This window comes from Streptomyces xingningensis, from assembly GCF_054957865.1.
The window spans coordinates 1-57671 of the sequence record NZ_JBDJPF010000017.1 but is presented as its reverse complement, the minus strand read 5'-3'; the positions used below and the strand labels follow the sequence as shown (position 1 = coordinate 57671).

Genomic DNA, 57671 nt, shown 5'->3' with positions numbered 1-57671 from the left:
CGGCTTCTCCATCCAGCCCTCGGAGTTCACCAAGATCACCATCACCCTGGGCATGGCGATGGTGCTGGCCCAGCAGGTGGACGCCGGGGACCGGCAGCACCCCGGTCACCGCACCGTCCTGCAGGCGCTCGGGATCGCCGGGCTGCCGATCCTGGTCATCCTGCTGATGCCGGACCTGGGCTCGATCATGGTCCTGGTGGTGATCGTGCTGGCCATCCTGCTGGCCTCCGGCGCCTCCCACCGCTGGCTGGCCGGCCTGCTGGGTGCGGGGGTGCTCGGCTGCGTCCTCATCTGGCAGCTGGGGATCCTCGACGCGTACCAGATAAACCGTTTCGCCGCCTTCGCCGACCCCTCCTTCGACCCGGCGGGCATCGGCTACAACACCAAGCAGGCCCGCATCGCCATCGGCTCCGGCGGCCTGACCGGCTCCGGCCTCTTCCACGGCTCCCAGACCACCGGCCGGTTCGTACCGGAACAGCAGACCGACTTCGTCTTCACCGTCGCGGGCGAGGAACTGGGCTTCGTCGGCGCGGGGGCGATCATCCTGCTGCTCGGGGTGGTGCTGTGGCGGGCCTGCCGGATCGCCCGGGAGGCGACCGACCTGTACGGGACGATCGTGGCCGCCGGGATCATCGCCTGGTTCGCCTTCCAGTCCTTCGAGAACATCGGCATGACCCTCGGCATCATGCCGGTGACCGGCCTGCCGCTGCCCTTCGTCTCCTACGGCGGCTCGTCGATGTTCGCCGCCTGGATGGCGATAGGGCTGCTCCAGTCCATCAAGGCGCAGCGACCGCTGGTGGCGGCATAGGGTCTGCCGTCCCGGCGGTTCGCCGACTAGATTCGGCGACATGGCGGACACCGTGCGAGAGATCGAGCGGAAGTACGAAGCCGGAGACGATTCGGGCGTGGCCCGGCTCCCCGACCTGAGCGGGACCGCGCCCGTCGCGAGCGTCATCGACCGGGGCACGGCCGAGCTGGACGCCGTCTACTACGACACCACCGACGGCCGGCTGTTCGCGGCCGGCATCACCCTGCGCCGCCGCACCGGCGGCGAAGACGCCGGGTGGCACCTCAAGCTCCCGGTGTCCCCCGGGGTGCGGGACGAGATCCGGGCTCCCCTGACCACCTCCCGGGTCCCGCGCGCCCTGGCCGCGCTGGTGCGCTCCCGCACCCGGGACACGGCCCTGGTGCCGCTGGTGCGGATCGTCTCGCACCGCGAGGTACGGGACCTGCTGGACGCGGACGGCGCTCTGCTCGCCCAGGCGAGCACGGACAGCGTCACCGCCACCCGGCTGGACGGCGGCGGTACGGCCGGCTGGACCGAGGCCGAGATCGAGCTGGCCCAGGGCACCGGCCCCGAACTGTTCGACGCCCTCGAAGCCCGCCTGCGCAAGGCCGGCCTGCGGCCCGCCGGATCGGCCTCCAAACTGGCCCGCGCGCTGGCCGAGACCGGGGCACCGGCCGTACGGCCGCCACGCGACCACGACCGCAAGCGCAAGCCCACCGCCGGTGACTGCGTCCTCGCCTATGTCCGCGAACAGGTCGAGGCCATGGCCGCCCTCGACCCCGGGGCACGCCGGGGCACCGAGGACGCCGTGCACCAGATGCGGGTCGCCACCCGGCGGCTGCGCGGCGCCTTCCGCTCGTACGGCAAGCTCCTCGACCGCCGGGCCACGGACCCGATCGGGGACGAACTCAAGTGGCTCGCCGCGGAGTTGGGCGTCGACCGGGACCGTGAGGTGCTCGCCGAGCGGCTGCGTGAGCGGCTGGACGAGGTGCCGCGCACGCTGGTGCGCGGGCCGGTACGCGCCCGGCTGCGCGCCTGGTCGGGCGGCCGCCGGGCCGGCTCCCGGCGTCGCCTGACCGCCGTCCTCGACAGCAAGCGCTACCTGGCCCTCCTCGACACCCTCGACTCCCTCCTCGCCGACCCGCCGCTGCGCCCCGCCGCCGCCCGCCCGCCGGGCCCGGCGCTGGCCAAGGCCGTGCTGCGCGACTACGGGCGCCTCGCCACCCGCGTCGAGCAGGCCCTTGCCGCGGACCCCGGCCCCGGGCGCGACACCGCCCTGCACGACGCCCGCAAGGCCGCCAAGCGGGTCCGCTACGCCGCGGAGGCCGCGACCCCGGCGCTGGGGCAGGGCGCGGGCCGCTTCGCCAGGCAGATGAAGGCCGTGCAGACGCTGCTCGGCGACCACCAGGACAGCGTGATGGCGCAGGGCGCACTGCGCGGGATCGCGGCCGAGGCACAGGCGGCGGGGGAACCGGGCTTCACCTATGGCCTGTTGTACGGGCGCGAGGAGCAGCGGGCGGCACAGGACGAGCGGGCGCTGCCGGGGGTGTGGGGAGAGGCTTCGGCGGGGCGGTGGCGGGAGGGGTTGGGGGCGTGACGCGTGGCCTGAGGGCGATTCCGGGCACGTTACGCTTGAGAGTCGCCCCTTGCCAGCTCACGAAGGTTCGCCCAGATGACTGCCGAATCGGTCTTCCCGCAGCTCGAGGCCCTGCTCCCGCATGTGCAGAAGCCCATCCAGTACGTCGGCGGAGAGCTCAACTCCACGGTGAAGCCGTGGGAGAGCACGGACGTCCGCTGGGCGCTCATGTACCCCGATGCCTATGAGGTCGGCCTGCCCAACCAGGGCGTCATGATCCTCTACGAGGTCCTCAACGAACGCGAGGGCGTGCTCGCCGAGCGCACCTACAGCGTCTGGCCGGACCTCGAGGCGCTGATGCGCGAGCACCAGGTGCCGCAGTTCACGGTGGACTCGCACCGGCCGGTGGGCGCCTTCGACGTCTTCGGCCTCAGCTTCTCCACCGAGCTCGGCTACACCAACATGCTCACCGCCCTGGACCTCGCGGGCATCCCGCTCGAGGCCAGGGACCGCACGGTGGACCATCCGATCGTGCTCGCGGGCGGGCATGCGGCCTTCAACCCCGAGCCGATCGCCGAGTTCATCGACTGCGCCGTCATCGGCGACGGCGAGCAGGCCGTGCTGGAGATCACTGAGATCGTCCGGGCGTGGAAGGCCGAGGGCCGCCCGGGCGGGCGCGAGGAGCTGCTGTTCCGGCTGGCGAAGACGGGCGGCGTGTACGTCCCCGCGTTCTACGACGTGGAGTACCTGCCCGACGGCCGGATCGCCCGCGTGGTGCCGAACCGCTCCGGCGTGCCGTGGCGGGTGTCCAAGCACACCGTGATGGACCTCGACGAGTGGCCCTACCCCAAGCAGCCGCTCGTCCCGCTCGCCGAGACCGTCCACGAGCGGATGTCCGTGGAGATCTTCCGCGGCTGCACCCGCGGCTGCCGCTTCTGCCAGGCCGGCATGATCACGCGCCCCGTGCGGGAGCGGTCCATCACCGGCATCGGTGACATGGTGGACCGTGGTCTCAAGGCGACCGGCTTTGAGGAGGTCGGCCTGCTGTCGCTGTCCTCCGCCGACCACACCGAGATCGGTGACATCGCCAAGGGCCTCGCCGACCGGTACGAGCAGGACAAGATCGGCCTTTCCCTGCCCTCGACCCGGGTCGACGCCTTCAATGTCGACCTGGCCAACGAGCTGACCCGGAACGGCCGTCGTTCCGGACTGACCTTCGCCCCCGAGGGCGGCTCCGAGCGCATGCGCAAGGTCATCAACAAGATGGTCTCGGAGGAGGACCTCATCCGGACCGTCGCCACCGCCTACGGCAACGGCTGGCGCCAGGTGAAGCTGTACTTCATGTGCGGCCTGCCGACCGAGACCGACGAGGATGTGCTGCAGATCGGCGACATGGCGGTCAATGTGATCGCCAAGGGCCGTGAGGTGTCGAACTCCAATGACATCCGCTGCACGGTGTCCATCGGCGGCTTTGTGCCCAAGCCGCACACCCCCTTCCAGTGGGCGCCGCAGCTGTCCGCAGAGGAGACCGACGCCCGGCTGGAGAAGCTGCGCGACAAGATCCGCGGCGACAAGAAGTACGGTCGCTCGATCGGCTTCCGCTACCACGACGGCAAGCCCGGCATCGTCGAGGGCCTGCTCTCGCGCGGCGACCGCCGGGTGGGCGCGGTCATCCGCGCCGTGTACGAGTCCGGTGGCCGCTTCGACGGCTGGCGCGAGCACTTCAGCTACGACCAGTGGATGAAGTGCGCCGCCGGGACGCTGCCGCCGCAGGGCGTCGACGTCGACTGGTACACCACGCGCGAGCGTACCTACGAGGAGGTCCTGCCCTGGGACCACCTGGATTCGGGCCTGGACAAGGACTGGCTCTGGGAGGACTGGCAGGACGCGCTCGACGAGACCGAGGTCGACGACTGCCGCTGGACGCCGTGCTTCGACTGCGGGGTGTGTCCGCAGCTGGACACGGCCATTCAAATCGGCCCCACGGGCAAGAAGCTGCTGCCACTGACGGTGGTCAAGTAATAGCTTGTCGTTCACGCGGGAAGGCGCGATGCCTTCCCGCGTGGTCGGAGAGGGGAGACGACGTGATGCCGACCTACCAGGTCTACTTCACCGAGCAGGCCGCCGTGCGGCGCGACCGTCTGGACGACCAGCTGCGTGCCGCGTTCGACAAGGGCATCGCGTTGCTGGCGCGCGATCCCTTCCCCGCACTGTCCCGGCCGATGAGTTCGACCGGTGACGACCGCACCATCCGGCTGACGCAGAACATCCTGGTCGAGTACACGGTCAGCATGGGCCGTCTGCTGATCTTCATCGTCGAGGTCTTCAACGACAAGGACATCTTCGTCACCGACGAGTCCTGACCCGCCCGAACGCGATCTTCCATGAGCCACGTACCCTTGGTGGCAGTACGACCGTTCTCACGAAGGACCAAGACACTGGGCAAGCGACAGCCCGAAGGCCCGCCGCCCGCACCCGCGGTGCAGCGCATTCGCTTGCGCTACACCAAGCGCGGCCGCCTCCGGTTCACCAGCCACCGCGATTTCCAGCGCGCTTTCGAGCGGGCGCTGCGGCGCGCCGCAGTGCCGATGGCGTACTCGGCGGGTTTCACCCCGCACCCCAAGGTTTCGTATGCCAATGCCGCACCCACCGGCACCGGCAGCGAGGCCGAGTACCTGGAGATCCAGCTCGCCGAGGCCCGCGAACCCGCGCGGCTGGGGGAGCTGCTCGACGAGTCGCTGCCCGACGGGCTCGACATCGTCGATGCGGTGGAGGCCCGTACCTCCTCGTTCGCCGACCGGCTGCAGGCTTCCGTGTGGGAGCTGAGGCTGGACGGGGTGGGGGTCGCGGAGGCCGAGCGGGCCGTCGCGGCGTTTCTGGCGGCGGAGACCGTGGAGGTCGAGCGCCGCACGAAAAACGGGTTGCGGACCTTTGACGCGCGTGCCGCGGTGTCCCGACTCGAGGCCCTCGGCCTCCCGGCCGATAGGCCCGGCGACGGTGCCTGTGCGATACTGCGGCTGGTTGTTCGGCATTTGACACCTGCCGTTCGACCCGACGACGTCCTGTCCGGTCTCCGCGCTACGGCCGACCTGGCGCCGCCGGTCCCCGCAGCGGTGACCAGGCTGGCGCAGGGGCTGCTCGATGAGGGGTCCGGGATGGTGACCGACCCGCTCGCGCCCGACCGCGACGCTGCCGCAGCCGCTTCATCCCCGGCCGTCGGCGCAGCCACGGCGCCGGGCGGACCGGCGTAAGGACGATCGTCGCCGCGCTGCCGCCGAGCCAGGGAGCCACCCGGGTCCGGCAGACGCATTGACCAGCAGACTTTCGCCGGTACCGATGATTCGGACCCGGCGAGCGAGACGACAGCTCCCGTGCGGCGACCGCGCCCCGGACGGCGGTACCCGCGCTCATCACGCGGGCCGACGGACCGGATCAGGCGCGGCGCCCGGGAGCGTGACGGGAGAACCGCCCGCATGCTCGAACCCATTGAGCCCATGGATCCCGGCGTAGCCGGGAACGACAACGACAACAGCCCCAGCGACACCTTGCCGGCGCGCCGCCGCAGGCGTGCCGCCTCGCGTCCGGCCGGCCCGCCGGTGACCGCCGTCGAGGCCGGGACCCCGGCGGAGGCGGAGGCCGTCGTGGCGGCCGCCGAGCCGGTCGAGGAGGCCGGACCGGAGGCCGCCACCGAGGCCGCCGCTCCGGCGCGTCCGCGCCGCCGGGCCACCCGCAGGGCCACCGCGCCGGCCGGTGCGCCAAAGGCCGCCGAAGCCGCCGAGAGCGCCGGGGAAGCGGTGACGGAGGCCGAGCCGGAGGTTGCCGAGGCCGCCGCCCCGGCGCGTCCGCGCCGCCGGGCCGTCCGCAAGGTCATGGCACCGGAGGGCACCCCGCAGACCGCGGCCGTCGCCGCGAGCACCCCCGAGCCGGTGGCCGATGACGCCCAGCCGGAGGCTGTCGCGCAGGCCGCCGCCCCGGCGCGGCAGCGCCGCCGCGTCACCCGCAAGGTCATGGCGCCGGAGGCGCCGGCGCAGGCCGAGGCCGCCCCCGGGCCCGTCGAGGCCCCGGCCGCCGAGCCCGCGGCGGAGGAACCCCCCGCCGCGCGTCCGCGCCGTCGGGCGGCCCGCCAGGCGGCTGCCCAGGCCGAGCCGGTGGCCGCCGAGGCGGTGGCCGCCGAGGCCGCCGAGGCCGCCGAGGTCCCGGAGGAGCCGGCGAAGCCGGTCCGTACCCGCCGCCGGGTCACCCGCAAGGCGGGCGGCGGCGCGGAGCCGGAGGCCGCGACGGCCGCCGCACCCGTCGAGGAGGAGCAGGCGCCCGCCGAGGAGCCCCGTGCGCGGCGTACCCGCCGCCGGGCCGTGAGCGCGGAGACCACCGGGACCACCGTCGAGCAGGCGGCCGAGGAGCCGCCCGCGCGTGGACGTCGCCGGGCGGCGGTGCCGCCCACCGCCGTGTTCCAGGCGCCGGTGTTCACCGAGCCGATGTTCCAGACGCCGGAGACCGCGGCCGCCGCCTTCGCGGCGGGCGAGGAGCCGCCGGCCGAGCAGCCCGCCGAGGAGCCGGCCGCCGCCGGCCGCCGCCGTCGTCGCCGTCGTGGCGAGGCCGCCGAGGTCGCCGAGGTCGCGGTAGCGGCCGTGGCGGCGCCCGGTGTGGTGGCGGAGGAGCCCGAGGCCGTGGCGGAGGCCGAACCCGAGCCGGCCGAGGCCGACGAGGAGGCCGAGGAGCAGGGCGACCGTCCGCGCCGTCGGCGCCGTGGTGGCCGTCGTCGCCGTCGTGGCGAGGCCGCCGAGGGCGAGGGCGAGACCGGCGAGGAGGAGCAGCCGGAGGAGGCCGAAGAAGCCGAGGAGCCCGAGGAGGGCGAGGAGGAGCCGGGCGGTTCCACCGCGGGCAGCCGCCGGCGTCGCCGCCGTCGCCGCCGCAGCGGTGAGGCGCTGGAGGAGGCGGGTGCCGACGAGCCGGAGCGTACGGTCGTCAAGGTCCGCGAACCGCGGGCGCGCGGCGCCAAGGGCGAGGGCGGCACGGGCTTCGACGAGGTGCAGTCCATCAAGGGCTCGACCCGCATGGAGGCCAAGAAGCAGCGCCGCCGCGAGGGCCGTGAGCAGGGCCGCCGCCGGGTGCCGATCATCACCGAGGCGGAGTTCCTGGCGCGCCGGGAGGCAGTCGAGCGGGTGATGGTCGTCCGTCAGCAGGGCGACCGGACCCAGATCGGCGTGCTGGAGGACAACGTCCTCGTCGAGCACTTCGTCAACAAGGAGCAGGCCACCAGCTACGTCGGCAATGTCTATCTGGGCAAGGTCCAGAATGTGCTGCCGTCCATGGAGGCCGCCTTCGTCGACATCGGCAAGGGCCGCAACGCCGTGCTCTACGCGGGCGAGGTCAACTTCGACGCGCTCGGCATGGGCAATGGCCCGCGCCGGATCGAGACCGCGCTGAAGTCCGGCCAGTCCGTGCTGGTGCAGGTCACCAAGGACCCGATCGGGCACAAGGGCGCCCGGCTGACCAGCCAGGTCTCGCTGCCCGGCCGCTATCTGGTGTACGTGCCCGAGGGCTCGATGACGGGCATCAGCCGCAAGCTGCCCGACACCGAGCGGGCCCGGCTGAAGCAGATCCTCAAGAAGATCGTTCCCGAGGACGCGGGCGTGATCGTCCGTACCGCCGCCGAGGGCGCGAGCGAGGAGGAGTTGGCGCGTGACGTCCAGCGGCTCCAGGCGCAGTGGGAGGACATCCAGAAGAAGTCGAAGATGATCTCCACCAGCTCGCCGAGCCTGCTGTACGGCGAGCCGGACATGACCGTCCGGGTGGTGCGCGACATCTTCAACGAGGACTTCTCCAAGGTCATCGTCAGCGGTGACGGCGCCTGGGAGACCATCCACGGCTATGTCTCGCACGTCGCCCCCGACTTGGCGGGCCGCCTGCAGAAGTGGACCTCGGACGTCGATGTCTTCGCCACCTACCGGATCGACGAGCAGCTGATGAAGGCGCTGGACCGCAAGGTCTGGCTGCCGAGCGGCGGTTCGCTCGTCATCGACCGGACCGAGGCGATGGTCGTGGTCGATGTGAACACCGGCAAGTTCACCGGCCAGGGCGGCAACCTCGAGGAGACGGTCACCAGGAACAACCTGGAGGCGGCCGAGGAGATCGTGCGTCAGCTGCGGCTGCGCGACCTCGGCGGCATCATCGTGATCGACTTCATCGACATGGTGCTGGAGTCCAACCGGGACCTGGTGCTGCGGCGCCTGCTGGAGTGCCTGGGCCGGGACCGCACCAAGCACCAGGTCGCCGAGGTGACTTCGCTGGGCCTGGTCCAGATGACCCGCAAGCGGGTCGGCCAGGGCCTGCTGGAGTCCTTCTCCGAGCCGTGTGTGCACTGCAACGGCCGTGGCGTGATCGTCCACATGGACCAGCCGGCCGCGGTCGGTGGCGGCGGCGGTGGCAAGCGCGGCAAGAAGAAGGGCCGGGCCGCGCAGCCCGGGCAGGAGGCCCCGGTCACCGAGGCCGTCGAGGCCGCGGAGGCCGAGCCCGAGCTGGAGCCGGCCCCGGTGACCGAGGCCGAGCTGGTGCCGTCGGTCGGCGGTGGCGAGGAGTGGTTCGGCAGCCCGGCCGAGGCGGAGGCCGCGGCCACCCGCCCGGGCGGTCGTACCCGGCGTAGGGCGACCCGGAAGGCATCCGCTCCGGCGGGCGCGCCGAAGGCGGCGGAACCGGCCGAGCCGGAGATCGTCGTCGAGGCGCCCGCGCCGGCCGAGGCCGTTGCCGAGCCGGTCGTCGAGGCCGGGCCGGAGGCTCCGGCTGCCCCGCCGGTCCGGGCCCGCCGCCGGGTGATCCGCCAGGTGTCCGCTCCGGTGGGGGCCGAGGAGGCGGCCGTGGTCGTCCTCACCGCGCAGGCGGAGCCGGAGCCCGGGGCGGAGCCCGCACCGGCAGCGGCCGAGGAGGCCGTCGAGGAGGCGGCTCCGGCCAGGAAGACGGTGCGCAAGACGGCGGCCAAGAAGGCTCCGGCCAAGAAGGCGGCGGCGAAGAAGGCCACCACCAAGAAGGCGGCGGCCAAGAAGACCACGACCGCCAAGAAGGCCACGGCCAAGAAGACCGCCACCAAGACGGCGGCCAAGAAGGCCCCGGCGAAGAAGACGGCGGCGAAGAAGGCCGCGGCGGCCGGGCAGACCGCCGTCGCCGAGGACTGAGCAGGCCGGGGCGGGGAGGGCAAACCCCTCCTCGCCCCGGTTTGACCCCCTGGGCAAGGCCCCGTAACCTTGCCTACTGGCGTCTGTACGCCCACCCCTGAGCAAATCCCTCCCGGCCCGCCGGGAGAGGCCGCTCATCCACTCGGAGCGTCATGGGCACTCGCCCGTGCGAGCGGCTGGCATCAGAGGTCCCGTTTACTAGCGAGAGAGTGAGATCCGCGTGTACGCAGTCGTGCGTAGCGGTGGTCGTCAGCACAAGGTTGCTGTCGGCGACATCGTCGAGGTTGACAAGATTTCCGACGGCAAGGTGGGCGACCCGGTCGAGCTCTCCACGCTGCTCGTCGTCGACGGCGAGTCCGTCACCAGCGACCCGTGGGTCCTGGCGGGCATCAAGGTCCAGGCCGAGATCGTGGACCACCACAAGGGTGCCAAGATCGACATCCTGAAGTACAAGAACAAGACCGGTTACCGCAAGCGCATTGGTCACCGCCAGCAGTACACCGCGCTGAAGATCACCGGCATCCCGACGGCTGCGAAGTAAGGGACTGAGGAGACATGGCACACAAGAAGGGCGCATCGTCCACCCGGAACGGTCGCGATTCCAACGCCCAGCGGCTCGGTGTGAAGCGCTTCGGCGGCCAGACCGTCAACGCCGGTGAGATCCTGGTCCGCCAGCGTGGCACCCACTTCCACCCGGGCGCCGGTGTCGGTCGCGGTGGCGACGACACGCTGTTCGCGCTGCAGGCCGGTGCGGTGCAGTTCGGCACCCACCGTGGCCGCAAGGTCGTCAACATCGTTCCGGTCGCCTGATCCAGGCCCCGTAGAGCGACAGAGCGACAGCACGAGGGCGGACCTCCCTTCCCCTGCGGGGGAAGCGGGTCCGCCCTCGCCGCGTTACAAACGAAGACACCCCCTACGCATCTGGAGGACCCCGCTATGACCACCTTCGTGGACCGCGTCGAGCTGCATGTCGCCGCGGGTAACGGGGGCCATGGCTGCGCCTCCGTGCACCGTGAGAAGTTCAAGCCGCTCGGCGGCCCGGACGGCGGCAACGGCGGCCGTGGCGGCGATGTGATCCTGGTCGTCGACCAGTCCGTCACCACGCTGCTGGACTACCACCACAGCCCGCACCGCAAGGCCACCAACGGCAAGCCCGGCGAGGGCGGCAACCGCTCCGGCAAGGACGGTACGGACCTGGTGCTGCCGGTCCCGGACGGCACCGTCGTGCTGGACAAGCGCGGCAATGTGCTCGCCGACCTGGTCGGCCAGGGCACCACCTACATCGCCGCCCAGGGCGGCCGCGGCGGCCTCGGCAATGCCGCGCTGGCCTCGGCCCGCCGCAAGGCGCCCGGCTTCGCGCTGCTCGGTGTCCCCGGCGATGTGCAGGACATCGTCCTGGAGCTGAAGACCGTCGCGGACGTGGCGCTGGTCGGCTACCCGAGCGCGGGCAAGTCCTCGCTGATCTCGGTGCTGTCCGCGGCCAAGCCGAAGATCGCCGACTATCCGTTCACCACGCTCGTCCCCAACCTCGGTGTGGTGACGGCCGGTTCGACCGTCTACACCATCGCCGATGTGCCCGGTCTGATCCCCGGCGCCAGCCAGGGCAAGGGCCTCGGCCTGGAGTTCCTGCGGCATGTGGAGCGCTGCTCGGTGCTGGTGCATGTGCTCGACACCGCGACGCTGGAGTCCGAGCGCGACCCGCTGACCGATCTGGATGTGATCGAGGCGGAGCTGGCGGAGTACGGCGGGCTGGAGAACCGGCCGCGGATCATCGTCCTCAACAAGGTCGACATCCCGGACGGCAAGGACCTCGCCGACATCATCCGGCCCGAGCTGGAGTCCCGCGGCTACCGGATCTTCGAGGTGTCCGCCGTCTCCCGGCAGGGCCTGAAGGAGCTGTCCTTCGCGCTGGCCGGCATCGTCGCCGAGGCCCGGGCGGCCAAGCCGAAGGAGGAGGCGACGCGGATCGTCATCCGGCCGAAGGCCGTGGACGACGCGGGCTTCACGGTCACCCTCGAGGACGACGGCCTGTACCGGGTGCGCGGCGAGAAGCCGGAGCGCTGGGTGCGGCAGACCGACTTCAGCAACGACGAGGCCGTCGGCTATCTGGCCGACCGCCTCAACCGCCTCGGTGTCGAGGACGAGTTGCTCAAGGCCGGTGCCCGGGCGGGCGACGGGGTCGCCATCGGCGCCGAGGACGACGCGGTCGTGTTCGACTGGGAACCGTCGATGGCCGCCGGCGCGGAGATGCTGGGCCGCCGCGGCGAGGACCACCGCCTGGAGGAACCGCGTCCGGCCGCGCAGCGCCGCCGGGACAAGCAGGCGGAACGGGACGAGGCGGACCAGGCGTACGACGGCTTCGACCCGTTCGCGTAGCCCTGCCCCGCCGAGTAGATGGGGAAGGCCCCGGGAGGCGAATCCTCCCGGGGCCTTCCTCGGACTCAGCAGGCTCTCAGAGCGCGCTCAGCGGCGAGGACGCGTCGGCGTCGCGCTGGCCGGGGATCTCGGACGCGCGCGCCGCCATCCGGGCCGCGCGCTCGTCCGCCTTGCGGGCCAGCGCCAGCGCGGCCTGGTCGAAGCGGACCAGGGACGGCGGGTCGGACGGGCCCAGCAGCTGGACCTTGAGCTCCGCGCGGGCCTTCGCCAGGATGTCCAGGCGCGGGTCGCGGACCGCGGCGAGGAGCGCGGCCACCTCGGTCGCCTCGGGGGTGAGGATGGTGGCCGCGGTGACGGTCGGGAAGTTCGCCAGGAACTCCTCCTCGGTCATGCCGCTGGTGTTGGCCACCGCATAGGGCTTCTCGCTGATCAGGTAGTCCGAGACCACGCTCGACACATCGCTGATCAGCAGGTCCGCCTCGTTGAAGCAGCTGTAGAGCGCGGGCCGCGGACCGGTGACGATCTGGTGCTCCCACTCCGGCAGCGAGGCCCAGTAGGCGGCCTCCCAGGCCTCGGTGGCGGCGGCGACGGCGGCCGCGCGGCCGGGCTCCGGAGCGGTCTGCAGCATCATCCGCTCGATCTCGTCCGCGCTGGAGCGGAACGAGGTGGTGGTGAGCTCCTGCAGCTCGGCCAGCCGGCGCTCCAGCTCGGCGGCGGTCTCCGGGCCCGGACGGGGGCCGCCGCGCCGCTCGTTGGCCTCCCGGATCAGCTCCTTGACGCGCTGGTTGGCTAGCCCGGCGCGCGGGTCGACCGAGCCGGTCATCGGGTGCGGCTTGTAGAGCAGCCGGACCGCCGGGTCGGCGAGCAGCTCGCGGACGATGTTCTCGCCGGCCAGCATGACCGAGGTGTTGCCCGGATTGCCGTCCCAGCCCTCCCAGGTCGGCGCGTAGAGCACGGTGGTGTACGAACGGGCGGGCGCACCGGTGTACGGCCGGATCGGGGCGAGCTGGGGGCGTCCGACCTCGACCACGTCCTTGTCCTCGACGCCGATGTCGGCCAGCTGGTAGCGCTCGCGCGCGGCGGGCCCGGCGACCCAGATCTCGTCGTACGCCTTGGAGTACGGGTTGCAGCTGGAGAGCTTGTCGCTCTCGCCGTGGTTGGTGAAGGCGTGCTTGATCGACGGCATGCGCAGGACCTGTGAGGTCTTGCCCGAGTTGGCCGGGTGCAGCAGCAGCTTGAGCGTGGACTTCTCCAGGGCCATCAGGTGGACGACCTTGGGGATGCAGACGATCGGGATGTCGGTGGCGTCGATCTTCTTCACCATGAAGCGCTCGCGCAGCACGATGATGGGGTTGCCGTCCAGCTCGGCGAGCGTGGAGAGCCACATGTTGGCCTGGTAGGCGGAGCTGGTGCCGCCGGAGAAGTACATGCCGACGGTGGGCCGGTAGGCGGCGAGCCACTGGTCCAGCCACTCTATGGCCTGCCGCTCGGTGGCCACCCGCTTCTTCGGCTGCAGCCAGCTCGCCAGGTAGAGGGTGCCGCCGAGGGCGAGCAGCAGCCCGAGGCCCACGCCGACCGCGCCCGCGAGGGCCTTTCCGGAGCCCACCGTGACCAGCAGGCCGAGCGAGCCGGGGACGGCGAAGCGCACCAGCCGGCGGCCGTGCTGGCGGGCCAGCAGCCGCGGCGGGGCGGCGGACAGCCGCAGCGCGGAGGCGTCGATGTTCCGGGTGACGAGCGGCAGCGTGCGGGAGCGCCGGACGAGGATGGCGACGGCCTGGCAGGCGAGGTGTGCGGCGTAGAACAGCACCAGCCCGACGAAGACCGGGGCGTAGGAGCGCAGCGAGCCGTCGTCGTGCAGGCGCAGCAGCCCGACCAGGAGCAGCATGTCGCGCAGCAGCTGCCGCACCATGACGTCGAAACGGATCTTGCCGAGCAGCGCGAGCAGGCCTGGGTCGCGGTGCTGCAAATAGAGGTCGAGCGCGAGGCCCGCCGCCGAGGTGGCGATCAGAAGCGGCGTACTGGGCAGCAGCGCTCCCACGAGCTGGGCGGTGAAGAACGCCAGCATCGCGAGTAGCGCCGTGGCCTGCACGGCTCGGCGGGAGACATTTCCGGCAGAAGGCACTGGACGGGCTCCTGGCAGGAGAGCTGAGGGGTCTGGAGGGACCGTGGTGGACACGTAATGGGACAACGGCCGGAGAACGGCCGCAACCGACCGTATGACGGCCGCTGGGCCAGGAGCAATCTTCCATCACACCAATCGTCACAAAATAGGGTCGAACGACCGCAATCGCCGGGGCGGTAGATTTGCTGGTCGGAAACGGGACACGGTCGGCGATCACAGGGGTGTGCGGACATTGGCAGGGGCAGCGGCGAGCGCGGAGATCCGTCAGGAGGTCGTGGACGCCCGCAGGGTCGTGGTCAAGGTGGGCTCCTCGTCGCTCACCACAGCGGGCGGGGGACTGGACGCCGACCGGGTTGACGCGCTGGTGGACGTGGTGGCGAGGGCGTTGGAGAAGGACGGCCGGGCGGCGGCGAAGGAGATCGTCCTGGTCTCCTCCGGCGCCATCGCCGCCGGGCTGTCCCCGCTGGGGCTCGGCAAGCGCCCGCGCGATCTGGCCCGGCAGCAGGCCGCGGCCAGCGTGGGGCAGGGGCTGCTGGTGGCGCGGTACACCGCCTCGTTCGCCCGCTACGGCCGCCGGGTGGGCCAGGTGCTGCTCACCACCGATGACACCAGCCGCCGGGCGCACTACCGCAATGCCCGCCGCACGCTGGACCAGCTGCTGGCCATGGGAGCCGTCCCGGTCGTCAACGAGAACGACACCGTGGCCACGGACGAGATCCGCTTCGGGGACAACGACCGGCTGGCCGCCCTGGTCGCCCATCTGGTCCGGGCGGACCTGCTGGTCCTGCTGTCCGATGTGGACGGCCTCTACGACGGCGACCCCGGCATCCCGGGCACCTCGCGGATCGCCGAGGTCCGCGGCCCCGGGGACCTCGAGGGGGTCTCCATCGGCAGTGCGGGCAAGGCCGGTGTCGGCACCGGTGGCATGGTCACCAAGGTGGAGGCCGCCCGGATCGCGGCCGCGGCCGGCATACCGGTCGTCCTCACCTCCGCCAGCCGGGCCGCCGATGCGCTCCTCGGGCGCCCCACCGGCACCTACTTCCACCGCACCGGCCGCCGCTCCACCGACCGGCTGCTCTGGCTCGCCCATGCCTCCACGCCGCGCGGGGCGCTGACGCTCGACGACGGGGCGGTGCGGGCGGTGGTCCAGGGCACCGGCTCGCTGCTGCCCGCGGGCATTGCCGCGGTCGAGGGCGAGTTCAGCGCGGGCGACCCGGTCGAGCTGCGGGACGGCGCGGGGCGTGCCGTGGCCCGGGGGCTGGTCTCGTATGACGCGGGGGAGATTCCGCAGCTGCTCGGCCGCTCCACCCGGGACCTGGCCCGGGAGCTCGGGCCGGGCTATGAGCGCGAGGTCGTGCACCGCGACGATCTGGTCGTGCTGCACGCCTGACGGGCGTCAGCTCCGGAGCAGAGCGGGCGCCGGAACGCGGCGAAAGGGACGAAGTAAGTCCAGCCTTTCCCCGGGACCTTTCCGGAAAACCGCCACGCGGCCGCTCGTGGACTGGTCAACTTTGAGGTGCGGGCTGTCATGGGCGGGCGGTGCCGCAGCGGTGACCCGACCCGGAGCAGCGCGAGAACCAGCACGACACGGCTCCGCCGCACGGCGTGCGGAGCCGGCGACAAGGAGGCCGCCGGTGAGACGAGGGCGCCCAGGGGCCCTGCCCCGAAGCGGGGGCGCTCCCACCCACGCCCGCAGGGCCACGGGGGAGGAGCGCACACTGACCAGCATCGGTTCGGGGCGAGCGGGGGAGAGGACGGAAGCGGCCGCGGAGCCCGACGGGCCGGGCGGTGAGGTGTCCCGGCTGTGGCACATCACCCTCAGCGTCTCGGGTGCCGAGGCGCCGCTGGGGGAGGTCCGACGGGCGCTGGAACAGCTTGCCCATGACCATCCCTTCCTGTTGACCAGCCGCTATGCCAACGATCACGCCGAGATCCGCTACTGGGAGGAGGCCCGTGACCTGCATGACGCGGCCGCCGTCGCGCTGCGGCTGTGGGGCGAGCACCGCTCGACGGCCCGGCTGCCGCCCTGGGAGATCGTGGGCCTCGAGGTCATCGACCGCGAGACCTACCAGCAGCGGGTCGCCGAAGGATACGGACCGCTCCCGGCCACTCCGGTCGGCGTGCACCCGTTCTAGGGCGGGTGTGCTTCTGGGGCGGGTGTGCGCCGGGGCCGCGTCCCACGGGAAGGGAAAGCCGGGCGACCGGGCCCCGGGGCGCGGTTAGGCTGCGTTCATGAGCAGCGATTTCCCTTCCTCCCTGGCCGACCCCATGCCCCAGTCCGCCGTGCTGCGGGCCGCCTACCGCGCCCGCGCCGCGGCCACCGACCTGGCGCCACTGCCGCGCTCGGCCAAGGACGACGCGCTGCTCGCGATCGCCGACGCGCTCCAGGTGCGGGCCAAGGAGATCGTCGAGGCCAACGCCGAGGATGTCGCCAAGGCCCGTGCCGCGGGCACCGCCGAGAGCGTCGTCGACCGGCTGACCCTCACCCCGGAGCGGGTGCGGGCCATCGCGGCGGACGTCCGCAGCGTGGTCGCCCTGCCCGACCCGGTGGGCGAGGTGGTGCGCGGCTCCACCCTGCCGAACGGGCTCGACCTGCGGCAGGTGCGGGTGCCGCTCGGCGTCGTCGGGATCATCTACGAGGCCCGGCCGAATGTGACGGTGGACGCCGCGGCGCTCTGCCTGAAGTCGGGCAACGCCGTTCTGCTGCGCGGCTCTTCGTCCGCGTACGCCTCCAACACCGCTCTGGTGCGGGTGGTGCGCGACGCCATCGGGGGGGCCGGGCTGCCCGCCGACGCGGTACAGCTGGTACCGGGCGAGAGCCGGGAGTCCGTCCGGGAACTGATGCGTGCCCGGGGCATGGTCGATGTGCTGATCCCGCGCGGCGGCGCCGCACTGATCCGTACGGTCGTGGCGGAGTCCACGGTTCCGGTCATCGAGACCGGCACCGGCAACTGCCATGTGTATGTGGACGCCGAGGCCGACCTCGAGATGGCCGTGCAGATCCTGGTCAACTCCAAGGCGCAGCGCCCCAGCGTCTGCAACGCCGCGGAGACGCTGCTGGTGCACCAGGACATCGCCCCGCGCTTCCTGCCCAGGGCGCTGGCCGCGCTGGCCGAGGCGGGCGTGACCGTGCACGGGGACGAGCGGGTGCTGGAGTGGGCGAAGGGAAGCCCGGCGACCGTGGTGCCGGCGGAGGTGGAGGACTGGGAGACCGAGTACCTCTCGTATGACATCGCGGCGGCCGTGGTGGACTCCCTGGACGCCGCGGTGCAGCACATCCGGCTGTGGTCCTCGGGGCACACCGAGGCGATCGTCACCACCTCGCAGGCGGCCGCCCGCCGCTTCACCCAGCTGGTGGACTCCACCACGGTCGCCGTCAACGCGTCCACCCGGTTCACGGACGGCAGCCAGTTCGGCTTCGGTGCCGAAATCGGCATCTCCACCCAAAAGTTGCATGCCCGCGGGCCGATGGGCCTGCCCGAGCTGACCTCGACCAAGTACATCGTCACCGGCGACGGTCACATCCGCCGCTAGGGCGTGTCCGGTGGGCCGGCACGGGCGGTATGCCGAATTCCCGTACCGGCCGCGCGGATTGACCGGTTCGGGTCTACGCTGGATGGCGTGCCGGACGACGTGGGGGGCGGGCCGTTCCCGGACGGCGAGGAGCCCGAGAGCCACCACCACGGGGGCGCGGACGACCCGTTCGCCTCCGTGGTCTTCGACGAGGACTTCGTGCGGTCCGCCGCGATCCACGAGCCCAGCGCGGCGGAGCGGCTGCTCGCCGCCGACCGGGCCCGGGCCGAGGCCGAGGCCGCCCGCGGCCGGGCGGGCGGCGGTTCCGCCGAGGACGACACCCGGGGCGTCGCCGGTCATCGCCCGGGCGGCCCGGGGGAGTTGCACAGCCTCACCCGCGACCTCGACCCGGACGACGCCTACGGTCCCTATGGCCGGTACGGCGGCTGGCGCCGGCCCTACCGGGGGCGGGCCCGCTGGCACCGCCCGGTGGCGTGGGTGCTGGCCGTGGTGATGGGCATCGGCCTGGTCGCCCTCGCCTTCGCCGCCGTCTACCGCAGCGCCTCCTCCGGCCCCGGGCGGGACCCCGCCCCGCCCCCGGCGACCACCGGAGTGGACGCCCCGGTGTCGGGACAGCCGGGCCCGCTGCCCTCCGTCTCGGCCGACTCCCGGCCCCCGGCCGCATCCGCCGCACCACGCCATGGCTGATCGTCATCCGCGCTCACCCAGTGTGATCAAGGGGCTGGTGACCGGCCGCAACGGCCTGGGCCAAGGCTTGCCGGAGGTGCGCCCGACAGCGTGAAATTTCGTCAGAAGTTGTCGTGTACCAGCGCGTTTATCGAAGCGCCGGGAGACCTACCCTTGAGGTATGGAAGGGCCTGGAGACCCACCTGAGGGGACGCCCGAGGGTGTCCCGGGAGGTGGCGACGAAGAGTACCGGTCGGTTGTCTTCGACGAATCGTTCGTCCGTGCTGCCCGGCTCCAGGAGTCCTCCGCACAGGAGCGGATGACCGACCACGCGCCCGCCGTCCGCACCCGCCACGCCTGGGCCCGGCTGGGTGCCTCCCGGCAGCTGCTGCTCCTGGTGCTGCTGATCGCGCTGGCCTTTGGCACGGCCGTCTACATGGGGCTGCGCCACCCCTACAAGGAGCCCAGGCCGCCCGCCGCCGAGCCACTGCACAGCACGCTCGTCCCGCTCGCCCCGCGCGGGCCGGTGCCCGGCGGATCGGCGCGGGAACTGCTCGCCAACAGCCCCGCCGCACAGTTCCGCGAGGGGGCCGAAGGGGTCAACCTGCCCGCCGTGCGGCGCACCCAGAACTTCTCCGAGGGCCTGGTCATGGCCGCCCTCGCCATGGCCAAGGAGTACACGCGCAAGTCGGCGCTCGATCCGGGCGTGCTCACCGGGGGCGACCAGCGGAGCGTGCGGCTGCTGCTCGCACCCTCCCAACTCGACCAGTTCGACCGCAGTTTCGGCCATCCGGCGGCCGACGGCCGGCATGCGGCGACCGGCTGGCTGATCCGCTTCGACCCCGGCCAGGTCGCCCTCGCGGACGCGCCCATCCGGGCGCAGGGCACCTTCTCCGTCGCCGAGGTGTCGCCCGCCGCCCTGGAGGTCTCGGCCGACCACACCTTTGTCTACTCTCTCCGCCCGGCGAAGGCGGACGTCGGGCAGGCCTCGCTGTTCACCGTGCGGCGCACGGTGCGCTTCCGCTTCGACCGGGACGACCTGCAGGACCACCACCTGCAGCTGCTGCAGAGCTATGCGCAGGTGGGGCCGGAGTCCTGCTCGGCGGCCGACGCGGCCTATCTGCACCCCCTGCTGGCCGGGCAGCGGGCCGACAACGACCACCAGCCCGGCACCGACCCCTATGCGACCGGGCAGCCCACGGCCGCCCTGTGCGGCGTCCTGGCCCCGGCCGCCGAGCCGACCCCGCCGCGGCCGTGAGGACGCGGGCGGCGCGCTACTGCTTCGGTGCGTCCTCCGGTCCGCCGTCGCCCTTGTCCTTCGGCGGCGTGCTCCCGCCCCGCTCGCTCCCGCCCCGCCCGGTGAAGGTGTCACGCAGCTTGCTGCCGAGGTCGTTCGCCCCGCCGGCGATGTCCCGGACGAGCCCCATCAGCGGATCCTTGCTGGCCCGCACCGACTCGGCATAGTGGTTCGCGGACTCGCGGAAGGAGTCGGACACCGAGGTGTCCTTGTCCTCCGTGCGGCGCGGATAGTGGCCGTCCATGATCCGCTGGTAGTCGCGGCTCTCCGACCACTTCTTCAGCTCCGCCGCGCGCACGGTGGCGAAGGGGTGGCTGCGCGGCAGCACATTCATGATCTTCAGCACGGAGTCGCGCAGATCGCCGCCCGCCTCGTACTCCTCGGCCTGGGCGAGGAAGGCGTCGACGTTCATCTCATGGAGGTGGTTGCCGCCCGCCAGCTTCATCAGCCCGCGCAGCGACGCCTGCAGATCCTGCCCCACCAGCAGCCCCGCCCGGTCCGCCGACAGCTCCGACTTGCGGAACCACTCGCGCAGGGCCGTCACGATCGCCATCACCGCTATGTTCCCCAGCGGGATCCAGGCGACCTTGAGCGCGACATTGGTCAGGAACAGCAGGATCGTCCGGTAGACCGCGTGCCCCGACAGGGCGTGGCCCACCTCATGGCCCACGACCGCCCGCATCTCCTCCTCGTCCAGCAGCTCGACGAGGCCGGTGGTCAGCACGATGATCGGCTCGTCGAGGCCGACGCACATGGCGTTCGGCTGCGGATCCTGGGTGACGTACATCGGCGGGACCTTGGGCATGTCCAGGACGTAACAGGCGTCCAGCAGCATCCCGTGCAGATGCGGGAACTGCTGCTCGCCCACCCGCACCGAGTCGGACAGGAACAGCAGCCGCAGGCTGCGCTCCGGCAGCAGCCCGCTCAGCGCCTTGAAGGCCGTGTCAAAACCGCTCAGCTTGCGCAGCGCCACCAGAGCCGAACGGTCGGCCGGATGCTCATACGCCCGCGACGAGATGTCCGGGAACCGCCTGCGGTTGCGGCTCGGCAGGTGTTCCCGGCCCTCGTCGGTGCCGTCCTGGGCGTTGTTGTCACTCATCGAGACCCCCTCAAGTGGGCTGTGATCATGGCCCGTCCCCCGGCTGACGGACCCCACCCTAGGCGGTGGCACCGACATGGCTACCGTGGAGACATGCCTGCCATCCATGATTTCGCCGCCCAGCCGGGTTTCACCGAGCTGCTCGCCGTGTCGAGCAAGGACCAGGGGTCGGGTGTGGTGCTGCGCACCGTCCTGATCGTGGCCTTGATCGGCGTGCCCCTCACTGCCTGGTTCCTGCTGCGCGGCTACCGCGACAAGTAGCCCCGGAGTCGCTGTACGGCCGTCGCCCGTACCCGCATACGATGTGGCGGAAGTCTCCGCCCGATCCCATCCCGGATAGGTCCTGCCGACGTGAATCTTGCCTCCGCCCACGCCACCCTCGTCACCCTCGCCTCCGAAGGCGAGCACGTGGACACCCACAAGAGCCTCAGCCCCTATCTGACCGGTGGCGGGGCCCTGGTCATCCTGCTGCTCCTGCTCTGGGTCACCACGCGCTTCAACCGCGACCGCTGAGCCCCGCCGTCCCCGGAGAACCGGCGTGCCGCCGCGCCCAGTAGGGTCTGCAGCCATGGGAGAGCAGAAAGAGCCCGTGAAGCGGCGGCTCGGCGTGATGGGCGGGACCTTCGACCCGGTCCACCATGGCCACTTGGTGGCCGCGAGCGAGGTGGCCTCGCAGTTCCACCTGGACGAGGTGGTCTTCGTGCCGACCGGGCAGCCGTGGCAGAAGAGCCACCGGCAGGTGTCGGCGGCCGAGGACCGCTATCTGATGACGGTGATCGCCACCGCGTCCAACCCGCAGTTCTCGGTCAGCCGGATCGACATCGACCGCGGCGGCCCGACCTACACCACCGACACCCTCCGCGAGCTGCGCGACCTCAACGACGACGCGGACCTGTTCTTCATCACCGGCGCCGACGCGCTCTCGCAGATCCTCACCTGGCGCGACACGGACGAACTGTTCTCCCTGGCCCACTTCATCGGGGTCACCCGGCCCGGGCACATACTGGCCAACCCCGGGCTGCCGGACGACCGGGTCTCCTTTGTCGAGGTCCCGGCGCTCGCCATCTCCTCGTCCGACTGCCGCACGCGGGTGGCCCGGGGCGAGCCGGTCTGGTACCTGGTGCCCGACGGTGTGGTGCGCTACATCCACAAGCGCAGGCTGTACCGTCACGACGGCTGACAAACCGGCCTGAGACACCGGCCGATCCCGGCTCGAGGGGCACCGTTGAACGACCGCCAGGACCCGTACGCGCACGATCCGTATTCCCCCGGCCACCGCTGGGAGGTGCCCCCACAGCAACCGCAGGTGTACGGCTACGACGCCCATGGCCGACCGGTGTACCGGCCCGACGCACCCGAGCTGGCGTATGACGCCTATGGGCAGCCGCTCCAGGGAACCCACGAGACCTCGTACCAGCAGGACCACGGCTACGGTTACGACCCGTACGCCGCGCAGGCCCCGCAGCAGCCGTACGACCCGGCGGCGTACCAGGCCGCGCCACCGCCCCAGGCGCAGACCCACCGGCCGGACTGGATCCCCCGGCAGACCGAGCGGACCGCACCGCAGGAGCAACCGGAGCAAGTGGTTCCGGACGGGGTCATCCCGGAGCCGCGGCAGGCCCCCGACCACGGCGGTGCGGACCGGGCGGGGGAGGAGGAAGCGGGGGAGGGGGAATCGGCCTACCGCACCGGGCAGTTCTCCTTCGTCGAGACGCCGGACGAGGAGTCCGAGGACGTCATCGACTGGCTGAAGTTCAGCGAGAGCCGCACCGAGCGCCGCGACGAACGCAAGCGCAAGGGCCGCAACCGCTATGCCGTCCTGGGCGTGGCGCTGGTGCTCGCGCTGGCCGGCGGGCTCGCCTGGTTCCTGCTGGCGGGCTCCGGCGACAGCAAGGGCACGGCGGCCGGGGCCGGCGGCCCGCAGCAGCGCGATGTCATCGTCGTCCATCTGCGGCAGACCAAGGGCGGTGGCAGCTCCACCGCCCTGCTGGTCGACAACGCCACCACCAAGAAGGCCAGCACGGTGCTGCTGCCCAACTCCCTCGCCGTCGCCAAGGAGGGCGGCGGTGCCACCACCCTCGGCAAGTCCGTCACCGACGCGGGCACCGGGGCCACCCGGGACGCCCTGAACACTCTGCTGGGCTCCCAGATCAAGGGGAGCTGGCGGCTGGACACCCCGTATCTGGAGAACCTGGTCCAGCTGGTCGGCGGCATCACCGTGGACACGGACACCGATGTGCCCGGCGCCAAGCCCGGCGACGGCCCGCTGGCCCGGCGGGGCAAGGACCAGAGCCTGAGCGGTCAGACGGCCGTCGCCTACGCCACCTACCGGGCGCCCCGCGAGGACCAGAACAAGCAGCTCGCGCGCTTCGGCCAGGTCATGCAGGCGGTGCTGAAGAAGCTCTCGGGCGACCCCGGCGCGGCCACCACCACCGTGGAGACGCTCGCCCAGATCCCCGACCCTTCGCTCTCCGTCAAGCAGCTCGGCGCCTCCCTGGCCCATCTCGCGGCGCGGGCCAAGGAGGGCTCCTACGACACCGCCGTGCTGCCGGTGCGCCAGGACGGCACGCTCGACGGCCGGGCGGCCGACGGCGTGGTCAAGGAGCTGCTCGGCGGCACGGTCCGCGGCACCGGCAAGGACGCCACGCCCCGGGTCGACGTGAAGAACGCCACCGGCGGCACGGCCGCCGCCGGATCGGCGCAGGTCGCACTGGTCAACGGCGGCTACACCTACCTGGCCGGCGGCACGGCGGCCGCGCAGGGCAGGTCCTCGGTGACCTACGCGGACGACAGGCGGGCGGCGGAGGCCAGGGAGGTCGCCAAGACGCTGGGACTGCCGGCCGGGTCGGTGAAGAAGGGGCAGGGCGCCGCCAACGCCGACATCACGGTGGTCCTGGGCAAGGACTACAAGGGCTGACGGCCGGCGGCGGCGGGCGGCCGGGGAAAAAAGCCCCGGGAGGGTGCCGACGGGTCGTGAGACCCTTGGTACGTACCGTCTCCCTACCGAAAGCATGGCTTGTGACCGCCACGGACCGTTCCATCGAGCTCATCCAGGCCGCTGCCCAGGCGGCCGCCGACAAGCTCGCGCACGACATCATCGCGTACGACGTCAGCGATGTGCTGTCGATCACCGACGCCTTCCTGCTGGCCTCGGCCCCCAACGACCGTCAGGTCAAGTCGATCGTCGACGAGATCGAGGAGCGGCTGCTCAAGGAGCTCGGCGTCAAGCCGGTGCGCCGCGAGGGCGACCGCGACGCCCGCTGGGTGCTGCTCGACTACGTGGACATCGTGGTGCACGTCCAGCACAGCGAGGAGCGCGTCTTCTACGCCCTGGAGCGGCTGTGGAAGGACTGCCCCGAGATCGAGCTGCCCGCCGACGCGGTCGCCACCCGGGGCAAGGCCGCCGAGCATGCCGAGGCGCAGGCGGCCGCCGAGCTGGACGGAGAGCTGCGCTGAGCGGCTACCGGGGCGGGCGTGGCCGCCGGATCGTGCTGTGGCGGCATGGTCAGACCGCGTGGAACGTGGAGCGCCGCTTCCAGGGTTCCACGGACATCGAGCTGACCGGGACCGGCGTCGCCCAGGCGCGCCGGGCCGCCCGGCTGCTCGCGGCGATGAAGCCGGACGCGATCGTCGCCTCCGATCTGCGGCGCGCCGCCGCGACCGCCGCCGAGCTGGCCGCGCTCACCGGCCTGGAGGTCTCCAGCGACGCCGGGCTGCGCGAGACCTACGCGGGAGCCTGGCAGGGGCTCACCCATGAGGAGATCATCGAGCGCCACGGTGAGCAGTACGCGGCGTGGAAGCGCGGCGAGCCGGTGCGCCGCGGTGGCGGCGAGCTGGAGACCGAGGTCGCCGACCGGGCCGCCCCGGTGGTCCTGGCGAACGCCGAGAAGCTGCCGCATGGCGGCACGCTCGTCGTCGTCAGCCATGGCGGCACCATCCGCACCACGATCGGGCGGCTGCTGGGCCTGGAGCCCCACTCCTGGGAGGCGCTCGGCGGCCTCACCAACTGCTGCTGGTCCGTGCTGGGCGAGGGTGCGCGGGGCTGGCGCCTGCTGGAACACAACGCGGGGACGCTGCCCGAGCCGGTCCTTGGCGACGACGACTGAGATGACGACTGAGACGACGGCCGGGACGAGGCCGGGGTGGTGCCCGGAGCGCTGTTGGCCCGATTTCGCGTTTGGGCAGGTGGCAGGCTAAAGTTCTTCTTGTTCGCGGGGAACGCGGGGGAAAGCCTCCGGGGGAAGCCGAGAACAGCGGGGCTATAGCTCAGTTGGTAGAGCGCCTGCATGGCATGCAGGAGGTCAGGAGTTCAATTCTCCTTAGCTCCACAATCCGGATGATCTCGTCCTTCTCTCGCAGAAGGGCGGGATCACTGCATTTCCCACTCTGTTTCCGCTTCCATCGCCGTTTCCGCTTCCATCGCCACGAACCGCCCGCGTATCTCCGAGAGCCTGCGGGCATGGGCACAGCAGCCGACCACCGGGTCGTCTATGGTGCGGAGCCGGGCCATCAGCTCCCGGCTCGGCTCGTCGCTGGGCGAATAGACCACGATGCGGGTCTCCGGTGCGCCGCCCACCGCCAGCGAGGTCGAGGTCAACCGGATCTCACCGACCGAGCCATGGCGCACGATCTTTATCCGGTTGCCCGGGGGGATCACCTGACCGGCCTCCCAGAGCCTGCGGAATTCCTCGCTGACGGCGGACAGTTGCCGGATGAGCGTCTCCCAGGACGGCTCCCCGAGGTGGCGCCCATATGCCGCGCGGAACGACGCCACCAGGAAGGCGAGTTCCTGGTCGTGGTCGGCAAAGGGATTGCAGCACTGCGGTCTGCTGAACAACTGCCACAGGACATTGGGCTTTTGGTCCGGTGCGAGGTGAATGAGGGGGAAGAGACCGTAATAGGCGGCATTGCTGGCCAGGACGTCATAGCGGGCGTTGTAGACCACGGCGGGGAGCGGGTCCAGGGCATCGATGATGCCCTGCACCTCCGGCCCCACCGTCTGGGCATCGGCCACCCGCGCCGGTGCGTACGGCACTTCGGCGAGATGGTAGAGGTGCTCGCGCTCCGTCTGGTCGAGGCGCAGCGTACGGGCGATCGCATCGAGCACTTGAACGCTGGCGTTGATCGGGCGGCCCTGCTCCAGCCAGGTGTACCAGGTGACGCCGACGCCCGAGAGCTGGGCGACCTCCTCGCGCCGCAGCCCGGGCGTACGGCGCCGCAGGCCTCCTGGCACGCCCACATCGGCCGGGGTCACCCGGGCGCGGCGGCCGCGCAGGAACGCGGCCAGCTCGGGCCGTCGGCGTCCGTTCGTCATTGCCATCGTCGTCATGTCCCCCATCGTCGTTGCCTCGGGGAGACGCTGCCAGGTGCTGCTGGTACCAGCATCGGCAGGCTCTCACCACTCGTATGGGAGCGGCGCCAGGCTCTGAGTCATGACCGAGACCTCCATCCGGACCTCCCCCGCCCCTTCGGCCACCAGTAGAGCGGACACCACTGACAACTCCCCCGACAGGCGGCCTCCGCAGCCGGGATGGCTGCTCGCGATCGTGCTCACCGGCCAGTTCATGGCGTTGCTCGACACGTTCATCGTCAATGTCGCCGCCCCCACCATCCGTTCCGACCTGCACGCCTCCGGATCCGGGCTGCAACTGGTCGTGGCGGGCTACACCATCGCCTATGCCGTGCTACTGATCACCGGGGCCCGGCTGGGCGCCCGGTATGGACACCGGAGAGCCTTTTTCGCGGGGCTGGTCGTGTTCACCGCTGCCTCGCTCAGCTGTGGACTCGCGGCGGACACCGGCCAGTTGATCGCCTTCCGGTTCGCCCAGGGCATAGGGGCGTCGGTGATGATGCCGCAGGTGCTCAGCCTCATCCAGCGCACCTATCAGGGCAGTTCACGGGCGAGGGCGCTCGGCGCGTATTCGGCGGTGCTCGCCTCCGGGGCGGCGGCGGGGATGATCGTGGGCGGCCTGCTGGTCAGCGCGGATCTCTTCGGCACGAGCTGGCGGCCGGCCTTCCTGGTGAATGTGCCGATAGGGGCGCTGCTCCTGATCCTCGGCCCGCGGCTGATGCCGCGCGACCGGCGGGAGAGCGGGCAGTCCGCCCGGCCGCTCGACATCCCGGGTCTGATACTGCTCGCGGCGGCGGTCACCTGCTTCACCGTTCCCATGGTGCTCGGTGAGGAGCAGGGCTGGCCGGGGTGGGGCTGGGTGTCGTTTGCGCTGAGCGCGGCGCTGCTGGCGCTCTTCGCGGGGTATGAGCTCCGGCTGGCCCGGCGTGGCGGTGCGCCGCTGATAGCGCCCGGGGTGCTGAGAGCACCGGGCATACCTCAGGCGGTGGCCCGTATCGCGCTCGCGATGGCGGCGAACGCCGGAATCCTCCTCACCCTGACGCTGCATCTGCAGAGCGGGCTCGGGTTCAGTGCGCAGCGCGCCGGGCTGACCTTCGTCCCCATGGCCGTGGCCTTCGGTGCCGTCGCACTCAACTGGCAACGGCTGCCTGCCCGCTGGCATGGCGCGCTGGCCACGGTCGGCTTCGCCCTGGCGGCGCTCTCGTTCGGGTGGACCGGGCTGGTGCTGCGCACCGGCGGCGCGGGGGGACCCTGGCTGTATGTCGCCCTGTTCCTGAGCGGTACGGGGATCGGGCTGGCCTTCAGCCCGACGCTGGCCCGGGCGCTGGCGACCGTGCGGCCCGAGCATGCGGCGGACGCCAGTGGCCTGTTGGTCACCACGGCCCAGCTCGGCCTGCTGACCGGGGTGGCGGTTTTCGGCGCCGTCTACCTCGGCGGGGCGGGGAGCTCGGGAGCCCACTCGTCGGCGCATGCGCTGTGGGTCACCTGCCTCGCGCTGGGCGGCACATCGGCCGTCGCGGTGGGTACGGGGCTGATACGGCGACGGCGCTGACCCGGCCGCCCTTCGCATGGCAGAATCGGACGGCCGGGAGCGGACGGGGCCCAAGGGGAGGGAAGGTGTCATGCCGGTATGCGTCTGCGCAAAAGCCGATGCCCTTCTCGGGGCCGTCACCCTCCACCCCGGCGGTGTCCCGTACGTCTGCACGGCCTGCGGCCACGGCTGGAGCTGAGTGAATGGGTGCACACAGCCGGAAGTGCGACTGGTGCGGCAGCGGGACGCCGATCGTCCGCGACATGGAGCCGATCAACGCCGACTACCAGTACTGGTGTGTCGAGTGCGCACGGGCGCTGATCATAAAGGGCGACCCGATCGAGACCTACCGTGAGCTCGAGGGCGAGCCGATCTACGGCCGGCTGCTCGATGAGCACTGTGCGCTCAAGCGCTTCTACTCCTTCGTCACGGCGTGATCTGGTGCACAGCGGGATCGATTTGGCAGAGGGCGGGTGGGTCCGTGTAATGTGGTCGACGCCGCCGGGGGAACCGGTCGGAAAACAGAACAAGGGGCTATAGCTCAGTTGGTAGAGCGCCTGCATGGCATGCAGGAGGTCAGGAGTTCAATTCTCCTTAGCTCCACAGAAGTTGAGCGGATCATCCGGAATGGGTGGTCCGCTCGCCGCATTTGGGCCCGCCGTTGCATTTGGGCTCACCGTTCCCGGTCCAGCCGCAGCGCGAGCGCCGGGCAGCGGCGTATGGCCCGTTGCGCGCGCCCCCGCAGTTGCCCGGGTACCCCGGCGTCGGCGAGCGACGGATAGCCGTCCGGGCCCATCCGCACCAGCTCCGGCAGCAGGTCCGCACACAGTCCATGGCCCTCGCAGAGCGTCCAGTCCACCGCCGGCCGCTCCCCGGCCGAGGACTCCGCACCGGAGGGTGCCGGCAGCGGCAGCACCCCCGCCGTCCGCCGTCCGCAGCCGCTGCCGAGCACATGCGCGGCCAGGTCGTCGGTGAACGCCGTCAGGGCGCTGAGTGCCAAGCGCGCCGCCCCGTCCGGGTGCCCGCAGGCACCGCGTCCGCGCACCCCCTGGGCCGCCTCCCACACGGTCTCCAGTGCCCGTCGTCCGCCTCCGGCCACCAGGTCCGCCAGCGCCCCGGCCAGCGAGGGCAGCCCCAGTCGGCAGGGCCCGCACTGCCCGGCCGACTCGGCGGCCAGCCAGTGCACCACCCGCGCCGTCTCGCCCAGCGGGCAGGTGTCGCCCCCCAGCGGCAGCACCGCGCCCGCGCCGAGGCTCCCGCCCCGGGCGGCGAGGGCCTCGCGGCCGAGGACGGCCTCGACTGCCGTCATGGCGTCCAGCCAGCCACCGTGATAGCCGCCGACCAGCACCCCCTGGAATCCGGGATCGGCACCGCAGCTGCCCAGCACCTGCCGCATCGGCACCCCGCCGGGCGCCTCCACCACGCTCGGCCGGGGCACCGCCCCGGAAAGGGTGAGCAGCAGGGTGCCGGGTTCGGCGGCCGTGCCGGTGCCGGCATAGCCCTCGGCGCCCAGGCGGGCGGCGAGGGCGAGTTGGGCATAGGTCTCGGCATTGGACAGCAGCGTCGGCGCCCCGCCCGCGCAGGGCGATCGTCTCCGCCAGCAGCACCAGCCGGTCGTCCGGCAGTTGGGGCACGGAGCCGTGCACGGCGAGGTGCGCCCTGCGGTCCAGCCGTTCCGCCGTGTCCAAGCCGGCCGTCAGGCGCGGGGGTCCGAGGGACAGGACGGGCGGCAGCTCGGGCAGCTCCGCGTTCACAGGTGCCGCCCGGGGGCGCCGTGCGGGGCGCGTCCTGGGGCGCGCCCCAGCAGGGCCCGTACCGGGCGCGGGGCCGGGAGCGGCAGCTCCCGGGGGGCCGAGTGGGCCCCGCCGGCGGCGGGGGCGGCGAGTGTGCGGCGGCGGCCGCGCAGGACCCGGAAGGCGAGCGCCGCCGCCACCGCGGCGAGGCACAGTGCGTAGCAGGCCGTCACCCAACCCGCCGGGATCCGGCCGGACTTGAGGCCGTGCAGCACGGCGGCGCACCAGGCCGGGTAGGCACAGGCGTGCAGGGCGCGCCAGTGGTGGGCGGCGCGGCCGCGCCCGGCGAAGACGGAGCGCACCGCGCCGGTCGTGGCGGCGAGCACCATCAGGTATCCCGCGAGCGCGCCCAGTCCGATGAGTCCGTCCGCGCCCCATGGGCCGGAGGAGAAGGGCAGCAGTGCGGCGGCCGGCCGGGCGTGTGCCTCGGCGGTCTTGATGCCGATGTGCACGGCGAGGAAGCCGAGCGCGCACATCGCGATGGCGCGGTGCACGGCCTGGGCGAACAGCCGGTCGCGCGCGGCGAGGACCAGCCGGTCGGCGGCGATGAGCCCCCAGACGACGGTGGCGGTGAGCGCGACCAGGGCGAGCACTCCGCCGGTGTGGTCGAGGAAGCGGTGCAGGGTCATGCCCCGGCACGCTAGGCAGCACGCCCAGGAGTACGGCCGGCTTCCCGCAAGCTCGTTCCGCAGGGGCGTGCCGCTGCTAACGTCGGTTCGTTCGGTCGGCGTTCATCCTGTGTCGCTTTCATGTGGTTGCTCCCTCAATGCCCCTTACTCGTCCGACACATGAGGTTTGTTTGGCCTCTTCTTGGTGAACTCATGCCCCCTGTATGAACAGTTCATCGAAAGAGTGACGTCCCATGTGCGGTCTGTCCGTTCGGTGTTCGGACATGCCCGTACATGCGACCACACGCGACCGTTTCGCATCGCAGGGGGTTTCATGAGATCAAGCCGCTTCAGAGCGCGCGTCGGACTGTCCTTGGTGGCGACGCTGCCCCTGGTGGCCGGGGCACTCGCGCTCGGCGCGCCCGTCGCGGGCGCCGACCCCGGCCCGCACGACCGCCAGTCGCTGACCGGCACCAAGCCCCAGTGGGCGACGGCCAGGGCCGACCGCGGGGCCACGTCCGACGCCAAGCAGATCACCGCCCGGGTCTACCTCGCCGGCCGGAACGCCAAGGCCCTCGCCGCATACGCGCAGGCCGTCTCCGACCCGAAGTCCGGTTCCTACGGCCACCATCTGACGGCGAAGCAGACGCAGGACCGTTTCGGCCCGACCAAGGACCAGATAGCCAAGGTCACCGGCTGGCTCAAGTCCTCGGGCCTCAAGGTGACCGGCACCAACAACCACTATGTCGCCGTCGCCGGTGACGCCGCGGCCGTCAAGAAGGCGTTCGGCGCCGAGCTGCACAACTACGTCAAGGACGGCAAGACCTACCACGCCCCGTCCCGCAACGCCTCCGTCCCGGCCTCCCTGGACGGCGCCGTCCTCACCGTGGTGGGCCTCAACAACGCCCCTCGGCTGGCCCACCACAACGAGGAACTGCCCGGGCCGAGCGCCGCGTTCGTCAACTCCGGCCCGTTCTCCACCTACTACGGCTCGAACGTCGACAAGAGCCTCCCCTCGGCCTACGGGGGGCATGCGCCGTACGCCATCAAGGGCTACACGGGCAAGCAACTGCGCGCCGTGTACGGGGCGAAGAACTTCACCGGCAAGGGCGTCACCGTCGCGATCACCGATGCCTACGCCTCGCCGACGATCGTCAAGGACATCGAGCAGTACGCCAAGCGCAATGGTGACAAGGCCTACCGCAAGGGCCAGTTCTCCCAGGTGCTGCCGGGCAACTACACGCACACCAGCGAGTGCGACGCGGCCGGCTGGTACGGCGAGGAGACCCTCGACATCGAGGCCGTGCACGCCGTCGCCCCCGCCGCGGACATCGTCTATGTCGGCGGCTCCTCCTGCCAGGACGACGACCTGATCGACTCCCTGCACAAGATCGTCGACAACCGGCTGGCCGACATCGTCTCCAACTCCTGGGGCGATGTGGAGTCCCACGAGACCCCGGACACCGCCGCCGCCTACGACCAGGTCTTCCAGACCGGCGCGGTGGAGGGCATCGGTTTCTACTTCTCCTCCGGTGACGCGGGCGACAACGTGGCCAAGTACGGCCAGAAGCAGGTCGACACCCCCGCCAACTCCCCGTGGGTCACCTCCGTCGGCGGCACCTCGCTCGCCGTCGGCAAGGGCGACAAGTACCTGTGGGAGACCGGCTGGGGCACCCACAAGGCGGTCCTGTCCAAGGACGGCCACAGCTGGGACAACTTCCCCGGCGGCTACAGCGGCGGTGCCGGCGGCGGCACCAGCAAGCTCTTCGAGCAGCCCTTCTACCAGCGCGGTGTGGTCCCCGACGCGCTCGCCAAGGCCGACGGCAGCGCCAAGCCGATGCGCGTCGGGCCCGACATCGCGGCCGTCGCCGACTCCACCACCGGCTTCCTGGTCGGCCAGACCCAGACCTTCCCGGACAAGTCGGTGAAGTACAGCGAGTACCGCATCGGCGGCACCTCGCTGGCCGCTCCGGTGATCGCGGGCGTCCAGGCACTGGCCCAGCAGGCCCGCCACGGTGTGCCGATCGGCTTCGCCAACCCGGCCATCTACGACCGCTACGGCACCTCCGCCTACCATGACGTCACCGATCACCCGCTCGGCAAGGGCCGGGGCATCGCCAATGTGCGCCTGGACTTCGTCAACAGCGTGGACGCCAAGGCCGGCGTGATCACCTCGCTGCGCAGCCTGGGCGGTGACAGCTCGCTCTCCGCGACCGTCGGCTATGACAACGTCACCGGTGTCGGCTCCCCGGCCGACAACTATGTGACCTCGTACGTGCCGGGCCACCGGCGCTGAGCCGTCCGCCGGGACCCGTTACCTCGGTGCGGGTCCCGGCGCCCCTGCGGTAACCTGAACCCATGCGTGCCGTACGCCTCCTGCTTAGCGAGCCGCGCTGATCAATCCCGACCGGTGACCCCCGGTCGGCATCGGCGCGGCGTCCCCTCCTGTGCGAGGGGCTTTTTCATTTCCGGGAATGTCCGGAAAACCCTGGAAACGCGGAACGCGACAGCAGGCAGAGACGACGATCGATGGAGCTTTGAGGACGATGAGCGAGACCACAGCCGCCGCCGAGGCGGCCGCCCCGCACCGCTACACGGCCGCGCTGGCCGCCGACATCGAGGCACGCTGGCAGGACTTCTGGGACACCGAGGGCACCTACCAGGCCCCCAACCCCAACGGTGAACTGGGCGGCGACCCCGAGCTGGCCGCCCGGCCCGCCAAGTTCATCATGGACATGTTCCCGTACCCCTCCGGTGCGGGCCTGCACGTCGGCCACCCGCTGGGCTATATCGCCACCGATGTCACCGCCCGCTTCCTGCGCATGACCGGCCACAACGTCCTGCACACCCTGGGCTTCGACGCCTTCGGCCTGCCCGCCGAGCAGTACGCCGTGCAGACCGGCACCCACCCCCGGGTGTCCACCGAGGCCAACATCGTCACCATGAAGGCGCAGCTGCGCAGGCTGGGGCTGGGGTACGACAAGCGCCGCTCGTTCGCCACGATCGACCCCGAGTACTACCGGTGGACCCAGTGGATCTTCCTGCAGATCTTCAACTCCTGGTTCGACGAGCAGACGAAGCAGGCCCGGCCGATCGCCGAGCTGATCGCCCAGTTCGAGAGCGGGGAGCGCGCCACTCCCGACCGGCGCCCCTGGGGTGAGCTGAGCGCCGTCGAGCGCGCCGACGTCCTGGGCGGCCACCGCCTGGCGTACGCCTCCGACGCGCCGGTGAACTGGTGCCCGGGCCTGGGCACCGTGCTGGCCAACGAGGAGGTCACCGCCGACGGCCGCTCCGAGCGCGGCAACTTCCCCGTCTTCAAGTCCAAGCTGCGTCAGTGGAACATGCGGATCACCGCCTATGGTGACCGCCTGCTCGACGACCTGGAGGCACTGGACTGGCCCGAGGCCATCAAGCTCCAGCAGCGCAACTGGATCGGCCGCAGCGAGGGCGCCCGGCTGAGCTTCGAGGTCGTCGGCCACGACGAGAAGATCACCGTCTTCACCACCCGCCCCGACACCATCTTCGGCTCCACCTATGTGGTGCTGGCCCCCGAGCACGAGCTGATCGACACCGTCCTCCCGGCCGAGTGGCCGCAGGGCGTCGACGCCTCCTGGACCGGCGGTGCGCACACCCCCGCCGAGGCGGTCGCCGCCTACCGCAAGCAGGCGCAGACCAAGACCGACGTCGAGCGACAGACCGAGGGCAAGAACAAGACCGGCGTCTTCACCGGCGCGTACGCCGTCAACCCGCTGACCGGCGAGCAGATCCCGGTCTTCGTCGCCGACTATGTGCTGATGGGCTACGGCACCGGGGCCGTGATGGCCGTACCGGGCCATGACGAGCGCGACTGGGAGTTCGCCACCGCCTTCGAACTGCCCATCGTCCGCACCGTCCAGCTCCCCGAGGGCTTCGACGGCGAGGCGTACACCGGGCAGGGCCCGGTCATCAACTCCGCCGGCGACCGGCTGGACATCAACGGCATGCAGATCGACGAGGCCAAGCGCGCCGTCATCGACCACCTCACCGAGCGGGGCATCGGCGAGGGCACCATCAACTTCCGCCTGCGCGACTGGCTGTTCAGCCGCCAGCGCTACTGGGGCGAGCCCTTCCCGATCGTCTACGACGAGGACGGCGTCGCCCATGCGCTGCCCGAGTCGATGCTCCCGCTGGAGCTGCCCGAGGTCGACGACTATGCCCCACGCACCTTCGCGCCGGACGACGCCGACACCTCCCCCGAGACCCCGCTGTCCCGCAACGAGGACTGGGTCGACGTCGAGCTGGATCTGGGCGACGGCCGCAAGCGCTACCGCCGCGAGACCAACACCATGCCCAACTGGGCCGGTTCCTGCTGGTACGAGCTGCGCTACCTGGACCCGCACAACAGCGAGCGGCTGGTCTCCGCCGAGGCCGAGCGGTACTGGATGGGCCCGCGCGAGGACAAGCCGCACGGCGGCGTCGACCTGTATGTCGGCGGCGCCGAGCACGCGGTGCTGCATCTGCTCTACGCCCGCTTCTGGTCCAAGGTCCTCTTCGACCTGGGCCACATCTCCTCGGTCGAGCCGTTCCACAAGCTGTACAACCAGGGCATGATCCAGGCGTATGTCTACCGCGACAGCCGGGGCTTCCCGGTGCCGGCCGCCGAGGTCGAGGAGCGCGACGGCACCTACTACCACCTGGGCGAGAAGGTCAGCCGACTGCTCGGCAAGATGGGCAAGTCGCTGAAGAACGCCGTCACTCCGGACGAGATCTGCGCGGAGTACGGCGCCGACACCCTGCGCCTGTACGAGATGGCCATGGGCCCGCTGGACGTCTCCCGTCCCTGGGACACCCGGGCCGTCGTCGGCCAGTACCGGCTGCTGCAGCGGCTGTGGCGCAATGTGGTCGACGAGAACACCGGCGCGGTCACCGTCGTCGACGCCGAGCCGGACGAGGCGACGCTGCGAGCCCTGCACAAGGCCATCGACGGCGTCACCCAGGACATGGCGAACCTGCGCTTCAACACCGCCATCGCCAAGGTGACCGAGCTGAACAACCACGTCACCAAGCTCGGCGAGGTGCCGCGGACGGTCGCCGAGCGACTGGTGCTGCTGGTCGCCCCGCTGGCCCCGCACATCGCCGAGGAGCTGTGGCGCAAGCTGGGCCACCAGGACTCCGTGGTGCACCGGGACTTCCCGGTCGCCGACCCGGCCTACCTCGTGGACGAGACCGTGACCTGCGTCGTCCAGGTCAAGGGCAAGGTCAAGGCGCGTCTGGGGGTGGCCCCGGCGATCTCCGACGAGGAGCTGGAGCGGGCGGCGCTGGCCGACCCGGCGGTGGTGGCCGCACTGGGCGGCGCGGGCATCCGCAAGGTCATCGTGCGGGCGCCGAAGCTGGTCAACATCGTTCCGGCCTGACCGGCATCGTTCCGGCCCGACCGGCTCGGGCGCCACGGGCTCAGGGTTTCCCTTACGGGCAGGTTGGGGGTTCCGGTGGAACCCACGACCTGCTCGTGCCGTTTACGGTAGAAGGGCACACGCACAGCAAGAAGCAATCGGTCCGACAGACCCCGCCCGAGGAGCGCCCATGGAAACCGTGGCCGTGATCGTCGCACTGATCGTCGCGGTCTTCGTCGCGCTCGCGGTGGTCGCCACGGTCAAGGCCGTGAAGGCGGTCAAGCGCGGCGTGGACCGTACGGTCGTCCAGGCCCGCCGCACGGTGGAGGACACCCGCCTCAAGGCCAAGCAGTATGTCCCGGGGCCCGGCGCCGAGGTTGCCCAACTGCGGCTCGCGCTGCGCACATCGATGCGTGCCACTCAGGATGCACTGCGTGAGCGCGCTCCGGAAGACCCCTCACTGTCCGAGTCCCAGGCCCTCTTCCAGCGGCTCAGCGCCCATGGCCGCGAGCTCGACGAGGATCTCAGGCGGCTGGAGGCCGAGCCCAGCCAGAGCCGGGTCGCCGAGAGCCTGCCCGAACTGCGGGAGCGCACGGAGCACATCAGGCAGGCGGCGGATTCGCTGCGGTGGGCCGCGCAGGACCGGGCGCGCCAGTTCACCGGGGACGACCTGGCGGATCTGAGCGAGCAGATCCGGATGGAGGCCAGCGCCCTGCGGCACTGGACGAGCGTGGCGGACGACGGAGCGGCTCCGTCCACCGCATCGGCTCCGTCCACCGCGTCGGCGCCGCCGACGGCATCGGAGCGGTCCGCGGCGGGCAAGTCGTCCGAACCGGCGCCGCCCGAGCGGGAGAAGCCCGCGATAGCGGGGCAGGACTCCTGGCGGGCGTCCACCGGCTACCCCTGGGAGAAGTGGCAGCGCAACGGCCGTCGTCCGGAGAGCACCACCTGATCGTCCCGGCCCGATCCCTGATGGGATCGTGGCATGAAACGATCACCTTCGGGGGCCGGACTGCCACCCCTGTGCCCCGACGGGTAACCTCCGGGGCATGTCCCGCCATGTCGCGATCGTCACCGATTCCACGGCCTATCTGCCGCAGCAGGCGATGGAGCGGCACCAGATCACCGCCGTACCGCTGACCGTCGTCCTGGGCGATGCGGCGCTCGAGGAGGGCACCGAGATCTCGGCCCGCTCGGTCGCCCAGGCCCTGCAGAAGCGCAGGCCGGTGACCACCTCCCGGCCCGGTCCCGAGGTCTTCGCGGCGGCCTATCGCGCGGCTGCCGAGGAGGGTGCCGAGGGCATCGTCTCCCTGCACCTTTCCGCCGAATTCTCCGGCACTTACGACGCGGCGCTGCTCGCCGCGCGCGAAGCCCCCGTACCCGTAAGGGTCGTGGACACCGGGATGGTCGCCATGGCCCTGGGCTTCTGCGCCTTGGCCGCCGCCGAGGCCGCACAGGCGGGCGGCACCCTCGACGAGGCGGTGGCCGCGGCCCAGAAGCGTGCGGAGGGCACGGCCGCCTTCTTCTATGTCGACACCCTCGACTATCTGCGCAGGGGCGGCCGCATCGGCGCCGCCCAGGCGCTGCTGGGCTCGGCGCTCGCCGTCAAGCCACTGCTCCAACTGGAGGGCGGGCGCATCGAGTTGCGGGAGAAGGTGCGCACCGCCTCCCGGGCCATCGCCCGGCTCGAGGAGATCGCCGTGGAACGAGCCGGTACCGCACCCGTCGACATCGCGGTCCACCACCTGGCCGCGCATGACCGCGCGGCCCTGCTCGTCGACCGACTGCGCGAGCGGGTGCCGGAGTTGGGCGAACTGCATGTGAGCGAGGTCGGCGCGGTCATCGGGGCGCACACCGGGCCGGGGCTGCTGGGCGTGGTGGTTTCGCAGCGGTAGGCAACGGTGGGTCGGTGATGGGCAGTGATGGGCAGCGATGGGCGGGGTGACGGGATGCCGGGGCGGGTGACGCGGTTGTCCACAACCGGCGGGTAATCCACGGAATTTGGGCCGCTCCGGCGGGATCGGGCGCAAGCACCTATCGTCACGTTCCATGACCGATCCCATGCACACTGTCATCGCCGCCGGTGCTGCACTCCGCGAGCGCGCTTCGGTACTGGTCGAGGAGGGCGCCCCCGGGGGCGCGGCGCAGCCGCAGCGCCCACCCGGGCCGGAGCCGGGCGGCGGTGGTTCACCCCCCGACCGCGGGCGGCACGGCGGCCGTTGGGGGGAGGCCCTCTGGGAGCGGCTGCCGTTGTGGGTGCGGCTGCGGTGCGGCCTGGAGCCCAGGACCCTTGCCGCGCTGGCGGTCCTGCTGCTCGCGGTGAGCGCCTTCGCCGCCTACCACTTCTGGACGGGGCGTCCGGAGACCGTACGAGCCCCTCTTCGCGAGACCCCCGCGGCGGCGGCCGCCATCCCCTCGGTGGGCGCCCCCGCCGTGGCATCGGCGGCCCGTGCCCAGGGCGGCAAGGGCTCCACCGGACCCTTCGTCCCGGCTGGCGGCGGGACGGTGGTGGTGGATGTGGCGGGCAAGGTGTGGCACCCCGGCATCCAGCGACTGCCCTCGGGCTCCAGGGTCACCGACGCCCTCGATGCGGCGGGCGGGGCCCGGCCGGGGGTGGACACCACGGGGCTCAACCGGGCCCGGGTGCTCATGGACGGCGAACAGATCGTGGTCGGCGCCCCGGCCGGCGCGACGGCGGTCAACGGACCGGGAATCCAGGGGAGTCCGGGCGGCCCGCCGAATCCGGCGGGGCCCGGCTCCGGAAAGCCGAGTCTGACCGGCCCGGTCAACCTCAACTCCGCGACGCTCCAACAGCTCGACGCCCTCCCCGGCGTCGGCCCGGTCCTCGCCCAGCACATCATCGACTACCGCACCGAGCACGGCGGTTTCCGCTCCGTGGACGAACTCCGCCAGGTCCATGGCATCGGTGCCCGGCGGTTCGGTGAGCTCCGCGGCCTGGTCCAGCCATGAAGCCCGGCCCAGCCATGAGGGCCGGTCCGGCCATGGAAGACGTCGCGGACCACCCGTCCGGCTCCGCCGGCCCGCACCCGGCCGGCCCCATGGACCTGCGGCTGGTGGCGCCCGCGGGTGCGGCCTGGGCCGGGGCGGCCGCCGGGCTGACCGCGGTCTGCGCCGTGGTCGCCGCGGTCTGCGCCGCGGCCCTGCTGCTGGCCGGCGCGCTGACGCTCGCCGCGCACCGACGACGGCGCACGGCACCGGAGGCCCACGGCGCATCCGGCGCTCCCGGCGCCATCCGGCACCGGGGCGGCGTCGCCGCCGGAGCTCTGGCCGCGGTGCTGCTCTGCGCTGCCGCCGGAGCGGCGGCGGGCGCACTGCGGGCCGCCGACACCCACCGCGGACCACTCCCGGAGCTGGCCCGGCACTCGGCACACGCCACCCTCGAGGTGACGGTCACCGGCGACCCACGGGCCACCCGCCCCCGAGCGCACGGAGCGACCCGCACCCCACCTGCCGTCGTGGTCGAGGGGGAGGCGACCCGGGTCGTCACGGCCCATGGCACGACCGCCATCCGCACCCCCGTACTGCTGATCGCCCACCAGAACTGGCTGGGGCTGCTGCCCTCCACCCGGCTGCGGGCCGGTGGCCGGCTCGCCCCGTCCACCCGGGACGGCGACCGCATAGCCGCCGTCCTCCACATCGACGACCAGGGGCCGCCCCGGCTCCTCGAGCCGCCCGACGTCCTCCAGACCACCGCCGCCCGGCTCCGCGAGGGCCTGCGCACCGCCACCGACGGACTCTCCCCGGACGCCCGGGCCCTGCTCCCCGGGCTCGTCGTGGGGGACACCTCCCGCATCCCGCCCGAGCTCGACGACGCCTTCCACGTCACGGACCTGACGCACCTGCTCGCCGTGTCCGGAAGCAACCTCACCATCGTCCTCGCGGTCCTCATCGGTCCGCCGCACCTGGCCGCCCGCGCCGAGCGCCGCGGACTGGCCGCCCGGCTCGGAATCCCCTTGCGGCTCACGGCGGTTCTGGGTGGCGGGCTGGTCCTCGGGTTCGTGATCGTGTGCCGCCCGGACCCGAGCGTGCTACGGGCGGCCGCCTGCGGCCTGATCACCCTGCTGGCCATCGGCACCGGACGCCGCCGCAGCCTGCTCCCCGCCCTCGCGGCCGCCGTACTGCTCCTGGTGCTCTGCGACCCCTGGCTCTCCCGCAGCTTTGGCTTCCTGCTCTCCGTGCTGGCCACCGGGGCACTCCTGACGCTCGCTCCCGGCTGGGGCGAGGCCCTGCGGCGCCGTGGCGTGCCACCCAGGGCCGCCGAGGCACTGGCCGCGGCGGCCGCCGCCCAGGCGGTGTGCGCACCCGTGATCGTCGTGCTCTCGGCGCGGTTCAGCCTGGTGGCCGTCCCGTGCAACCTCCTCGCCGAACTCGCGGTCGCGCCCGCGACGGTCCTCGGCTTCGCCGCCCTGGCCATCGCACCGTTCGCGCTGCCCGTCGCCAAGTCCCTCGCCTGGCTGGCCGGTTGGCCGGCCTGCTGGACGGCCGCCGTGGCCCGCACCGGCGCGACGCTGCCCGGAGCCGAGCTGAGCTGGCCGGGCGGCTGGCCCGGCGGGCTGTTGCTGGCGGCCGTCACCGTGGCCGTCGTCCCCGCCGCCCGCCGCGCCCTCCGCCGCCCCTGGGCGTGCGGCGGGTGCGTGCTGCTCCTGCTGCTGGCCATCGTCCGCCCGGCACCGCTGACCCGGGCCATCACCGGCTGGCCCCCGCCCGGCTGGCAGCTGGTCGCCTGTGACGTGGGGCAGGGCGACGCCTTGGTCCTCGCGGCGGGAGAGCGCACGGCCCTGGTGGTGGACACGGGCCCCGAGCCACGGGCCGTCGACCGCTGTCTGCGCACCCTGGGCGTCGACAAGGTGCCGCTCCTGCTGCTCAGCCACTACCACGCCGACCATGTCGACGGACTGCCCGGAGTGTTGCACGACCGCTCGGTCGGACTGATCGAGACGACCTCGTTCGCCCAGCCGCCGGGCCAGGTCGCCTTGGTGCGCCATGCGGCCGGGCAGGCACACGTCCCCATCGCCACCGCCGAGCCGGGAGAACGCAGACACCTGGGGCGGCTGTCCTGGGAGGTGCTGTGGCCCCCGGCGGCGGGCACTTCGACCGCCGCGGAGGACGGCCCCAACGACGCCAGCCTCGCCCTCCTGGTGCACACCGCCGACCTCAGCCTGCTGCTGCTCGGCGACCTCGAACCCCCCGCCCAGCGGGAGCTCTCGGCGGCCCACCCCGAACTGCCCGTGGTGGACGTCCTGAAGGTCGCCCATCATGGCTCCGCCTACCAGGACCCCGAGCTGCTGCGGCGGCTCCGCCCCCGGCTCGCCGTGATCTCGGTGGGCGCCGCCAACTCCTATGGGCATCCGGCACCCCGCACGATCGCCGCGCTCCACGCACAGGGGGCCACGGTGCTGCGCACCGACACCGACGGGCCGATCGCGGTGACCGGCTCCGCCACGGCGGTCCTGGGCGGCCACGGCGGTACGGCGAGCCGACGGCTCACTCCGCCTCGAGCCAGCCCTCGTGCTCCTCGGCGAGTTCGCGCAGCGCCGCGACGTCCAGGCCGCCGTCCGGGTGTTCCACGACCACCAGCCACTGGGCGTCCTCGGCGTCATCCTCCCCGGCGAGTGCCTCGCGCACGATCTGGGGTTCCTCGTCCAGGGCGAAGCGCCGCCCGACCTCTTCGGCCACCTCCTCGGCGGTGTCGCGGTCGGGGAGCACCAGAAGGTGGCGTATGGGATCCGAAGGGAGGAAAGCGCTGCTCACCCGCTCATTGTGCGGCATGCTCCGACCGCCGCGAAGGGGGGTGTCAGCAGTGCATGGGATGCTGGACGCGATGCCCAGGAAGACTGCAACCGACGACCCCCTTGCCCCCGTGACACTGGCTGTGGGCCAGGAGGATCTCCTCCTGGACCGTGCGGTCCAGGAGGTGGTGGCGGCGGCCCGCGCCGCCGATGCCGACACCGATGTCCGCGACCTCACCTCCGACGCCCTCCAGCCGGGCACCCTCGCCGAGTTGACCAGCCCGTCCCTCTTCGCGGAGCGCAAGGTCGTGATCGTGCGCAACGCCCAGGACCTGTCCGCGGACACCGTCAAGGACGTGAAGGGCTATCTCGGCGCCCCCGCCGAGGAGATCACCCTCGTCCTGCTGCACGCGGGCGGAGCCAAGGGCAAGGGCCTGCTGGACGCGGCCCGCAAGGCGGGCGCCCGGGAGGTGGCCTGCCCCAAGATGACCAAGCCCGCCGACCGGCTCGCGTTTGTGCGCTCGGAGTTCCGCGCGCTGGGCCGCTCCGCGACCCCGGAGGCGTGCCAGGCGCTGGTGGACGCCATCGGCAGCGATCTGCGCGAGCTGGCGAGCGCCTGTGCACAGCTGGTCGCCGATGTCGAAGGCGTCATCGACGAGGCCGTTGTCGCCCGCTACTACACGGGCCGTGCCGAGGCATCCAGCTTCACCGTCGCCGACCGCGCCGTCGAGGGCCGGGCGGCCGAGGCCCTGGAGGCACTCCGCTGGGCGCTGGCCACCGGTGTCGCCCCGGTGCTGATCACCAGTGCGCTGGCCCAGGGCGTGCGCTCCATCGGCAGGCTCGCCTCCGCCCCGCGCGGCGCCCGCCCCGGAGATCTGGCCCGTGAGCTCGGCATGCCGCCCTGGAAGATCGACCGGGTGCGTCAGCAGATGCGTGGCTGGTCCGCCGACGGGGTCGCCGCGGCGCTGCGCGCCGTCGCCGAGGCCGACGCCGGGGTCAAGGGCGGCGGCGACGATCCGGAGTACGCCCTGGAGAAGGCGGTCGTCACGGTGGCCCGAGCGGCGCGGAGCCGCGCGTAGTCCGGGCCCCGAGGTACGCAAAGGCCCCGCGCCGCCCTTGGGGAAAGGGCAGGCGCGGGGCCTTCGAGCTTCACAGAGTCCACGGGACTCGTGCCGCACCCGCGTGGCGAACGGCCGCGTGCGGCGAAGGGTGCCGGGACGGAGCGGTTGAGAGGGTCCGCTGAATCCTCACCGGCGGGATCCGGGGCTCACACCCCGGGCAGTGCTTCAGCCCTTGAGGGAAGCGGCCTGCTTGGCCAGCGCCGACTTCTTGTTGGCGGCGGCGTTCTTGTGCAGGACGCCCTTGCTGGCGGCCTTGTCGAGCTTCTTGCCGGCCGCGGCAACGGCAGCGGTGGCCTTCTCGACGTCACCGGCGACGAGAGCCTCGCGGGCGGCGCGGACGGCGGTCTTGACCGAGGACTTGACGGCCTTGTTGCGCAGGCGCGCCTTCTCGTTGGTCTTGTTCCGCTTGATCTGGGACTTGATGTTCGCCACGAAAGAGCCTTTTCAGGTTCGTTGGATTTCGATGAGTGCGCTCGTACCTGAGAGGGCACGAGGCACAGTGCTCCAGGCTACCAGCAGGCTCTCCGGCCTCCCAAACCGGACGGTACCCGCCGCTCATGGGACCATGGAGGGGTCGTATACCCGACTCCCGCCGAGGCTGGCGTGCAAGCGCCGAAGTCACCGAATGGATCCTGCGTGCCCGCGACCCCTACCAACGTGCCCGAGCCGAGCCGTACCGACCCGGCTCTGATCCGCAACTTCTGCATCATCGCGCACATCGACCATGGCAAGTCGACGCTCGCCGACCGGATGCTTCAGCTGACCGGTGTGGTCGACCAGCGGCAGATGCGCGCGCAGTATCTCGACCGGATGGACATCGAGCGCGAGCGCGGCATCACGATCAAGTCCCAGGCGGTCCGCCTGCCCTGGGCGCCGACGACCGATGAGGGCACCACCCACATCCTCAACATGATCGACACCCCGGGCCATGTCGACTTCACCTATGAGGTCTCCCGCTCCCTCGCCGCGTGCGAGGGCTGCATCCTCCTGGTGGACGCCGCCCAGGGCATCGAGGCCCAGACTCTCGCCAACCTCTATCTGGCGATGGAGAACGACCTCACGATCATCCCGGTCCTCAACAAGATCGACCTCCCCGCCGCCCAGCCCGAGAAGTTCGCCGCCGAGCTGGCGAACCTGGTGGGCTGCGACCCGTCCGAGGTCCTCAAGGTCTCCGCCAAGACCGGCGTCGGCGTCCCCGAGCTGCTGGACAAGGTCGTCCGCGAGGTCCCGGCCCCGGTCGGCACCAAGGAGGCCCCCGCCCGCGCGATGATCTTCGACTCGGTCTATGACGCCTACCGGGGCGTGGTGACCTACGTCAAGGTCGTCGACGGCACGCTCAGCAAGCGCGAGCGCATCAAGATGATGTCCACCGGCGCCGCCCACGAGCTGCTGGAGATCGGCACCAACTCGCCGGAGATGCTCCCGGCCGACGGCCTGTCCGTCGGCGAGGTGGGCTATCTGATCACGGGTGTGAAGGACGTCCGACAGTCCAAGGTCGGCGACACCATCACCCAGTTCCACGGCGGTGCCACGGACGCGCTGGGTGGTTACAAGGACCCCAAGCCCATGGTGTTCTCGGGCCTGTACCCGCTGGACGGCTCCGACTACCCGGAGCTGCGCGAGGCCCTGGACAAGCTGCAGCTCAACGATGCCGCGCTGGTCTATGAGCCGGAGACCTCGGCCGCCCTCGGCTTCGGCTTCCGGGTGGGCTTCCTGGGCCTGCTCCACCTCGAGGTCATCCGGGAGCGCCTGGAGCGCGAGTTCGGCCTCGACCTGATCGCCACCGCGCCCAATGTGATCTACCGCGTCCTCATGGAGGACGAGACCGAGCACGAGGTCACCAACCCCAGCGAGTTCCCCACCGGCAAGATCGCTGAGGTGCACGAGCCGGTCGTGCGGGCCACCATCCTGGCGCCCAGCGAGTTCATCGGCGCGATCATGGAGCTGTGCCAGACCCGCCGCGGGGTGCTGCTGGGCATGGACTACCTCTCCGAGGACCGCGTCGAGATCCGCTATACGCTGCCCCTCGCCGAGGTCGTCTTCGACTTCTTCGACCAGCTGAAGTCAAAGACCCGCGGCTATGCCTCGCTGGACTACGAGCCCACCGGCGAGCAGATCTCCGAGCTGGTCAAGGTCGACATCCTGCTGCACGGCGACAAGGTCGACGCCTTCTCCGCGATCACGCACAAGGACAAGGCGTACGCCTATGGCGTGCGGCTGGTGGCCAAGCTGCGCGAGCTCATCCCGCGGCAGAACTTCGAGGTGCCCATCCAGGCCGCCATCGGCTCCCGGGTCATCGCCCGGGAGACGGTCCGAGCCATCCGCAAGGACGTCCTCGCCAAGTGCTACGGCGGTGACATCTCCCGCAAGCGGAAGCTGTTGGAGAAGCAGAAGGAGGGCAAGAAGCGGATGAAGATGGTCGGCAGCGTGGAGGTGCCGCAGGAGGCCTTCATCGCGGTGCTGTCCTCGGACGAAGGCGACAAGAGCAAGAAGTAGCCGAAGCGCCGAAGGAGGGTCCCGTTCCGGAGTGGAAACGGGACCCTTTTCGCAATCTCATGCTCTTACGCGGCGGGCCCATCCGCTCTACTCTGATCACTGCTTGAAGGTTACTCGCGAGTCACCAGCAATGACGCGGGCCGGAGGATGCCGTGACCGAGACACAGACCCTGATCGAGAACCGGCCGCCCTCGGTGGCGACGCTCTTCCTGGAGCGGGTCGAGGCAACCCCCGAAGCGGAGGCCTACCGCTACCCCGTGCCCTCCGCCTCCGGCCGGGGCCCCGACGACTGGGCCTCGCTGACCTGGGGCGAGGCCGCCCAGCGGGTCTTCGCCATCGCCGCCGGCCTGATCGACCTCGGCATAGAGCCCGAGGAGCGGGTCGCCCTCGCCTCCGCCACCCGGCTGGACTGGATCTTCGCCGACCTCGGGGTGATGTGCGCGGGTGCCGCCTGCACACCCATCTACCCCAGTACCAACGCCGATGAGACGGCCTTTGCGCTCGCCGACTCCGAGAGCAGAATCCTCATTGCCGAGAACGGCGCCCAGCTGGCCAAGGCGCGCGAGCGCCGCGCGGAACTGCCCGCGCTCGCCCATGTGGTGGTGATGGACGCCGAGGCCGCCGTCGCCGACGACGGCGACCCGGACGGCTGGGTGCTCTCCCTCGCCGAGCTGGAACGGCGCGGCACCGACTGCCTGAAGCAGACCCCCGACGTGGTACGGGACCGGGTGCGCGCCCTGCGATCCGACCAGCTCGCCACCTTGATCTACACCTCCGGCACCACCGGGCGCCCCAAGGGCGTACGGCTCCCGCACGACTGCTGGTCGTATATGTCCCGCGCCATCCAGGCCACCGACCTGGTGCGCGCCGACGATGTGCAGTACCTCTGGCTGCCGCTGGCGCATGTCTTCGGGAAGGTGCTGACCACCGGGCACATCAGCATCGGCCATGTCACCGCCGTGGACGGCCGGATGGACAAGATCGTCGAGAATCTGCCGGTGGTCCGGCCCACCTATATGGCGGCCGTGCCCCGGGTCTTCGAGAAGGTCTACAACGGTGTCGCGGCCAAGGCCCGCGAGGGCGGCGGCGCCAAGTACAAGATCTTCCGCTGGGCCGCCGAGGTCGCCCGCGAGTACGCCAAGGCCGCACAGGACAACTTCCGCCGCACGGGCTCCCGTTCCGTCCCCGTCGGCCTCGCCGTCCGGCACAAGGTCGCCGACGTACTCGTCTACACCAAGATCCGCGAGGCCTTCGGCGGCCGGCTGCGCGCCTGTATCTCCGGGGCGTCCGCGCTCGCCCCCGACATCGGCTTCTTCTTCTCCGGCGCCGGCATCCACATCCTGGAGGGCTACGGCCTCACCGAGACCAGCGCCGCCAACTTCGTCAACCCGGGCGAGGCCTACCGCACCGGAACCGTGGGCAAGCCGCTGCCCGGCACCGAGGTCCGTATCGCGGACGACGGGGAGATCCTGCTGCGCGGCCCCGGGGTGATGGCCGGCTATCACGGCCTGCCCGAGCGCACCGCCGAAGTCCTCGAACCCGACGGCTGGTTCCACACCGGCGACATCGGCGAGCTGTCCGCCGACGGCTTCCTGCGCATCACCGACCGCAAGAAGGACCTGATCAAGACCTCCGGTGGGAAGTACATCGCGCCCGCCGAGATCGAGGGCCGGTTCAAGGGCGTCTGCCCCTTTGTCTCCAACATCCTGGTGCACGGCGCCGACCGCAACTACTGCACCGCCCTCATCGCGCTGGACGAGCCCGCCATCCTCAAATGGGCGGGGGAGCACGGCCTGACCGGCAAGAGCTACGCCGAGATCGTCGCCGACCAGCGGACCGAGGAGCTCATCGACGGCTATGTGCGGCGGCTCAACGAGGGGCTGCAGCGCTGGCAGACGATCAAGAAGTTCCGGCTGCTGCCGCGTGACCTCGATGTGGAGCACGGCGAGCTGACCCCCAGCCTCAAGCTCAAGCGGCCGGTCGTGGAACGCGAGTACCAGGACCTCATCGAGGCGATGTACGAGGGCGCCCGCGAACACTGACCGGCCACCGGGCGCGATGCCGGACAATGGGCATATGCCTTCCGTACTGCCCGATGGTGAGCCCATGCCCGAGGACGGGGCGCTGCCCCGTCACGCCCTCGACGGCTCGGGGCAGCGATCGCTCGGCTTCTATCTGCACGTCCCCTACTGCGCCACTCGCTGCGGGTACTGCGACTTCAACACCTACACTGCGAGCGAGCTGCGCGGCTCCGGCGGCGCCCTGGCCTCCCGGGACAACTATGCCGACACCCTGGCCGGGGAGATCCGCCTCGCCCGCAAGGTGCTCGGCGACGACCCGCGCCCGGTGGAGACCGTCTTCATCGGCGGCGGCACCCCGACGCTGCTGCCCGCCGCCGATCTCGGCCGGATGCTCGCCGCGATCCGCCAGGAATTCGGGCTGGCCCCCGGCGCCGAGATCACCACGGAGGCCAACCCGGAGTCCGTCGGCCCCCGCTACCTCGCCGAGCTGCGGGCGGCCGGCTTCAACCGGGTGTCCTTCGGCATGCAGAGCGCCCGGCAGCACGTACTGAAGATCCTCGACCGTACGCACACTCCCGGGCGGCCGGAAGCCTGTGTGGCCGAGGCGCGTGCGGCGGGCTTCGACCATGTCAACCTCGACCTGATCTACGGCACCCCCGGTGAGAGTGACGATGACTGGCGCGCCTCGCTGGACGCCGCCGTCGGCGCGGGCCCGGACCATGTCTCGGCCTATGCCCTGATCGTCGAGGAGGGCACCCGGCTCGCCCGGCGGATCCGCCGCGGCGAGGTCCCGATGACGGACGACGACGTGCACGCCGACCGTTACCTGATCGCCGAGGAACTGCTGACGGGCGCCGGTTTCCACTGGTACGAGGTCTCCAACTGGGCCACCACCGAGTCCGCCCGCTGCCGCCACAACGAGCTGTACTGGCGCGGCGCCGACTGGTGGGGCGCCGGCCCCGGCGCCCACAGCCATGTCGGCGGGGTCCGCTGGTGGAACGTCAAGCACCCGGGCGCCTACGCCCAGGCCCTGGCCGAGGGCCGCTCCCCGGGCGCCGGCCGCGAGGTGCTGCCCGACGAGGACCGGCGGGTGGAGCGCATCCTGCTGGAGCTGCGGCTGCTGGAGGGCTGCCCGCTGTCCCTGCTCAAGCCGGCGGGTTCCCGCGCCGCGGCGAAGGCGCTGGCGGACGGGCTGCTGGAGCGCGGTCCCTATGGGGAGGGGCGTGCGGTGCTGACGCTGCGGGGGAGACTGCTGGCGGATGGGGTGGTACGGGATCTGGTGGACTGATTACCTGTTCGGGTGAACCAGCGCGCTTACGCTGGGTACCTGCCTACTCCCTTCATAGGCTGTCGCCAAACACACGCGGCGGGATGTGGAGGGCCACGGAGATGACCGCTGTGGATGACCGGACGAAGATCGAGTACTTCGAGAACCTCGAAGTTCCCGAGGGCTGGCGGGCCGAGTTGCTGCGGGGGGAAATCGTGATGATGGCGGGGCCCAGCTGGGTCCACAACGACATTGTGGAGCTCATCAGGGATCAAATCCCCAGCCGGTGGCAGCGGAAGAGCACGCAGGACATCGCTATTCCGGGCGAAGCGAGCGAGCCACAGCCGGATCTCGTGGTTCTTGAGCGAGAGGCGTTCCGAGGCGTGGATTGTGAGCGTCTCATCCCTGCCGGGGCGATCAAACTGATCGTTGAAGTCGTTTCCAAGACGAGCGCCGACCGCGACTACCGGCTCAAGCCTTCGATGTACGCCGCCGGGCAGGTGCCTGCGTACTTGATTGTGGATCCGTTTACCGCCAGTTGCCTTCTCCTCACCGAGCCGAACGGTGTTGGTGAGGGGGCGAAGTACACGGTCCGCCGAGACGTCAAGTTCGGTGATCCGCTGCCCGTCGGCGTGCTCGACCTGACTTTGGACACATCACACTTCGGGACCAGCTCTCGCTAAACCCCCACCGTCACAAAGTCAATCAACTCCTCCACCCGCCCCAGGAGTTCTGGCTCCAGGTCCTTGTACGAACCCACCGTCCCCAGAATCCGCTGCCAGGCGGCCCCCGTGTTCTCCGGCCACCCCAGCGCCCGGCACACCCCCGTCTTCCAGTCCTGCCCCCGCGGCACCCGCGGCCACTCCGCGATCCCCACCGACGACGGCTTCACCGCCTCCCATACGTCGATATAGGGGTGCCCGACCACCAGTACGTGCTCGCCGGTGACCTCCGCCGCGATCCGGGACTCCTTGGAACCGGGCACCAGATGGTCCACCAGCACCCCCAGCCGCGCATCCGGCCCCGGGGCGAAGGAGCGCACGATCGACGGCAGGTCGTCGATGCCCTCCAGGTACTCCACGACCACGCCCTCGATGCGCAGGTCGTCACCCCACACCCGCTCCACCAGCTCCGCGTCGTGCCGCCCCTCCACATAGATGCGCCCGGCCCGGGCCACCCGGGCCCGCGCGCCCGGGACCGCTATCGAGCCCGAGGCGGTCCGCCGCGGTCCGCGCGGAGCCGCTACCTGGGGGCGTACGAGCGTCACGACGCGCCCCTCCAACAGGAAGCCGCGCGGCTCCATCGGGAAGACACGGTGCTTGCCGAACCGGTCCTCGAGCGTGACCGTGGGCCCCTGCGCGGTCTTCTCGCAGCGGATCACCGCCCCGCAGAAGCCCGTTGTCACCTCCTCCACGACCAGATCGGCCTCGGCGGGCACCTCCGGAACGGGAGCGCTCCGCTTCCACGGCGGGGTGAGATCGGGGCCGTACTGTCTGCGCATCAGGGCCGTTTCAGGTGGGAAAACCGGGGTCCGGGCCGCCCGGGGAGCCAGGTGTGTGCCGAGGCTCCCCGCCGTGGGCGGGCACCGCACCCGGAGACGATAGGGAAATCCGGCCGCAATCGGTCACGACACGCCGAAGCGCAGTGCCAGCGCGTTGCGTTGCTCACGAACAAACCGGGCATTCACCACCGCCCCATGCCCCGGTACATACACCGCGTCCTCCCCACCGAGCGCCAGCAGCCGGTCCAGCGCCGAGGGCCAGGCGTGCGGCAGGGCGTCCCTGCCCGCCTGCGGTTCACCGGACTCCTCGACCAGGTCGCCGCAGAAGACGATCTCCGGCGTCCGGCCCGAGCCCGCGACGAGCACGGCCAGGTCGTGCGCGCTGTGCCCGGGCCCCACATTGGCCAGCAGCACCCGCCGCCCGCCGCCGAGGTCCACGGTCAGCTCGCCGGAGACCGGATGGCGGGGGAGCACCAGCGCCTCCACGGCCTCGGCCGCGTCCTCGGCCGCCACCCCCTGCCGCACCGCGCTGTCGCGCAGCTCCTCGCGCTCGTGGTGCAGAAGCTCGGCGAGGCCGACGGCCCCGTACACCTGCGCCCCGGGAAACCCCGCAGTGCCCAGCACATGGTCGAAATGTGCGTGAGTGAGTGCGATGTGCGTCACGGGGAGTCCAAAGAGGCCCGTCACCTCACGGTGGATCTCCACCCCCTCGTGCAGCGTGGAGCCGGTGTCCACCACCAGCACCCCCGCCGTTCCGGCGATCGCGCCGATCGTGGCGTCCCAGCCGGGCATTCTGCGGCGCACGACGCCCGGCGCAAGGCGTTCCCAGCGCGCCCCCATGTGCTGCTGCGCCTGTCCCTCTGCATTGTTTTCCATGGCAAGAAGCTAGCCGTGGCGCGATACGGTTGCCCGCCCGGAGCCGTCATGGCGTGGGCGGCCCTTGCCGTGGTCATGGGGCCCGGCCGTACACTGACCGGAGGGGTTTGGCACTCGTGACCATGGAGTGCCAGGGAAGAGCCCCGGCAGGACCCGTATGACGGCCGGACTCGCTGGACTGGAGGTGCGCGATGCTGAGCGAACGCAGGCTCGAAGTGTTGCGTGCCATCGTCCAGGACTACGTCGGCACCGAGGAGCCCGTCGGCTCCAAGGCCCTCACCGAGCGGCACCAGCTGGGAGTGTCTCCGGCGACCGTGCGCAATGACATGGCCGTGCTGGAGGACGAGGGCTTCATCGCCCAGCCCCACACCAGCGCGGGCCGCATCCCGACCGACAAGGGCTACCGGCTCTTCGTCGACAAGCTGGCGGGCGTCAAGCCGCTGTCGGTGGCGGAGCGGCGCGCGATCCAGAGCTTCCTGGGCGGCGCCGTCGACCTCGACGACGTCGTGACCCGCACGGTCCGGCTGCTGGCGCAGCTGACCCGGCAGGTGGCGGTGGTGCAATATCCCTCGCTGACCCGCTCGACGGTGCGCCATGTGGAGCTGCTGTCGCTCGCTCCGGCCCGGGTGATGCTGGTGCTGATCACGGACACCGGGCGGGTCGAGCAGCGCACGGTGGACTGCCCGGCGCCGGTCGGTGAGACGGCGCTCGCGGATCTGCGGGCCCGGCTCAACAGCCGAGTCGTGGGGCGCCGGTTTACGGATGTGCCGCATCTGGTGCAGGACCTCCCCGACGCCTTTGAGCAGGACGATCGCGGAACCGTTTCTACGGTCCTCGCCACCCTGCTGGAGACCCTGGTCGAGGAGACCGAGGAGCGGCTGGTGATCGGTGGCACCGCGAATCTCACCCGGTTCGGCCATGACTTCCCGCTGACGATCCGGCCGGTGCTGGAGGCATTGGAGGAGCAGGTCGTCCTGCTCAAGTTGCTCGGCGAGGCCAAGGATTCGCGCATGACCGTGCGGATCGGCCATGAGAACGCCCACGAGGGACTCAACTCCACATCGGTCGTCGCCGTCGGCTACGGTTCGGGCGACGAAGCCGTCGCCAAACTCGGCGTGGTCGGACCGACCCGCATGGATTACCCCGGAACGATGGGAGCGGTACGCGCAGTGGCACGTTACGTCGGACAGATCCTGGCGGAGTCGTAAGTGGCCACGGACTACTACGCGGTCCTGGGCGTACGGCGCGATGCCTCGCAGGACGAGATCAAGAAGGCCTTCCGCCGTCTCGCGCGCGAGCTGCACCCGGATGTGAACCCGGATCCCAAGACCCAGGAGCGGTTCAAGGAGATCAACGCCGCCTACGAGGTGCTCTCCGACCCGCAGAAGAAGCAGGTCTACGACCTCGGCGGCGACCCCCTCTCCAACTCGGGCGGCGCGGGCGCCGGCGGCTTCGGCGCGGGCTTCGGCAACTTCTCCGACATCATGGACGCCTTCTTCGGCCAGGCGTCGCAGCGCGGGCCCCGCTCGCGCACGCGGCGCGGCCAGGACGCCATGATCCGCATCGAAGTCGACCTGAACGAGGCCACGTTCGGCACCACCAAGGAGATCCAGGTCGACACCGCCGTCGTCTGTACGACGTGCAGCGGTGAGGGCGCGGCCCCCGGCACCTCCGCGCAGACCTGTGACATGTGCCGTGGCCGCGGCGAGGTCTCGCAGGTCACCCGCTCCTTCCTCGGCCAGGTCATGACCTCCCGGCCGTGCCCGCAATGCCAGGGCTTCGGCACGGTCGTCCCCACCCCGTGCCCCGAGTGCGCGGGCGACGGCCGGGTCCGCTCCCGCCGCACCCTGACCGTCAAGATCCCCGCCGGTGTCGACAACGGCAACCGCATCCAGCTGGCGGGCGAGGGCGAGGTCGGCCCCGGCGGCGGTCCGGCCGGTGACCTCTATGTGGAGATCCACGAGAAGAAGCATCCGGTCTTCCAGCGCCGCGGCGACGACCTGCACTGCACGGTCACCATCCCGATGACGGCCGCCGCGCTGGGCACCAAGGTGCCGCTGGAGACCCTGGACGGCGTCGAGGAGATCGACATCCGGCCCGGCACCCAGTCCGGCCAGTCGATCCCGCTGCACCAGCGCGGTGTCACCCACCTGCGCGGCGGCGGCCGCGGCGATCTCATCGTGCATGTCGAGGTGACCACCCCCCTCAAGCTCGACCCCCAGCAGGAGGACCTGCTGCGCCAGCTGGCGAAGCTCCGCGGCGAGGAGCGCCCCACGGGCGAGTTCAAGCCGGGGCAGCAAGGGCTGTTCTCGCGGTTGAAGGACGCGTTCAACGGGCGCTGAGCGTCCGGCCCGGAGCCCCTGATCGAGGCGGTGCCCCGATCAGGGGCTCCATCCGATTCGGTGCCCGGCGCCACCCGTGCCACGATGTGTTCATGGCTTCTGACACCCGGCGGGCCACCGCGCCGACCGGACTGTTCCGGCACCCCATCGTCCAGGCCCCCATGGCGGGCGGCGGCTCCTGCCCGTCGCTGGCCGCAGCCGTCTGCGAAGCCGGAGGTCTCGGCTTCCTCGCCGCCGGGTACAAGACACCGGCGGCGATGTACGAGGAGATCAAGCAGCTCCGCTCCGCCACCTCCCGCCCCTTCGGCGTGAACCTCTTCATGCCCCAGCCGCCGCTGGCCGACCCGGCCGCCGTCGAGGTGTACGCCGAGCAACTCGCGGGCGAGGCCACCTGGTACAAGACTCCGCTCGGCGACTGGGACCAGAGCCCCGACGACGCCTACGAGGCCAAGCTCGCCATCCTCCTGGACGACCCGGTTCCGGTCGTCTCCTTCACCTTCGGGTGCCCGTCCCCCGCGATCACCGCCGCGCTGGCCAGGGCAGGCACGCTGACCGTGGTCACCGTGACCTCGGCCGTCGAAGCGCAGGCCGCGCAGGACGCGGGCGCCGACGCGGTCTGTGTCCAGGGCATCGAGGCCGGCGGCCACCAGGGCACGCACCGGGACGACCCGCATGCCGACCACACCGGTGCGGGCGCCGGTCTGCTGACCCTGCTCGCCGAGACCGTGGAGACCGTCCGGATCCCGGTCATCGCGGCGGGCGGGCTGATGCGTGGTGGCCAGATAGCGGCCGTCCTCTCGGCGGGCGCCGCCGCCGCACAGCTCGGTACGGCCTTCCTGGCCTGCCCCGAGTCCGGTGCCCATGAGCTGCACAAGCAGGCACTGACCGATCCGCTGTTCACCCGTACCGAGCTGACCCGGGCCTTCTCCGGGCGTCCGGCCCGCGGTCTGGTGAACCGTTTCATCCGGGAGCACGGCCCCTACGCCCCGGCCGCGTACCCGCAGGTCCACTATCTGACCTCGCCACTGCGCAAGGCCGCGGCCGCGGCGGGCGATCCCCAGGGCCTCAACCTGTGGGCGGGCCAGGGCCACCGCCTGGCCCGCCCGCTCCCGGCGGCCCGCCTGATGGAGGTGCTGACCGCCGAACTCGACGCGGCAAACGCGTCGTTGCAGCAGGACGTACGAGGGAGCAAGCCATGACAGCGCCGGTCTTTCTGGTCGAAGAGGACTCCCTCACGGGTGTCTTCCCCGGCACCGTCTTCCCCCTCGACGGCCCGGAGGGCCGCCACGCGGTCTCGGTCCGCCGGCTGCGCGTCGGCGAGGAGATCGTCCTGACGGACGGCGAGGGCACCGGGGTCCATGGCACCGTGGCCGCCGTCGAGGGCAAGGACCGTCTGGACGTCGCCGTCACCTCGGTCCGCTCCGAGCCCCAGCCCGAGCCCCGCATCACGGTCGTCCAGGCCCTCCCCAAGGGCGACCGGGGCGAACTCGCCGTCGAGACCATGACCGAGACGGGCGTCGACGCCATCGTCCCCTGGGCGGCCGGGCGTTGCATCACCCAGTGGAAGGGCGAGCGCGGCCGCAAGTCCCTGACCAAATGGCGAGCGACGGCCCGCGAGGCCGGAAAGCAGTCACGCCGGCTGCGCTTCCCCCCGGTGACCGACCTGATGACCACCCGCGAGGTCGCCACCCTGCTCGCGGACGCCGCCTTCGCGGCCGTCCTGCACGAGGAGGGCAGTCAACCCCTCGCCACGGTGGAGTTGCCTGCGGTGGGCGACATCGTCCTGGTCGTGGGCCCTGAAGGCGGCGTCGCCCCGGAGGAGTTGGCCGCCTTTGCGGAGGCGGGCGCCAAGCCGTACCGTCTGGGCCCGAGCGTCCTGCGCACCTCCACCGCGGGCACGGCGGCAGCGGCACTGCTGCTGGGGCGGACGGGACGGTGGGGGTGAGGGGGAGCGCTTCAAGGACCTCAGTGCGGATTGCGCTTGAAACACACGGTGAATGACTCCGAGCCGACCTGAGTGAGCGCGCCGGTGGCACCCTCGACCCCCCAGCAGGACATCTCGGTAATCGAGCTCTTGATTTTCTTCAGCGCCTGGTAATCGGCGTGTGCGTCACTGCAGTCCAGCTTCTTGATGTGCGGCGACTTGTCGGTCCCGGTGTTCTGGAAGCAGTCGCCCGCGACCACGTCGGCGTGGTCGTCCTTCTCCTCGACGCCGAACACCAACACATTGACGACAACGGCGACGACGCATACCCCGACGAGGATCCCGATCGTCATCCAGGCCCGCTTTATTCGGCGTTGGGCCTGAACCGGGTCTGTGATGGGCGGCAACTCATGCATGGCGGGCACCTCGACATTGTGCGTGGAAAGACGACGTCAAGCGGCTCACGGTAACCGATGTCACGCCCAAGTCGCGCTGCGGCGATGTCGTTTACGGCGATATGTCCGAGTCGGGGGCCGGTTACTGTTGGACCTTTGCCGAGCAGGGCGGTGGACCAGCCGGTGAACGTCGGCAGTTCCGGGCGGCAGTTCGCGGGGGCGGCTGCAGCTTGCGGCGGCCGAGCAGTTCGCCCGGCCGGCCAGGCTCTGATGAAAGATGAATCCGATGAAAGATGAATCCATGGAATACAGACCCCCTTTCCCCGTTACGCAAACCAAGGCCGAGGCATCCTTCCGGTCGGGGGACGCGTCTGAGATCTGCGAGACGCTGATCTCTGCGGCACTCACCATCCCCGAGAGGGAATGGGTTGAACGATACGTCATTCGATTTCTGCGGGATGACACCGTTGACGTGAAGAGAGCTGCCGCTGTCGCATTGGGGCACCTGGCCAGGCTGCACGGCATGGTCGGTGCGGAAGCGATCGCCTTGGTTCGCGAACTTCTGGGAGATGGAGACCTTTCCGGAACCGCAGAAGACGCGCTGAGTGATGTCGCAATTTTTACGGGCTGTAGTCGACTGTCTGTCGAGGCGTCGACGGCGAGCGACTCCAACGGAGTCTCAATCGTTGACGAGTAGACCGAAGAGTTGCCAGCCGTCCAGCTCCGCTTCGCGGAATTCCGTGGACGGAGCGAAGCATTCCGCGGCGTCGAGGAGTTGACGAACGACGCCCGGCTCATGGAGGTTGAGCGAGTTGCCGCTGTTGTCGCTGACGGAGCCCGAGTGCCGGAGTCCGTCCGCGAGGTAGCGGCCGGGCCCCGCGCGAAAGACGATACGCAGGGTTACTCCTGCCCCCTCGCGGTGAAGGGAGAGCACCTCACGGCAGTTGGGGTGTTTATGGCGCACCGACCACAGCCAAGTCGTGTCGCCGACGGTGAGGCGGCGGATTCGGCGGCGGCCTGTCACCCTCCAATGCTATCGGCTGCTATCGGCTGCTATCGGCAGGGACGGGTGCGAGAAGCTCGCCAATTGCACCACTCAGTGGTTGAGCGGTAGAGCGGTCAGCTGGGATTTCCTCCATGGCGGTTCATGCGGGTTTGGTGGGCGGTCAGCCGCGCGCCGATGCTCTTGCCCCAGAAGTGGGCGCCGATCAGCACGACGATCGCGGGCAGGAACAGAATGCGGCCCATCTCCCACCGGGATGAGTCGAGCCACGATCTGATGCCGCCGATGGTGAGCAGCAAGCCCACCGCGTAACACAGGCCGCACAAGAGGGCCTCCAAGCCCATCAGGCAGCCTTTGGCCCGTGGCAGATCCGGAACGTCCGGAACGCCCCCAGGGCCGATCCTGCCGCCGGGCGCGCTGCCCGTCGGAGCGGTGTGGCCGGCCTGGGGGTCGGCCTGCTCGGAGGGTTCGAACCGCACGGTCACCGTCCTGACCTGGCCCCTACTGTCGGCCAGGGAAAGCCTCAGCAGGCCTGATCCCTGGCACAGGACCCAGTGCCTGCCCTTCCCCCCGACAGTGCCGTGTTGCATGCGGCCTTCCCTGAGCTGCCTGGCGGCCATGGCATGCGGCTCGTCCAGGCTGGAGTACTGCTCCACGAAGAGCCGCAGGCTGGTCAGGGCTTCATCATGGGTGTTGAACGCGGTCTGGTGGTAGAGGATCCGGTATCCATGGGGCGCAGTGTCATCGATGTCGATCTGCGCCCATATCCAATCCCCCATGCGCAACAGGTTAGTTGTACGGGCACACAGGACGCCAGACACTCACCGGTATCTGGTCTATCTGGTCTATCTGGTCTATCTGGTCGTCGCGCGGGCGGTCCCGTTGCCGATGGTGCCCGTACTGCAGCTGTTTGCCGCCGCGAAGTGGTTAACCGGCCGCCTCGTCCAGCAGTACGTACAGCAACCCGACCAGCGACCCGCTGCTGACGATCTCGCGGCGGTCGATCATGCCGCGTACCTGCGCCAGGGGCACCCACTCGATCCGGTCGGACTCGTTCTGCTCGGTGGGCGGGCCGATGTGGGTGGCGCTGTCCGCCCGGAACACATAGTGCTGGGAATCGGTGATCCCATTGGCGGGCTCGGCGTAGATCAGCGGCTTCATCGGGCCCGGCCGCCAGCCGGTCTCCTCCTCGACCTCACGGGCCGCGGTGTCCTCGGGGGTCTCACCCGGTTCGATCAGACCCATGGGCAGTTCCCAGGCCCAGGTGTCGGTGATGAAGCGGTGGCGCCACATCATCAGGATCTCGCGACGGCTGTTGAGGACCGCCCCTACGGCGAGGTGACGCAGCCGTACCACATGGTGTTCCTCGCGGGCGCCGTCCGGTTGTTCGACATCGACGAGGCATAGGTTCACCCAGGGGTTGGTGTAGATCTCCCGCTCACCGTAGGTCTTCCACCGCATCTGCGCCGCCGCCTCTCTTGCCACCGTCAGCGGCTTAACGCACGGGAGTTGACGTCAGTCACGGCCTCCGCGGATCACCGCCCGGCCCGCGTCGAGGTCCATGGTGCGGGTGCGAGTGCGGGTGTGGTGGGGGCTGGGCTTCAATCAGTGGGGAGTGTTTCTGCACCGCTTCGCGGTTTGGGGGGGAGGGCAGGAGGGGCTGCGCCCCCTGGGCCCGCCCGCTGCGCGGCCGGA

General features: G+C 71.3%; 49 protein-coding genes, 2 tRNA genes and 2 pseudogenes (1 of these 53 running past the window's edge). 40 read left to right on the top strand and 13 right to left on the bottom strand.

What is annotated here, in order from left to right:
- From rodA to obgE, 9 genes are all read left to right on the top strand, one after another.
- On the top strand, nt 1–808 hold the 3' portion of the coding sequence (gene rodA / locus ABCR83_RS11750; protein WP_462694853.1) for a rod shape-determining protein RodA. The gene continues 386 nt to the left of window position 1, outside the view; only the last 808 of its 1194 coding nucleotides appear in the window; the start codon falls outside the window, past its left edge; its stop codon occupies nt 806–808.
- 40 nt (nt 809–848) lie between these two features.
- Nucleotides 849–2384, top strand: coding sequence for a CYTH and CHAD domain-containing protein (locus ABCR83_RS11745; protein ID WP_462694852.1), 1536 nt, complete (start codon nt 849–851; stop codon nt 2382–2384).
- A 75-nt stretch (nt 2385–2459) separates the two neighbouring features.
- Nucleotides 2460–4385: a TIGR03960 family B12-binding radical SAM protein gene (locus ABCR83_RS11740; protein WP_462694851.1), complete on the top strand. Its 1926-nt coding sequence runs from the start codon at nt 2460–2462 to the stop codon at nt 4383–4385.
- A 65-nt stretch (nt 4386–4450) separates the two neighbouring features.
- Nucleotides 4451–4726, top strand: a complete 276-nt coding sequence (locus ABCR83_RS11735) for a type II toxin-antitoxin system RelE family toxin (RefSeq protein WP_462694850.1) — start codon at nt 4451–4453, stop codon at nt 4724–4726.
- Between the two features lie 117 nt (nt 4727–4843).
- Nucleotides 4844–5614, top strand: a complete 771-nt coding sequence (locus ABCR83_RS11730) for a TIGR03936 family radical SAM-associated protein (RefSeq protein ID WP_462694898.1) — start codon at nt 4844–4846, stop codon at nt 5612–5614.
- A 222-nt stretch (nt 5615–5836) separates the two neighbouring features.
- A complete protein-coding gene (locus ABCR83_RS11725; RefSeq protein WP_462694849.1) occupies nt 5837–9532 on the top strand; it encodes an Rne/Rng family ribonuclease in 3696 nt (1231 codons plus the stop codon).
- 220 nt (nt 9533–9752) lie between these two features.
- Complete coding sequence (gene rplU, locus ABCR83_RS11720; RefSeq protein ID WP_462694848.1) at nt 9753–10073, top strand: 50S ribosomal protein L21; 321 nt, start codon at nt 9753–9755, stop codon at nt 10071–10073.
- Between the two features lie 14 nt (nt 10074–10087).
- Complete coding sequence (rpmA, locus tag ABCR83_RS11715; RefSeq protein WP_049715810.1) at nt 10088–10342, top strand: 50S ribosomal protein L27; 255 nt, start codon at nt 10088–10090, stop codon at nt 10340–10342.
- 126 nt (nt 10343–10468) lie between these two features.
- Nucleotides 10469–11908 (top strand): GTPase ObgE, encoded by a 1440-nt coding sequence (obgE, locus tag ABCR83_RS11710; protein ID WP_462694847.1) that lies wholly within the window; start codon nt 10469–10471, stop codon nt 11906–11908.
- 76 nt (nt 11909–11984) lie between these two features.
- Here obgE and ABCR83_RS11705 read toward each other — a convergent pair whose 3' ends face one another.
- Complete coding sequence (locus tag ABCR83_RS11705) at nt 11985–14030, bottom strand: hypothetical protein (RefSeq protein WP_462694846.1); 2046 nt, start codon at nt 14028–14030, stop codon at nt 11985–11987.
- A gap of 259 nt (nt 14031–14289) precedes the next feature.
- Between ABCR83_RS11705 and proB the strand changes: the two genes are divergently transcribed.
- From proB to ABCR83_RS11680, 5 genes are all read left to right on the top strand, one after another.
- Nucleotides 14290–15420, top strand: a complete 1131-nt coding sequence (gene proB / locus ABCR83_RS11700) for a glutamate 5-kinase (protein ID WP_462694897.1) — start codon at nt 14290–14292, stop codon at nt 15418–15420.
- Nucleotides 15421–15664: 244 nt separating this feature from the next.
- Nucleotides 15665–16165, top strand: a complete 501-nt coding sequence (locus tag ABCR83_RS11695) for a hypothetical protein (RefSeq protein WP_462694845.1) — start codon at nt 15665–15667, stop codon at nt 16163–16165.
- Between the two features lie 97 nt (nt 16166–16262).
- The gene (locus ABCR83_RS11690) at nt 16263–17564 is read left to right on the top strand and encodes a glutamate-5-semialdehyde dehydrogenase (protein WP_462694844.1); all 1302 of its coding nucleotides are present in this window, start codon (nt 16263–16265) and stop codon (nt 17562–17564) included.
- An 87-nt stretch (nt 17565–17651) separates the two neighbouring features.
- Nucleotides 17652–18251: an SCO2584 family spore wall biosynthesis protein gene (locus ABCR83_RS11685; protein ID WP_462694843.1), complete on the top strand. Its 600-nt coding sequence runs from the start codon at nt 17652–17654 to the stop codon at nt 18249–18251.
- A 160-nt stretch (nt 18252–18411) separates the two neighbouring features.
- Nucleotides 18412–19488, top strand: a complete 1077-nt coding sequence (locus tag ABCR83_RS11680) for an SCO2583 family membrane protein (RefSeq protein WP_462694842.1) — start codon at nt 18412–18414, stop codon at nt 19486–19488.
- 16 nt (nt 19489–19504) lie between these two features.
- Here ABCR83_RS11680 and ABCR83_RS11675 read toward each other — a convergent pair whose 3' ends face one another.
- Nucleotides 19505–20626, bottom strand: coding sequence for a M48 family metallopeptidase (locus ABCR83_RS11675; RefSeq protein ID WP_462694841.1), 1122 nt, complete (start codon nt 20624–20626; stop codon nt 19505–19507).
- A gap of 93 nt (nt 20627–20719) precedes the next feature.
- Here ABCR83_RS11675 and ABCR83_RS11670 point away from each other — a divergent pair, with 93 nt between their 5' ends.
- From ABCR83_RS11670 to ABCR83_RS11640, 7 genes are all read left to right on the top strand, one after another.
- Nucleotides 20720–20887 carry a hypothetical protein gene (locus ABCR83_RS11670; protein WP_462694840.1) on the top strand — a complete coding sequence of 56 codons (168 nt, stop codon included), beginning with the start codon at nt 20720–20722 and terminating at the stop codon, nt 20885–20887.
- 90 nt (nt 20888–20977) lie between these two features.
- Entirely contained in the window at nt 20978–21139 is a 162-nt protein-coding gene (locus ABCR83_RS11665; RefSeq protein ID WP_462694839.1) for a hypothetical protein, read from the top strand.
- A gap of 55 nt (nt 21140–21194) precedes the next feature.
- Nucleotides 21195–21806 (top strand): nicotinate-nucleotide adenylyltransferase, encoded by a 612-nt coding sequence (gene nadD, locus ABCR83_RS11660; RefSeq protein WP_462694838.1) that lies wholly within the window; start codon nt 21195–21197, stop codon nt 21804–21806.
- A gap of 45 nt (nt 21807–21851) precedes the next feature.
- Nucleotides 21852–23543 (top strand): LCP family protein, encoded by a 1692-nt coding sequence (locus ABCR83_RS11655; RefSeq protein ID WP_462694837.1) that lies wholly within the window; start codon nt 21852–21854, stop codon nt 23541–23543.
- A gap of 101 nt (nt 23544–23644) precedes the next feature.
- A complete protein-coding gene (gene rsfS / locus ABCR83_RS11650; RefSeq protein WP_462694836.1) occupies nt 23645–24082 on the top strand; it encodes a ribosome silencing factor in 438 nt (145 codons plus the stop codon).
- Nucleotides 24079–24732, top strand: coding sequence for a histidine phosphatase family protein (locus ABCR83_RS11645; protein ID WP_462694896.1), 654 nt, complete (start codon nt 24079–24081; stop codon nt 24730–24732). Before rsfS ends, ABCR83_RS11645 begins: the two co-directional genes overlap by 4 nt.
- Before the next feature lie 149 nt (nt 24733–24881).
- A tRNA-Ala gene (locus ABCR83_RS11640) sits at nt 24882–24954 on the top strand.
- A 41-nt stretch (nt 24955–24995) separates the two neighbouring features.
- On the opposite strand, the gene ABCR83_RS11635 is transcribed toward ABCR83_RS11640, so the two are convergent.
- Nucleotides 24996–25964, bottom strand: a complete 969-nt coding sequence (locus ABCR83_RS11635) for a helix-turn-helix transcriptional regulator (RefSeq protein ID WP_462694835.1) — start codon at nt 25962–25964, stop codon at nt 24996–24998.
- A gap of 94 nt (nt 25965–26058) precedes the next feature.
- On the opposite strand from ABCR83_RS11635, the gene ABCR83_RS11630 reads away from it, so the two are divergent.
- The 3 genes from ABCR83_RS11630 (at nt 26059) to ABCR83_RS11620 (ending at nt 28110) form a co-directional block, all read left to right on the top strand.
- A complete protein-coding gene (locus ABCR83_RS11630; RefSeq protein ID WP_462694834.1) occupies nt 26059–27528 on the top strand; it encodes an MFS transporter in 1470 nt (489 codons plus the stop codon).
- A gap of 182 nt (nt 27529–27710) precedes the next feature.
- Nucleotides 27711–27944: a hypothetical protein gene (locus ABCR83_RS11625; protein ID WP_462694833.1), complete on the top strand. Its 234-nt coding sequence runs from the start codon at nt 27711–27713 to the stop codon at nt 27942–27944.
- Nucleotides 27945–28037: 93 nt separating this feature from the next.
- A tRNA-Ala gene (locus ABCR83_RS11620) sits at nt 28038–28110 on the top strand.
- Nucleotides 28111–28189: 79 nt separating this feature from the next.
- Here ABCR83_RS11620 and ABCR83_RS11615 read toward each other — a convergent pair.
- Both ABCR83_RS11615 and ABCR83_RS11610 read right to left on the bottom strand, forming a co-directional pair.
- Nucleotides 28190–29083, bottom strand: a pseudogene (locus ABCR83_RS11615) (NADH-ubiquinone oxidoreductase-F iron-sulfur binding region domain-containing protein); the annotation flags it as partial.
- 174 nt (nt 29084–29257) lie between these two features.
- Nucleotides 29258–29929 (bottom strand): hypothetical protein, encoded by a 672-nt coding sequence (locus ABCR83_RS11610; protein WP_462694832.1) that lies wholly within the window; start codon nt 29927–29929, stop codon nt 29258–29260.
- A 313-nt stretch (nt 29930–30242) separates the two neighbouring features.
- Here ABCR83_RS11610 and ABCR83_RS11605 point away from each other — a divergent pair, with 313 nt between their 5' ends.
- From ABCR83_RS11605 to ABCR83_RS11580, 6 genes and pseudogenes are all read left to right on the top strand, one after another.
- Nucleotides 30243–32204 carry a S53 family peptidase gene (locus ABCR83_RS11605; RefSeq protein WP_462694831.1) on the top strand — a complete coding sequence of 654 codons (1962 nt, stop codon included), beginning with the start codon at nt 30243–30245 and terminating at the stop codon, nt 32202–32204.
- A 250-nt stretch (nt 32205–32454) separates the two neighbouring features.
- On the top strand, nt 32455–35301 hold the full coding sequence (gene leuS, locus ABCR83_RS11600) for a leucine--tRNA ligase (protein ID WP_462694830.1): 2847 nt from the start codon (nt 32455–32457) through the stop codon (nt 35299–35301).
- 169 nt (nt 35302–35470) lie between these two features.
- On the top strand, nt 35471–36232 hold the full coding sequence (locus tag ABCR83_RS11595) for a hypothetical protein (protein WP_462694829.1): 762 nt from the start codon (nt 35471–35473) through the stop codon (nt 36230–36232).
- 97 nt (nt 36233–36329) lie between these two features.
- Entirely contained in the window at nt 36330–37175 is an 846-nt protein-coding gene (locus ABCR83_RS11590) for a DegV family protein (protein WP_462694828.1), read from the top strand.
- A gap of 154 nt (nt 37176–37329) precedes the next feature.
- Complete coding sequence (locus tag ABCR83_RS11585) at nt 37330–38250, top strand: helix-hairpin-helix domain-containing protein (RefSeq protein ID WP_462694827.1); 921 nt, start codon at nt 37330–37332, stop codon at nt 38248–38250.
- Nucleotides 38247–40541, top strand: a pseudogene (locus tag ABCR83_RS11580) (ComEC/Rec2 family competence protein); the annotation flags it as partial. The gene ABCR83_RS11585 and the pseudogene ABCR83_RS11580, both read left to right, overlap by 4 nt.
- 244 nt (nt 40542–40785) lie before the next feature.
- Here the strand turns inward: ABCR83_RS11580 and ABCR83_RS11575 are convergent.
- Complete coding sequence (locus ABCR83_RS11575) at nt 40786–41070, bottom strand: hypothetical protein (protein ID WP_462694895.1); 285 nt, start codon at nt 41068–41070, stop codon at nt 40786–40788.
- Between the two features lie 52 nt (nt 41071–41122).
- Here ABCR83_RS11575 and holA point away from each other — a divergent pair, with 52 nt between their 5' ends.
- A complete protein-coding gene (gene holA / locus ABCR83_RS11570; protein WP_462694826.1) occupies nt 41123–42109 on the top strand; it encodes a DNA polymerase III subunit delta in 987 nt (328 codons plus the stop codon).
- 207 nt (nt 42110–42316) lie between these two features.
- Here holA and rpsT read toward each other — a convergent pair whose 3' ends face one another.
- Nucleotides 42317–42583, bottom strand: a complete 267-nt coding sequence (rpsT, locus tag ABCR83_RS11565) for a 30S ribosomal protein S20 (RefSeq protein ID WP_462694825.1) — start codon at nt 42581–42583, stop codon at nt 42317–42319.
- A 204-nt stretch (nt 42584–42787) separates the two neighbouring features.
- Here rpsT and lepA point away from each other — a divergent pair, with 204 nt between their 5' ends.
- From lepA to ABCR83_RS11545, 4 genes are all read left to right on the top strand, one after another.
- Complete coding sequence (gene lepA, locus ABCR83_RS11560; RefSeq protein ID WP_462694824.1) at nt 42788–44647, top strand: translation elongation factor 4; 1860 nt, start codon at nt 42788–42790, stop codon at nt 44645–44647.
- 152 nt (nt 44648–44799) lie between these two features.
- Complete coding sequence (locus ABCR83_RS11555) at nt 44800–46689, top strand: AMP-dependent synthetase/ligase (RefSeq protein WP_462694823.1); 1890 nt, start codon at nt 44800–44802, stop codon at nt 46687–46689.
- Nucleotides 46690–46723: 34 nt separating this feature from the next.
- On the top strand, nt 46724–47956 hold the full coding sequence (gene hemW / locus ABCR83_RS11550) for a radical SAM family heme chaperone HemW (RefSeq protein ID WP_462694822.1): 1233 nt from the start codon (nt 46724–46726) through the stop codon (nt 47954–47956).
- A gap of 101 nt (nt 47957–48057) precedes the next feature.
- Nucleotides 48058–48618 (top strand): Uma2 family endonuclease, encoded by a 561-nt coding sequence (locus ABCR83_RS11545; protein ID WP_462694821.1) that lies wholly within the window; start codon nt 48058–48060, stop codon nt 48616–48618.
- Here the strand turns inward: ABCR83_RS11545 and ABCR83_RS11540 are convergent.
- Both ABCR83_RS11540 and ABCR83_RS11535 read right to left on the bottom strand, forming a co-directional pair.
- Nucleotides 48615–49436: a DUF3097 domain-containing protein gene (locus ABCR83_RS11540; protein WP_462694820.1), complete on the bottom strand. Its 822-nt coding sequence runs from the start codon at nt 49434–49436 to the stop codon at nt 48615–48617. The two genes, ABCR83_RS11545 and ABCR83_RS11540, sit on opposite strands and share 4 nt — an antisense overlap.
- 123 nt (nt 49437–49559) lie before the next feature.
- Complete coding sequence (locus tag ABCR83_RS11535) at nt 49560–50312, bottom strand: MBL fold metallo-hydrolase (RefSeq protein ID WP_462694819.1); 753 nt, start codon at nt 50310–50312, stop codon at nt 49560–49562.
- A gap of 191 nt (nt 50313–50503) precedes the next feature.
- Here ABCR83_RS11535 and hrcA point away from each other — a divergent pair, with 191 nt between their 5' ends.
- The 4 genes from hrcA (at nt 50504) to ABCR83_RS11515 (ending at nt 54599) form a co-directional block, all read left to right on the top strand.
- Entirely contained in the window at nt 50504–51520 is a 1017-nt protein-coding gene (hrcA, locus tag ABCR83_RS11530; protein WP_462694818.1) for a heat-inducible transcriptional repressor HrcA, read from the top strand.
- Nucleotides 51521–52654, top strand: coding sequence for a molecular chaperone DnaJ (gene dnaJ, locus ABCR83_RS11525; protein WP_462694817.1), 1134 nt, complete (start codon nt 51521–51523; stop codon nt 52652–52654).
- 92 nt (nt 52655–52746) lie between these two features.
- Complete coding sequence (locus ABCR83_RS11520; RefSeq protein ID WP_462694816.1) at nt 52747–53853, top strand: nitronate monooxygenase; 1107 nt, start codon at nt 52747–52749, stop codon at nt 53851–53853.
- Nucleotides 53850–54599, top strand: a complete 750-nt coding sequence (locus ABCR83_RS11515; RefSeq protein ID WP_462694815.1) for a 16S rRNA (uracil(1498)-N(3))-methyltransferase — start codon at nt 53850–53852, stop codon at nt 54597–54599. The genes ABCR83_RS11520 and ABCR83_RS11515 overlap by 4 nt, the downstream gene beginning before the upstream one ends.
- 20 nt (nt 54600–54619) lie before the next feature.
- On the opposite strand, the gene ABCR83_RS11510 is transcribed toward ABCR83_RS11515, so the two are convergent.
- Entirely contained in the window at nt 54620–54994 is a 375-nt protein-coding gene (locus tag ABCR83_RS11510) for an LppU/SCO3897 family protein (protein ID WP_462694894.1), read from the bottom strand.
- Nucleotides 54995–55259: 265 nt separating this feature from the next.
- Between ABCR83_RS11510 and ABCR83_RS11505 the strand changes: the two genes are divergently transcribed.
- Nucleotides 55260–55670, top strand: a complete 411-nt coding sequence (locus ABCR83_RS11505; RefSeq protein ID WP_462694814.1) for a hypothetical protein — start codon at nt 55260–55262, stop codon at nt 55668–55670.
- On the opposite strand, the gene ABCR83_RS11500 is transcribed toward ABCR83_RS11505, so the two are convergent.
- The 3 genes from ABCR83_RS11500 to ABCR83_RS11490 form a co-directional block, all read right to left on the bottom strand.
- Nucleotides 55653–55997, bottom strand: a complete 345-nt coding sequence (locus ABCR83_RS11500) for a hypothetical protein (RefSeq protein WP_462694813.1) — start codon at nt 55995–55997, stop codon at nt 55653–55655. The genes ABCR83_RS11505 and ABCR83_RS11500 overlap by 18 nt on opposite strands.
- 95 nt (nt 55998–56092) lie before the next feature.
- Entirely contained in the window at nt 56093–56755 is a 663-nt protein-coding gene (locus ABCR83_RS11495) for a hypothetical protein (RefSeq protein WP_462694812.1), read from the bottom strand.
- Between the two features lie 148 nt (nt 56756–56903).
- The gene (locus ABCR83_RS11490; protein ID WP_462694893.1) at nt 56904–57437 is read right to left on the bottom strand and encodes an NUDIX hydrolase; all 534 of its coding nucleotides are present in this window, start codon (nt 57435–57437) and stop codon (nt 56904–56906) included.
- Nucleotides 57438–57671 lie beyond the last annotated feature (234 nt).

Bases quoted from the DNA above. Each gene is read 5' to 3' on its own strand.
- ABCR83_RS11745 (WP_462694852.1), top strand. From the start codon at position 849: ATGGCGGACACCGTGCGAGAGATCGAGCGGAAGTACGAAGCCGGAGAC.
- ABCR83_RS11740 (WP_462694851.1), top strand. From the start codon at position 2,460: ATGACTGCCGAATCGGTCTTCCCGCAGCTCGAGGCCCTGCTCCCGCAT.
- ABCR83_RS11735 (WP_462694850.1), top strand. From the start codon at position 4,451: ATGCCGACCTACCAGGTCTACTTCACCGAGCAGGCCGCCGTGCGGCGC.
- ABCR83_RS11725 (WP_462694849.1), top strand. From the start codon at position 5,837: ATGCTCGAACCCATTGAGCCCATGGATCCCGGCGTAGCCGGGAACGAC.
- rpmA (WP_049715810.1), top strand. From the start codon at position 10,088: ATGGCACACAAGAAGGGCGCATCGTCCACCCGGAACGGTCGCGATTCC.
- obgE (WP_462694847.1), top strand. From the start codon at position 10,469: ATGACCACCTTCGTGGACCGCGTCGAGCTGCATGTCGCCGCGGGTAAC.
- ABCR83_RS11690 (WP_462694844.1), top strand. From the start codon at position 16,263: ATGAGCAGCGATTTCCCTTCCTCCCTGGCCGACCCCATGCCCCAGTCC.
- ABCR83_RS11680 (WP_462694842.1), top strand. From the start codon at position 18,412: ATGGAAGGGCCTGGAGACCCACCTGAGGGGACGCCCGAGGGTGTCCCG.
- ABCR83_RS11675 (WP_462694841.1), bottom strand. From the start codon at position 20,626: ATGAGTGACAACAACGCCCAGGACGGCACCGACGAGGGCCGGGAACAC.
- ABCR83_RS11670 (WP_462694840.1), top strand. From the start codon at position 20,720: ATGCCTGCCATCCATGATTTCGCCGCCCAGCCGGGTTTCACCGAGCTG.
- nadD (WP_462694838.1), top strand. From the start codon at position 21,195: ATGGGAGAGCAGAAAGAGCCCGTGAAGCGGCGGCTCGGCGTGATGGGC.
- ABCR83_RS11635 (WP_462694835.1), bottom strand. From the start codon at position 25,964: ATGGGGGACATGACGACGATGGCAATGACGAACGGACGCCGACGGCCC.
- ABCR83_RS11630 (WP_462694834.1), top strand. From the start codon at position 26,059: ATGACCGAGACCTCCATCCGGACCTCCCCCGCCCCTTCGGCCACCAGT.
- ABCR83_RS11625 (WP_462694833.1), top strand. From the start codon at position 27,711: ATGGGTGCACACAGCCGGAAGTGCGACTGGTGCGGCAGCGGGACGCCG.
- ABCR83_RS11610 (WP_462694832.1), bottom strand. From the start codon at position 29,929: ATGACCCTGCACCGCTTCCTCGACCACACCGGCGGAGTGCTCGCCCTG.
- ABCR83_RS11605 (WP_462694831.1), top strand. From the start codon at position 30,243: ATGAGATCAAGCCGCTTCAGAGCGCGCGTCGGACTGTCCTTGGTGGCG.
- leuS (WP_462694830.1), top strand. From the start codon at position 32,455: ATGAGCGAGACCACAGCCGCCGCCGAGGCGGCCGCCCCGCACCGCTAC.
- ABCR83_RS11595 (WP_462694829.1), top strand. From the start codon at position 35,471: ATGGAAACCGTGGCCGTGATCGTCGCACTGATCGTCGCGGTCTTCGTC.
- ABCR83_RS11590 (WP_462694828.1), top strand. From the start codon at position 36,330: ATGTCCCGCCATGTCGCGATCGTCACCGATTCCACGGCCTATCTGCCG.
- ABCR83_RS11585 (WP_462694827.1), top strand. From the start codon at position 37,330: ATGACCGATCCCATGCACACTGTCATCGCCGCCGGTGCTGCACTCCGC.
- ABCR83_RS11575 (WP_462694895.1), bottom strand. From the start codon at position 41,070: ATGCCGCACAATGAGCGGGTGAGCAGCGCTTTCCTCCCTTCGGATCCC.
- holA (WP_462694826.1), top strand. From the start codon at position 41,123: ATGCCCAGGAAGACTGCAACCGACGACCCCCTTGCCCCCGTGACACTG.
- hemW (WP_462694822.1), top strand. From the start codon at position 46,724: ATGCCTTCCGTACTGCCCGATGGTGAGCCCATGCCCGAGGACGGGGCG.
- ABCR83_RS11545 (WP_462694821.1), top strand. From the start codon at position 48,058: ATGACCGCTGTGGATGACCGGACGAAGATCGAGTACTTCGAGAACCTC.
- ABCR83_RS11540 (WP_462694820.1), bottom strand. From the start codon at position 49,436: ATGCGCAGACAGTACGGCCCCGATCTCACCCCGCCGTGGAAGCGGAGC.
- ABCR83_RS11535 (WP_462694819.1), bottom strand. From the start codon at position 50,312: ATGGAAAACAATGCAGAGGGACAGGCGCAGCAGCACATGGGGGCGCGC.
- hrcA (WP_462694818.1), top strand. From the start codon at position 50,504: ATGCTGAGCGAACGCAGGCTCGAAGTGTTGCGTGCCATCGTCCAGGAC.
- ABCR83_RS11520 (WP_462694816.1), top strand. From the start codon at position 52,747: ATGGCTTCTGACACCCGGCGGGCCACCGCGCCGACCGGACTGTTCCGG.
- ABCR83_RS11515 (WP_462694815.1), top strand. From the start codon at position 53,850: ATGACAGCGCCGGTCTTTCTGGTCGAAGAGGACTCCCTCACGGGTGTC.
- ABCR83_RS11510 (WP_462694894.1), bottom strand. From the start codon at position 54,994: ATGCATGAGTTGCCGCCCATCACAGACCCGGTTCAGGCCCAACGCCGA.
- ABCR83_RS11505 (WP_462694814.1), top strand. From the start codon at position 55,260: ATGAAAGATGAATCCATGGAATACAGACCCCCTTTCCCCGTTACGCAA.
- ABCR83_RS11495 (WP_462694812.1), bottom strand. From the start codon at position 56,755: ATGGGGGATTGGATATGGGCGCAGATCGACATCGATGACACTGCGCCC.
- ABCR83_RS11490 (WP_462694893.1), bottom strand. From the start codon at position 57,437: ATGCGGTGGAAGACCTACGGTGAGCGGGAGATCTACACCAACCCCTGG.